The sequence below is a fragment of the Thermomicrobiales bacterium genome, from assembly GCA_023954495.1.
GTDB lineage: Bacteria > Chloroflexota > Chloroflexia > Thermomicrobiales > CFX8 > JAMLIA01.
Genome location: JAMLIA010000020.1, coordinates 1 through 48124 on the forward strand (window position 1 = coordinate 1; position 48124 = coordinate 48124).

Sequence of the window (48124 nt, forward strand, 5' to 3'; positions counted from 1 at the left end):
ATCTGTGACATCATGCGGCTAGTATGCGCCACGAGCAGTCAGGATGGCTGGAATTGTGCGCAGCATGATCGTGATATCCAGCCACGGCGACCAGTTCTCCGCGTAATACAGGTCCAGCCGTACCATCTCGTCGAAAGTCAGATTGCTGCGACCCGACACCTGCCACAGACCGGTCAGTCCAGGTGTCACCAGTAAGCGCCCGTGGTGCCACTCGTCGTACCCGGCCACCTCGGCCGGCACCGGCGGACGCGGACCGACGACGCTCATTTCGCCCTTGAGCACATTGAAGAACTGCGGTAACTCATCGAGGCTGGTACGCCGCAGAATCTTGCCAACCCGCGTCCGACGCGGATCATCCTTCAGCTTGGTCAGGCGGCTGTCCGCGTTATGCGCCTTCTGCAATTCGGACTGCTGCTGTTCCGCGTCGCGCACCATTGTTCGGAACTTGTAGCAGACGAAGTGGCGACCATTGCGCCCGACGCGGACCTGCCGGAACAGAACAGGCCCTGGTGAGTCGACCCGAATCGCCAGCACCATCAGCGCCATCGGAATAGCGCCAATCACGAGCACCACCGATGAAACAAGCAGATCAATCGCCCGCTTCAACGCGTAATTGAATCCAGCAATCTCAGCCGGCTTCAGCGCAATCAGCGGCAGACCAGCGACATCGTGAATGTTCACCCGATCCATCGCCAGCTCAAAGAGGTCCGGCACAAGCTTGAACTCAACATCCGCCGCCCGACATTGATTCACGATGCCCATGATGCGAGCCTGCGACGTCGTCGGCAGGGCGATGATGACCTCATCAACGTCGTATTCGCGCACCAGCGCGCCAACGTCTCTTTCGACTCCCAGGTAGCGCGGTCGAATGACGCGGCGGTCAGTCGCAATCGCCCAGTCATCGGGCGGCGGCTCCTCGTCGACGAACCCGACCACCTGGTAGCCCAGCCGGGGCTGGCTCAGCAGCCACTGCATCAGGCGCTCGCCCGCGCGGCCTGCTCCAATGATCAGCACCTTGTCGACGCCGATACCGCGCATCCAAAGCCGTTCACGCGCGAAGCGCAAGAGCAGCCGTTTCCCGACTAGCAGGGCAATGATCAGCAGCCAGGCGTAGATAAAGAGCAAACGCGATGGGTAGAAGCGCTGCAGGAATGAATAGAGTACGACCAGCGCCATTGCCGTGGTAACGCCATTGGCTATAGAAATCGCTTCGTCCAGGAACGTCGTCCAGCGCGGTTGACGATAGATCTTCCGCACGTGGAAGATCGCCACAATCAGAACCACAAGCATGAACACTTTGGAGAGGAAGAAGGAAAACGGTTGATACGCCCACGGCAGCACTTCGCCGCCGACATGCATGGAGTAGCGCAACCAGTACGCTGCGTAAAAGCCCACGAAGACGAGTGCGGCGTCGGAAATGATCCGAGCCAGTACGACCAGCCAATACGGCGAGTCTCCGACCGTCCGCTGAGTGCGGGCCGGGTTCACTGCCAAGGAGATCAGTGTCCCTCTGTCAAGCCGTCCGCTCGCCACGTTTACCTTCGCGTAACCTTGTCAACCGGGCGGTCTCGGTGGCGTCCAGCCAGGCAGTATAGCATATGACCCTGATACGCCCTGGCTCAACGTGTGCGAACGTACGCTCACCTCATCCACAAACTGACAATCCGTGCTGCCTCGCCAGCGCCTGTTCTGCTAGGATCTGCGCGGCGATCCTGTATGAATCATAGCGGAGGAAAGCGCGTGGAGCGCCTCTGGAGTCCGTGGCGAATGACCTACGTTGGCGGCAACAAGCAGCCCGACTGCGTCTTCTGCAATGCGCTGACGGCGGCAGATGACCGCGAGTCGCTGGTCGTTCACCGAGGCACGAATGCGTTCATGATCCTGAACCTGTACCCGTACAACTCCGGCCACTCGATGGTGGTGCCAAATGAGCACATCTCGGAGCTTGAGGATCTACCCGCCGCCACCCGCGATGAGATGTTCGCGCTGGCAGCAATTGCTACCGAGGCATCCCGCCGAGCGCTCGGCTGCGACGGATTCAACGTCGGCATGAATCTCGGCGCAGTCGCAGGAGCCGGCATCGCCGATCACTTGCACGTCCACGTCGTCCCACGCTGGAACGGCGATGCGAACTTCATGCCCATTGTCGGCGATACGAAGGTCTTGCCGGAGCTGCTGCCTGCGACCTACGCACGCATCCGCGGCGAGGTCGAGATCATCGTCGGCGCACGCGACGACAAGCCCATCACCCACGCCGGAGCCATTGTCATCGTGCCCGGGTCCGGTATCTTGCTTGCCGACGCTGATCAAACGCCAGCACTCCCGACCGCCAAAATTTCCTCCACGGAGACCGCCGCTCTGACAGCGCTGCGATCTATACAGGAATCGCTGCACACCAACGCAACGGTCGCAGGTTGGGCCGGAGTCGTGGATCACGGCGATCGACGCACGATCTATCTGCTCGCCACTGCAACCACGAACAAACAACGAGCGCTCCCGCTCGATAGCGTCACCACAACCTGGTCGGACACCGCCGAGCGACAGCTCCTGTCCGACAACGCTCCGGTTTTCAGAGTGATTGCGCAATGAGCCGTCGCGCAATGCTCCTGGACAATCGCGCTGCTGCGTTGTCGTCACCGCGCCAGCCACTGACATAGCCTGGAGGCAGCATCGGCCGGCGCATACATCGCGCTTGGTGACTCGATCGCGTTCGGCACCGGCTCCAGCCTGCCCCGAACGCGCGGCTACGTGGCGCTGGTCCATGACCTGCTCACGCAGCACGACGGCACGGAGATCTCGCTCAACAACCTGAGCCGTCCCGGCGAGACAGCCGATTCCTTCCAGAACAATGGTCAGCTGGCCCAGTTGCAGAACCTGATCACTCAGCTAGCCGACGCTGGCACACCGATCGCCGCTGCCACCCTCTCGCTCGGTGGCAACGAGATGCTTGACGCGCAGGGCGAAGACGCGACCGCGCGCCAGTCGCAGCTCGACGCATTCAGCACCTCCTACCCCGCCGCCCTCGCTGAAATTCGTAACCTGGTCGGCGAGCGGGTGACAATCGTCGTCACCACCTATTACGACCTGACGAGTGGCAATCCGAACGAACCGCAGTCCGATGCCTGGTGGGTGCAGCAGTTCAACGACATCATCAAGCAATCTGCGGCTGCATCAAACGCACAAGTAGCTGATGTCGCCACCGTATTCGAGGACCACATCGCCGACTTCACCCTCTGGCCAATCGACGTACATCCGAACAACGCCGGGCACATAGCCATCGCGAACGAAGTCTGGCGCGCGTTTGGCATCGACACCGTCACGCCAACGATCGACCTGGCGCCTACCATCGACGCATCTCGGTCAACGCCATCAATCCACTTCACTGGCACGGATGACACCGGCATCGTAGACATCACCATCAGCGCCGAATTCGCAACCACCTACGGCCCGTTTTCCACCGACGAGAGTGCGTACGTCGTACTGATCATCGTTTCCGATGGCTCGCAGCAAGCGCAGGTCACTGTCGAAGCACGCGACGCAGCCGGAAATGTGTCGACCGCATCAACCACCGTCCGGATCCCCTGACGCGGTCTCACTCGCGAATCAGCGAGATATCCCCGATCGGTGCCTCAAATTGCGCGGCAAGGTGCGCGATCGGACACTCAAAGCAACGCAACTCCCGACAGCCGTTCCGTCCGATCTGGTGCAGTCCCTGCACCTCAATCGCCCGCTTGACGACAAACGGCATGTCCCCGCAGATCTGCTGCAACGTTTGCCGGGCGATCACATCGTCGGGTCGCCCCGGCATTGTCTCCCAGACCTCGCCGATGCGCTCTGACAGCCCCTGCTCGCCCATCACGTCGGCATACGCCGCCAGGAACGGAGCGATGACATTGACCGCGATCTGGTCGGCGCGCGACTGACCCAGACGCGGTGACGCCAAGCGCAACCATCGCCGCCAGGCATCCGGGCGCTCCAGAGGGACACTAAGCACGGTCGCCAGCAACCCATCGCCCGCAGAAGAGCGCATGCAATCAGCAAACGACGCGAGACGACGCACCGGATGGTTCGTCGGACGAACCCGGTTCAGCTCCCAGACAGCATCGTCCACGCTCGCCAAGTGCCATTCGGCCATCAAGCGCATGCCCGCAGACTCAACAGTTTGCACCTCATCTGCGCTGAGATCAGCCGTTGCCGCATGTTGCGGCGTGAGCGGCAGGAATCCACCGACACCAAGCAATACGCCGCGAACTGCGTCGCCTCCCGCCGCCGCTGCGCGCTCCAGCATCGGTAACGGCAGCCGATCGGCAACGGCGGCCATACCGGCCCGATTCTGCGACAGCCCCAGTGCATCCAGCATCCCGCGCTTGAGCACCTCACCGGCTGTCTCGTCCTCCAGAGCCTGCCGAAACGCCAGCCGCTTCGCCGTCATCCTGCGCCAGCCCTCGCGGGCCAGCAGCTCATGCACGACCTGCTCCCGCCCGCCGGCCAGCGTCGGCAGGCACGGACGCGAGCCAGTTGGGCCTAGCACGACCGACCGAATATCGACGCGCATCTGCTCAATTGGCGCGGTCAGGAAGTCGCCCAGGCGAACCGTTGGAATTGCCACGCCGCGTGGGCCACACGCGCCGACCGCGTCATACTCAAGCACGACATGCAGGACAACATCGTCGTATGCCGGATCGCTCTCGTGGCCGTGTCGCCACCAGTCCGACGACCGCAAATGCAGCTCGACCGATCCGCGAACGAGTCTGTCGTCGATCTCCAGCATGGCATCCCGAAAATCCGGACCGTTCGAAAACGTCCAGACGCCGCGATAGACGACCCGCAGACGACCGCCTTCGACCGTCCGCATCTCGTCCGCGAACATCCCTTCCTGCCACGCCCGTGCCAGGATCGCCTCGGTCAGGCCACGCTCTTCGCCCACCTGTATGACCTTCGTTCATTTGGATTCGTCTGCGGCGCAGTCTATCATCGGTTGCTGGCAGACTTGCCAACAGACGCGAGCAAAGGACACAGCGGATTGAACCAGCCATCCAGGACAGCCCTCATCACCGGCGTTACCGGCCAGGACGGGTCATATCTCGCCGAGCTTCTTCTGGATCAGGGATACCGTGTCGTCGGCATGATGCGGCGCACGAGCACCGAAACCGTCGGGCGCATCGCGCATCTGATGGACCGCATTCAGCTCGTTCACGGCGACCTTCTCGATCAGCTCTCGCTCATCAGTCTTATTCAGGAGTTTCAGCCGGACGAGATCTACAACCTCGCTGCCCAGTCGTTCGTGCCCACGTCCTGGCAGCAACCGGTCCTGACCGGCGAGTTCACCGCCCTCGGTGTCACTCGCATGCTTGAGGCAATCCGGCTAGCCAAACCGGATGCCCGCTTCTATCAGGCATCGTCCTCGGAGATGTTCGGCAAGGTCCAGGAAGTCCCGCAGACAGAGACCACGCCGTTCTACCCACGCTCGCCATATGGCGTATCCAAGGTCTACGGCCACTGGATCACCGTGAACTATCGTGAGTCCTACGACCTCTTCGCGACCTCCGGCATCCTCTTCAATCACGAAAGCCCACGTCGTGGGCTGGAGTTCGTCACCCGCAAGATCAGCCACGGTGTCGCTCTGATCCGCGAAGGCCGAACAGACAAGCTTGCCCTCGGCAACCTGGACGCGCAGCGCGACTGGGGTTTCGCCGGCGACTACGTTCGCGCGATGTGGCTCATGCTGCAGCAGGACGAGCCGACAGACTTCGTCGTCGCCACCGGCCGCACCCACACCGTCCGCCGCCTTTGCGAGATCGCTTTCGACGCAGCAGACCTCAATTGGGAAGATCACGTTGTCATCGACGAGCGCTTCATGCGCCCGGCCGAGGTGGACCTGCTCGTCGGCAATCCTGAGAAGGCCAGGCAGCTGTTGGGCTGGGAGCCGGAAGTATCGTTCGAGGACATGATCGCCGACATGGTCGCGTCCGACATCGACATGATCCGCAGCCAACCGCGCGGCATGTGGCCCACTCGCGCATACTAATCCGCAACCCCGCCACCTACGACATGATTGCAGAAGACCGCGTCGGCCAATTGACGCGGTCTTCCGGTTTTTGCGCTCGCGTTCGCGCGCACCTCAATGGAATATCAACGCCAAGGGCAACGTAACGCCGGAGGGTTCCGCATCCGCGCCCGCTGCCAGGATGAGTAGTCGGCCGCACCGTTTCTGTCATGACGGTAGCTTGCTCTCCTCTGGCACCTTGAGTAGTCGACCGCAGTGAAAGTGTCGGGAGCGGCAGGCCGCGCCGAATCCTGTCATTTCACGCCCGGAGGGCACCCGGCAGCGAGAATCTCCCCGGCCCGAAACAGACGAGTGCGGCCGCGCCCCAATCCCTTCCTCTGTCATCCTGAACGGAGTGAAGGATCCATTCCTCCTCGTATGGCTGCCTCAAACGGGTGGGAGATTTCTCACTGCGGTTCGAAATGACAGGGTTCGGGGATGGCTGTCGAATCGGACGGCTCGACAAGCGGGAACTGCCGGCCGCTCACTCCCCCTGTCCAGCATAAAGTTCCTGGCGCGGCAGACTGCCCCTTGTCCTGTCATCTCGAGCCGCAGTGACAGATCTCCCACCCGCCCGCCTCAGTCCAGATCGGAAGAGCACCCCCCTCAGCCGCAACGGGTCAATCGCTCGATCCACATTTCATTGACTGCTTGACAAAGGCGAACAGCCGTTCTACTATGTACGTACATTTGTTCGGCTCGTTTGTTCTAAGGTCAAGGAGTCACCGAAATGTCGCAGCAGATGACCCGCCAGATCGCTCTCATGACCATCTTCGCCACCTGCATTCTGATCGTAGCCCTGCTGGTCGGCTTCGGCCTCGGCGCGAACGCCGACGCCGCGCTCTCGCAGGCCGCACCGCTCGCCATCATTTGCGGCATCGCCGCCGCTGTCCTTCTGATCGAGCCGACCCGCTCGCGATAGTTATCGGTCGAGCAACGGCTAAGGCGGTACTTGAAAGGTGCGTGTGCAACATCGAACGCCACTGCATTTCCTACCGTGCGAACCGTCATAAACGCACCGCGCCGTCCTACGGCCAGCCAGCACACCGAGCAGCAGCCACACCACGAATGGCTGGTCAATCCGCCGAGTCGCCAATCGCCGTATATCAAGTCGAATGCGTGCGAAACACACAAGCGTTCCCTCAGACAATCGCCGCAGTCAAACACCGCTGCCTGAAGCTATGAGGGACCCAATGCCTCACATTCGCGCACACAATGACGTACGATGGACGCTCTTGCTAGTGGCGCTCGCGACCCTTTTGACTGCCGCCTGTGGAAGCAACACGCCCGGCAACCAATCAGCTCCAGCACCATCAATCCCGACCGGATCGAGCGCGGGCTCCACGCAAACCAGCGCCGCTGCCACCACGGAGCCAACATTCACCCAGAACGAGCCTCTGACGATCGACATCTCGTCGCAAGAGGATCCGCCGACCGATCCCGCAATGCTGGTCAGTTTCTCCGAGCTTGTCATCTCTGGCATAGTCACGGATTTCTTGCCGCCAATGTGGACAACCCCTGATGGCGTACGCCCTGAAAACGTGCTGGACAGAGCTGCGAATCCTGGAACCATCCTGACTCCAGTGGTGATTGAGCTCGATGCCGATCCGTACTTGGACGTTACTAACCAATTTGACGGCTCACATTCAGTCGTTATCTTTGTCGAAGGCGGAACGCTGGATGGTGTGACCATTCAACACAATGGCCGATACTTCCACTACGAGTCAGGTGATCACGTTGTCGTAGGGCTGATTCCCATAGATAGCCCATTTCCTGTCGCAGCCTACGGGCGAGCATTCACCTCTATGATCCCTGACGGCTTCAGCACAGCCTGGTTGCCGACCGCACGCTACGTCCTTGGGGGTGGCCTCGCGAAGAACGGTCCGATCGTCCTCAATCGAGACGAGTTCTTCGCTCAGCTGGATTCCGCTATCACGGACCGCACCTTGAACCCATAGGCAATCCACGCGACGACAAATGAATGCCCTTGTCGCACTTCAAATTCCTCGCAACTCACCCCGTCAACACACGACAAACCGCGTCGGCTGTGGCTCAATTGACGATGGTTCGCTGCGCGTGGTAGCGTCAGCGGGGCGTTTTACGGCTCGAATCGGAGCGTGGATCGTGAATCAACGCAAACTCAGACGCAACGATCGCCGCAGGATCAGGAGGCGCATAGCCTCGCCGTCCCGTGTGGAAGGCATGCCCGTCATTGCTCACTGAGGTATGGAGTTGAAGGAGTCCCGTTTCGATGTCAGACAAGCCCCAGGTCACGAAGACCGTCCTTGCCTATTCCGGCGGTCTGGATACCTCGATCATCATTCCCTGGCTGAAGGAGAACTACGGCGGCGAAGTCGTCGCGTTCGCAGCCGACGTCGGCCAGGAGGCTGAGCTCGACGGCCTCGAAGAGAAGGCCATCCAGAGCGGCGCGTCAAAACTGTACATCGCCGATCTCAAAGAAGAGTTCATCCGGGACTATGCCTTCCCGACTCTGCGTGCCGGTGCGCTTTATGAGCGCAAGTACCTGCTCGGCACCAGCTTCGCCCGCCCGGTCATCGCCGCCCACCAGGTCGCCGTCGCCAAGAAGGAAGGCGCGGATGCGCTGGCTCACGGCTGCACCGGCAAGGGCAACGATCAGGTGCGCTTTGAGCTAACCTATCAGGCGCTGGCACCCGAGATGGCCGTCATCGCACCGTGGCGCGAATGGGACATCCACTCCCGCGAGGACGCGATCGAGTACGCTCGCATGCACGAGATCCCCATCCGCCAGTCGAAAGAAAACATCTACTCCCGAGACCGCAACCTCTGGCACTTCTCCCACGAGGGCGGACAGCTCGAAGATCCCTGGCTGGAGCCACCGTCCGAGATCTTCGGAATCACGGTCGCTCCGGAGGATGCGCCCGACGCAGCGCAGGAGATCACGATCGGTTTCGAGCAGGGCACACCGATTTCAGTCGATGGTCAGGTTCTCGGTCCGGTCGAGATTGTCGATTTGCTGAACGAGCTGGGCGGCAAGCACGGCGTCGGTCGGATCGACCTCGTCGAGAACCGCCTCGTCGGCATGAAGAGCCGCGGCATCTACGAGCAGCCGGGTGCGACGATCCTCTCAGTCGCCCACAAGGAGCTTGAGTCGGTCACGCTCGATCGCCAGACACTGCATTACAAGGATCTGGTCGGCGAGCGCTATGCTGAGCTCGTCTACGACGGCCTCTGGTTCACGCCGCTGCGCGAGGCGATCGATGCCTTCGTCAACGTCACCCAGAAGCGCGTCACCGGGGATGTGCGTGTGAAGCTGTACAAGGGCAACACGATCGTCACCGGTCGCCGCTCGCCATACTCGCTCTACTCCGAGGACTTCGCGACCTTCGGAGCCAGCGCCGATTACGACCATGCCGACGCCGAGGGCTTCATCACCCTGTTCGGCCTGCCGCTCAAGATCACGGCGCTCAGCCCGTCGCCTGAGAACAGCAAGAGCTAGCACGCGTCTCAAACGCCGAGAGCATCAAAGGAGCCGGACCAATTGGTCCGGCTCCTTTGATGTTGCCATCGTGGTTGCCGAGTCGATTACTCGCGCTGGCGCGGATCGAGCGCGTCGCGCAGACCATCGCCGATCAGGTTGAACGCCAACACTGTCAGGAAGATCATGATGCCTGGCGAGATCGCGATGTGCGGATAGTTGCGCAGGAAGTCGCGACCATCAGACAACATGCTGCCCCAGGCCGGCGTCGGGCGCTGAATGCCGAAGCCGAGGAAGGACAGCGACGCTTCCAGCAGGATGACAATACCGACCGACAGGCTGGCCAGCACGATGACCGGACCCAAAACAGACGGGACGATGTGGCGGAAGATCACACGCCGGTCGGTCGCTCCCGCCGTCCGGGCAGCCAGCACGAATTCACGTTCACGCAAACTGAGAACGTCAGCGCGCACAACGCGGGCATATGACGCCCACGATGTCATGCCGATCACAATCACAACCGTCCACAGGCTCGGGCCGAGCACAGCAGCCAGAGTAATCAGCAAGATCAGCAGCGGGAACGCCAGAATAGCGTCGACAACACGCGATAGCAACGAATCAACCGTACCGCCGAAGTAGCCAGCGACTGCGCCGACGGTAATGCCAATGAGGAGCGAAATCGACGTCGCTGCCAGCGCGACGACGAAGGCCACGCGCGTCCCGCGGATAAGGCGGCTGAGAATATCCCGGCCGAGGTCATCCTGGCCGAGTGGATGTGCCCAGCTCGGGCCGGCACCGCGCTGCGCAGGTGCAATGGCTGTGTAGCTATACGGCTCGAAAACACCGGGAATAATCGCAATCACGCCGAGGATCGCGATAAACACGAGTGCAACAACACCCGGTTTGAACCGCTTGAATCGTCGCCAAGATCGCGATAGCTCACTGCGACGGTTCTTCTCTGCGTCGCGGATCCCGGCTTCTTCCAGGGTTTCGTTGGTAGAAGTGGTCGTCTCCATGGTCGTTTACTCCTGCTCGCTTCCTACTTGTTCAGCCGGATGCGCGGATCAATGACCGCGTAGAGAAGATCCGTCAGGATGTTTGCGAGGAGGACGAACACGGTTAGCAGGACGACGATCGCTTGCACAACCTGGAAGTCAAAGCGGTTGACTGAGTCGAGGAACAACGAGCCAAGTCCCGGCCAGGCAAAGATCGACTCAACAACGACCGAGCCGCTGATGAGGAATCCAGCCCGCACACCGAGGATCGTGATGATCGGCAGAAGCGCATTGCGAACTGCGTGCCCGACGATCACGGCGTACTCGGAGAGTCCCTTCGATCGCGCGGTCTTTACGTAGTCCTGCTCAAGGACTTCGAGCATCGTTCCGCGCATCATGCGCGTCAGGAGCGCCAGCTCGTTGAGTGACAACGCGAGGACCGGCAGGATATACGCTTTCCAGCCGCTCGAACCGAACGGCGGTAACCAGCCTAATTTGAGCGAGAAGAAGATGATTGACATCAGCGCGACCCAGAAGACAGGCAACGCCACGCCCGCGCTTGCGATCACCATGACAGCCGAGTCGTAGGCGGAATAGCGCTTAATTGCCGCCAACATTCCGGCTGGAATGGATATGATGATCGCTATGACGTACGCAATGAGGTTCAACTTCAGCGTGGGAATCGCGGCGCTGAAAATCATGCCGCTAACCGGCGAGCCACGTCGGACGATGGACTCACCCAGGTCGCCAGAAACGAAGTTCTTTAACCACGTGAAGTACTGCTCATACCACGGGCGATCCATGCCCCACTTGTGCAGGATAGCCGCGCGTTGCTCGGCCGACATCTGCACGTTGCCCTCGCCGAGCATCAGGTCAATCGGGTCGCCGGGTGCTGCCTGAAGGATCGCAAACGCGAAGAACGTGATGATAAATACCACCACGACCCCCTGCAGCAGTCGACGAATGATGTAGCTAACCATCGCGGCTCGTTCCAGTTCCCGTTAACTCGGCAAGCTGCCGGAATCGCGTGCAGCGACTCCGACAGCTAACCGGTGAGATCAGATCAGGCCTCTTCGATCCACATCTTGTAGGCCATGTTGTAGACTTGGCTACCCGAGAGCAGCGGCTCTTCTGGCAGACCCTTCACCCGAGTGGTGAAGAACACGAACCAGTCCCAATACTGCACGAACAGAATCGGCACATCTTCGCAGAAGATCTCCTGGACGCGCTTGTAGATCACCTTGCGCTTCTCAGGATCTGGCTCGGCCAGTCCATCTTCAAGCAGCTGATCCATCTCCGGGTTGGAGTAGTGCGTGCCAAGAGACACGCCAGACCAATCGGAGTGCATCACCGCGGTGGCATCCGGGTCGCCACCAGAACCGCCCCACGTCCAGTTGTGCATACCCATCTGGAGCTTGTTGGAACGGACATCTTCAGTCATGGCAGTCGATTCGACAATGTCAAACTTCCCACCGACCTGGGTGACCCACTGCTGGAACGCCTCGACGATCGGACGCCGTGCCTGATCGCCCGAGATCATGCCGCACTTCCACTCCAGCCGAACGCCATCCTTTTCACGGACGCCGTCGCTGCCCATGGTCCAGCCGGCCTCGTCCAGCATCTGGTTGGCCGTATCCGGGTCGTAGTCGTACTTCATGACATCGGTGTCGTCGTGATAATACGCGACTGCCGGCGACAGGTTGGTCGTGGCTTTCACTGCCAGCCCGCGCCAGATGTCGTTCACGATCGTGTCCCGATCCAGGGCAAACATCATCGCTTGGCGAACGACCTTGTCCTTGAACTGATCGCTCGTCGTGTTGATCTGGAAGTTGTTGCAGGCAGTGCTTGACGTGATCGAGACATAGAAATTGCCGCTGTCGCGCAGGCGGATGTTGTCATCCGTGTTGAGCGACCAGACCGACGAATCGGCCTCACCAGTTTCCAGCGCAATCGCGCGCACCGATGGCTCCGGAACGGTGTTCAGGCGATAGCCATCAAGGAGCGGGCGACCACGAAAGTGATCCTCGAACGCCTCGAGTTCAACGAACGATGCAGGATCGTAGTCCTTCATCTTGAACGGACCGGTACCAACCGGGTTCGTGCTGTACTCGGCATCGCCGATCGGCTCGTGAACGTGCTTCGGAACGATGAACGACGAACCGGCCTTGGTGAGGAACGCAGCATTCGGCGCGTCAAGGCTGACGACAACGGTCATGTCATCCGGTGCCTCAACGCTGGTTATGCCAACAAAGCGGCTACCGGTCGTCATCGCGTTGTCCGGATTGCCGTAGTATTCGAAGGTGTACACAACATCCTCAGCCGAGAACGTCTCACCATCATGGAACGGGACATCGGATCGCAGCTTGAATGTGTAGACGGTGCCGTCATCGCTGATCTCATACGACTCGGCGAGCGTCGGCTGATACTCGAACCACGGGTCCATTTCGGTAAGTGCGTTATGGATCTGCGTGATGCAGGCCCAGTTGACCGTCGGACCGATGTAGTCCGGGCTCAGGCCATCGACGCCCTCGTGGCCCATCACAATCAGCATGCCGCCTTGCTTGCCTTCGCCACCGGTGGATTCGGTCGCCTCGGCTGCAGGCTCCTCGGTCGCCTCGGCTGCAGGCTCCTCGGTCGCTTCGGCTGCCGGCTCTTCGGTTGCCTCGCCGCTGGTATCGGCAGTCGGCTCGGCGGCATCAGCGGTCGTCGCTGTTGCTGCCGGCGTATCGTCATCGTCGTCACCACCGCAAGCGGAGAGCACCGAGCCGGCCAACGGCAAGGCAGCACCCATGACGACGGCGCGTTTCAAAAACCCGCGGCGCGAGGTCGGTCCCACGCGCTCAAGCAAATCGGACATGCGTGTTAGTCGATCCACGCTCAATCACCCCTCCTGAGAATGTCCAACGGTTCGTGTCGTTCGGTTGGTTCGTCACCTGTTGCAACCGAGAAGAGATTGACTGCCGGGCACCTCCCCTCTGCCGTCCCCTTAGAAGTGGAAGATCTCCCTACGGTCTCTCCCTGTGTGCGTCGAATACTTGTCGTCACATTCGTATGACGCCAAGCTCCCCCTCGACCACGACCTGTGTACCAAATTGCTCAGAGAGCTTCTGGAACCGATTGAGGATACCAGTTGCAACCGCCCCAGTTGCAAGGCGCGGTCGCCCTCGCTGGTGGGTTGCCTCACCAAGCCCGAGCCAAACTGGATAGATCGTTATCTCTCTGAGGGTCGATCCGTCCCAGTGACAGACCGGGACGATCGTCTCCCAGTAGCGCTGATCGGCCGGGAATCCCTTAGTGTCGCCCTCGGATCGCTGCGCGTAGACCTGTCCAGGTGTCGTCGTCGGCTCAATCCGAAATGTCTCATACGAATCCGACGGCAGCTTGTACGTCAGCTCGTTCTGGCCAACGAAGTTGCCGAGGCTGTAGAACACCGGCTTGCCGTCGATGATCTCGACGCCGCGCAGCAGATGCGGACCGTGGCCAACCACGACGTCTGCGCCGGCCGCGATGACGCTGCGGGCAAATGCTCGGATGAAGTCGGCCGGCTCCTCCTTCGTCTTGCCTTGTTCGTGCGCATGAATGCTGGCAACCACAAGGTCAGATCGACCGGCAGCTTCGGCAACCCAGGCGCAGATCTCATCCAGATCGCGCTGGTTCGGTGCCGTCTCAATCCGCGTCGAGTCACCGGCGCGGAAGTTGGCATCGAGGAACGGCAGGATGTCTTCGGATGCTGGTGGGAAGCCGAACCCCAGCCGGATGCGATCCAGACGGCGTTCCTCGAGCCCGAGGTTGGTGACGACACGGCGCAACGCCGCCAGATCGTCCTCTGGAACGATATACGTCGTGGAGTAGCGCAGCGGGTTGATTCCGGGACGCCCGGCCATGTCGGGCCGCTGGACGCTCGCTTGCTGCCCCTTGCCAAACGTCGAGGCACAGGCCACCAATCCGACCGACCCGGCGCTCGTGTCCAGATAGGCAGGCATGCGCGCTTCGCCCAGATTGCGGCCTATGCCTGCCCAGACAATGTCATGTGCGTTGAGGATGTCGATCGTCGTCAGCAGGCCCGACACACCATAGTTCAGGCTGTGATTGTTCGGCATGGCAAAGAGATTGATTCCGGCGGCCACCAACTCATCAATCACCCACTCATGCGCCCCGAGGTGCGAGCCCCCGCTGTCTTCGACGGGATAGCCCTCAAAGTTGTTGGGCAACGACTCCAGATTGGTAAAGGAGACGTCGCTCTCCCGGAGAACCTGCAGCAACGCTTGCGTTGGCTCATCCTGATACACGCTGATGCTGCGGGCGATCAGGCTATCACCCGTCAGCGCCATGCGCAGCGCCTGTTGTTCGGTCATCCAGCGTTTTCCCCTCAGTCTGGCCGATGAACTGGCGCGGAATCAGCAACCAGGAACCGTGCCCTTGCCGCCGATTTCCCGTCCAACAGCACAAAAATGCCTGGGGTCGCGTTACCGCGTCCCCAGGCTGGTGACGATAAACCGGAATTTAGTCCTCGTCAATCCACAGCTTGTTGGCCATGTTGTAGATCTGGCTGCCGGCTAGCAGCGGCTCCTCCGGCAGGCCCTTCACACGCGTCGTGAAGAAGACGAACCAGTCCCAGAACTGAATGTAGAGGATCGGCACGTCTTCGCAGAAGATCTCCTGCACACGCTTGTAGATGACCTTGCGCTTCTCCGGATCCGGCTCCGCGAGGCCATCCTCCAGCAGCTGGTCCATCTCCGGGTTTGAGTAATAGGTACCAACCGACGGGCCCGACCAGTCCGAGTGCAATACGGCGGTCGCGTCCGGGTCGCCACCGTCGCCGCCGTACGTCCAGTTGTAGAGCGCCATCTGATTCTTGTGCTCACGCACCGAACCGATGATGTCAGTCGTTTCGATGATGTCCATCTTGCAGCCAATCTGGCTGACCCACTGCTGGACGGCCTCAGCGATTGGGCGGCGTGCCTGATCGCCCGAGATGATGCCGCAATTCCACTGCAGCTTGATGCCATCCTTCTCGCGGATGCCATCACCGCCAACAGTCCAGCCGGCCGCATCCAGCGCGGCAGCTGCCTTGTCGAGATCATAGTCGTACTTGGCCACATCCGTGTCGTCGTGGTAGTACGCCAGCGCCGGGGACAAGTTCGTTGTCGCTTTCACTGCCAGTCCGCGCCAGATGTCATTGACGATCGAATCACGGTCAACGGCATACATCAGCGCCTGGCGGACAGCTTTGTCCTTGAACTGATCCGAAGAGCAGTCCATCGGCATGTGGTTCACCGCCGTGCTGGACGTGATCGACGTCCAGTACTCACCACTGTCGCGCAGCCGAATATTGTCGTCCGTGCTGAGGGACCAGACCGACGAATCCGCCTCGCCCGTCTCCAGCGCGATCGCGCGCACCGACGGCTCCGGCACGGTATTCAGGCGGTAGGCATCGAGGTATGGGCGGCCACGGAAGTGGTCGTCGAACGCCACCATCTCGACAAACGACGCCGGGTCGTATTCCGAGAGCTTGAACGCGCCAGTTCCGATCGGCTGGCGGCTGTACTCCTCGTCGCCAATCGGCTCGTGGATGTGCTTCGGCACGATGAAGCCGGAGGCTCCCTGCGTCAGGAACGCCGCGTTCGGCGTCTTCAGATTGATGACGACAGTGTTGTCATCCGGCGCGTCGACAGTGTCGATCGAGATGAAGTTGCTGCCGGTCGTCATGGCGTTGTCGGGGTTCGCGTAGTACTCCAGCGTGTACTTCACATCGGCCGACGAGAAGATCTCGCCGTCGTGGAACGGCACGTCCGGATGCAGCTTGAAGGTGTAGATCAGGCCATCGTCGCTGATCTCGTAGGAGTCTGCGAGGATCGGCTGATACTCGAACCACGCATCCATCTCCACCATGGCGTTGTGGATCTGGGTAATGCAGGCCCAGTTCACCGTCGGGCCGATGTAGTCCGGGCTGAGGCCATCGACGCCCTCGTGACCCATGACGATCAGCTTGCCGCCCTGCTTCGGTTCACCCGCTGCGCCGCCGGTTGATTCGGTTGCTTCCGCTTCGGGCTCCTCAGTCGCCTCGGACGAGCTGCCCTCAGTCGCCTCCGCTTCTGGCTCTTCGGTTGCTTCGCCGCCGCTGGTATCAGCAGTTGCGTCGCTCGATGCAGCCGTCGTCGCCGTTGCTGCCGGCGTGTCGTCGTCATCATCCCCGCCGCATGCGCTCAGCACCGAGCCGGCAAGTGGCAGCGCTGCGCCCATAATCGCAGCGCGCTTCAGGAATCCGCGGCGCGATGTGGCACCGACGCGATCCAGAAGTTCAGTCATGTTCTGCAATCGATCCAAGCTATTCCACCTGTTCTGCGTATCGCTCACATTTCGACGTTCATGGTTTGAACGGAAAAACACCAGACCAGATCAGCCGCTAAGCCCCTCCCCACGACCACATCGGAACGTCGACATTATTCTCGATCTCCGGTGTTGGGTCTTCAGCGCCACATCCCACCCCCCGCACATGATCAGCCTTACACGGCTGCTGGCTCGAGATCGTGTCGCCTCGTCGTTCGCACATTCGTTGGAACTATCATCACACAAACAGAACCCGGGGTGCGTTGCCGCATCCCCGGGCTTCGAACATCCGGTGGCTACCTCAGCCTTCGTCGATCCACATCTTCCAGGCAGTGTTGTAGATCTGGCTGCCGGACAGCAGCGGTTCGTCAGGCAGACCCTTCACGCGGGTGGTGAAGAAGACGAACCAGTCCCAGAACTGGATGAAGAGAATCGGCACATCTTCGCAGAAGATCTCCTGCACCTGTTTGTAGATGACTTTGCGCTTGTCCGGGTCCGGCTCGGCAAGACCCTGCTCAAGCAGCGTGTCCATGTCAGGATTCGAGTAGTAGGTGCCGACCGTTGGCCCGGACCAGTCCGAGTGCAGCGTCGACGTCGGATCGGGATCGCCGCCTGAGCCACCATAGGTCCAGTTGTAGAGGCTCATCTGGTTAATGTGATCACGCATCGACTGGATGTTGCTCGTCGATTCCACGATCTCCATTTTGCAGCCAATCTGGCTGAACCACTGCTGGGCCGCTTCAGCGATCGGACGCCGTGCCTGATCGCCGGAGATGATCGCGCACGACCATTCGAGCCGGACGCCATCCTTCTCACGAATGCCGTCGGCCCCCGCAGTCCAACCCGCCTCGTCAAGAACTTGCGCAGCCTTCTCGAGGTCGTATTCGTATTTGGCCACATCCGTGTCATCGTGATAGAAGGCCAGCGCCGGCGAGAAGTTGGTGGTCGCCTTTACGGCCAGCCCGCGCCAGATGTCGTTCACCACCGAATCGCGATCCAGTGCGTACATCAGCGCCTGCCGGACGGCCTTGTCCTTGAACTGATCAGACGTGCAGTCCATCGGCATGTGGTTCACCGCCGTGCTGGAGGTGATCGACGTCCAGTATTCGCCGCTGTCGCGTAGCCGAATGTTGTCGTCCGTGCTGAGGGACCAGACCGACGAATCCGCCTCGCCCGTCTCCAGCGCAATTGCACGCACCGACGGCTCCGGCACCGTGTTCAGGCGGTAGGCATCCAGGTATGGACGACCACGGAAGTGATCTTCGAACGCCACCATCTCGACATGTGAAGCAGGATCGTAATCTGACAGCTTGAACGCGCCTGTGCCAATCGGCTGGCGGCTGTATTCCTCATCACCAATCGGCTCGTGGATGTGCTTCGGCACGATGAACGCCGACGCGCCCTGCGTCAGGAACGCCGCGTTCGGCGACTTTAGGTTGATCACGACCGTTGCATCGTCCGGTGTCTCCACCGAGTCGATCGAGACGAAGTCGCTACCAGTCGTCATCGCGTTGTCAGGATTGCCGTAGTAGTCCATTGTGTACTTGACGTCCGCCGACGAGAACGGTTCGCCGTCCTGGAACGGCACGTCCGGATGCAGCTTGAAGGTGTAGACCATGCCGTCATCGCTAATCTCGTAGGAGTCAGCAAGCGTCGGCTGGTATTCGAACCACGGGTCCATCTCAACCAGGGCGTTGTGAATCTGGCAGATGCAGGCCCAGTTGACTGTCGGGCCAGTGTAATCCGGGCTGAGGCCATCAACACCCTCATGGCCCATGACGATCAGCTTGCCACCCTGCTTCGGCTCACCGGAAGCCCCACTTGTGGCCTCGGTCGCCTCTGGCGCGGCAGCTGTCGGCGACGCCTCTTCCTCAGGCGCTTCAGTGGCTTCAGCTGCAGGTGTCGAGCCACCACCGGAAGGCCTCGGCGTCGGAATCGTCGTACGCGCCGGCATGGTTGATGTCGGACGCGCAGCGTTGCTCGACGAGTCTGACGAACTGTCGTCATCGCTATCGCCGCCGCAGGCACTCAGCACTGACCCCACGACCGGCAACGCTGCGCCCATTACGACGGCCCTCTTGAGGAAGGATCGTCGCGATGACGGCTTGATGCCGTTCAACACATCCTCTAATCTCGACAATCGATCCATCGAGTTTCTCTCCCTGCTCCAACTCTTGTCGAGGCCAACAAAACCGTCCTCGCCTGCGGGTCCGCAATGAACGACTTACGTGTATCTACGTTCTCATTCCATGTTCGGGCTCTTGATGGAACAAACCATCAGCAGCATCGCCGCAGGAGCGAACGCAGAATCCCGGGCTCACGCCCATATAGCCGTTCAGGCATTACCGTCGAACAAGCGCAGGATAGCACTATTTGAGTACGCCGCACAGAGCAAGGCGGGGTGCGCTAATCAACTTCAGGATCTGGCGAACGACCGTCAAGACGCATCCAGCCACGCATGCGCTGGCTGATGCGCTCGGCTGGCTCATCGACGATCTGCGTTTTCACGAGCGACCACGTGTTGTGATCGGTCCGATAGATCGAGCGCGTGCCTCGCCGATCCAGGAACGCGAACAGCTCCCCATACTGCAACTGGAACCAGTTGTGGCTCAGCCGCGGCAGGTTCTGGCCCCGCTCGCCATCCGGTGTGAGCTCGACTGCATGCAGGTAGAGTGGATGATAAGCACCGTCGATCTCCTCGTTGTCGATGTAGATCTCACGCGCCACAACCAGGCCGGGGTGATCGAGAATCATGTTAACGACGACAGCATAGTATTCAGGGTATCGAGCGGGCTTCTCGCGTGGCGTCAGCTTGCCGTCAGCGCTCTTCGTGAATCCGGGGTTGGGGACATTGCTCAGCACTGCCTGGATCGCAGCCTCCGGATCGTCTCGCAGCATCTGGCCCAGCTTCAGTCGCACCTTGCCGCCCGGAGTCGTGAGGTGCGGCCCGTCGTCCTCAGTGACCATCAACATGCCGAACTCGTTCGCCGGCTGAAACCCGAACGCCTTGCCGGAAAACCGCCGGGTGATGACAAACCGATCCCAGCCGTTCTCAGGATGAAACACCGGGATTACATCAATGCCGGACGAGAGGAACCGGTGCGCGACAATTTCGTTCGCGACAACCCAGGCTAGCGCGTACGACAAGCGATCCGGAGTGGCAGTGACGAACGTTTCCGGCGTGATGTCCGGCCCCATCTTCGTCTGTGGCAGGTCGGCATGATTCCTGATCGCCGTATCAACGCGGTCCCGAATTGAAGTGGTTATCGTCACGCTGTCGCCCTCACGTAGCTACGAGAAATCCCAGTCACATCGCACTCACAACTCCGGCGGAGTCTACCAGAGCGCTTGAATCCTCAGTCCGGTAATCGGTACCGGCTGGATTCGGAAACGCGTTCCTGATCGTACGGTTCTGCGTCCTCGGCAACCGCAGATCCAGACATCACTAGCCCCTCAGACACCATCGCATCCAGCATGCTGGCGATTCGCGTCGCATGTGGCCGGTGTGCGCCGTCAGGCATCAAACGCTCGATCTCGGCTATTGACGCGCCCCGCCCATCAGTGTTGCGCAAGATGTCGAGGATCCGTCCTCGCACGTAGCGGTTCGTCGTCTCGAACCGTGGCTCCGACGCGGTCCTGCGGCGCGGCTGTTCGGTGAGAATGCCCGCTATCGTGGGGCGTGCCTGACAATCCGCTGCCAGCGGGCAGATGTCGCAGCGCACGGCTCTGGCGCGGCAGATCGTTGCGCCGAGCTCCATCAGCGCCTGATTCCACTCGTATCCGTCGCCTGCTGGCACGACGTGCTGAGCGATCGCTTCCAGCTCTCGCGCAGTCATCTGCGGATCCGGCACATCCGGTCCGGCGATGACGCGATGCAGTACGCGGCGGATGTTCGTATCAATGAAGCCAACGTCCTGCCGGTAGGCAAAGCAGGCGATCGCACCTGCCGTATACGGCCCGATCCCCGGCAGCTTCTTCAGCTCATCGACGCACGCCGGCAACGTCCCGCCGTACTCGTCCATGACCGCGCGCGCCGTTCGATGCAGTCCCAGCGCCCGACGGTTGTAGCCCAGCCCGGCCCACGCTCGAATCACCTCGCTGGGCGGGGCATCTGCCAGCGCGGCGATGTCCGGAAACAGAGCCAGGAACTCATGATACTTCGGCACCACGCGGTCAACCTGCGTTTGCTGAAGCATGACCTCGGACACGAGAATTCGATACGGATCGTGGGTGTCTCGCCAGGGCAGCTTGCGGTGCGCGGAGCGATACCAGGTGAGCAGGCGCTGGCGCACGGACTCGTCGTGAAAAGGCGTCAGATTCATCCTGTAAGTGTACGGTGGCCAACCAGCGCGATGCGATCGAGTATGATGCCGCACCAGCTCGCCACTGGACGAGAAGGGATCGATTCATGAGTGACATCAAGCGACTACGCGTCGGCCTTATCGGCGCCGGCACGATCGCGTTCAGCGCGCACCTCCCCGCGATCCGCCGACTGCACGATCAGGTTGAGCTGGTTGCGGTGGCCGACGTTCGCGCCGATAACGCCCAGCGCGCGGCAAACGAGTTCGGCGCGCAACAGCACTACACCGACTATCACGAGCTTCTCGCACGCGGTGATCTCGATATGGTCGACATCTGCACACCCGAATTCCTCCACGCTGAGCAGACCGAGGCCGCGGCAGCCGCAGGCTTGCACGTATTCTGCGAGAAGCCGATGGCGGCAACTGTCGCGGAGGCGGATCGGATGATCGACGCCTGCAAGCGTGCCGGAGTCCGTCTAATGATCGGCCACTCGCGCCGATTCACCGGTCGCTATCAGCAGATTCGCGCCGCCATTGATCGCGGCGATATCGGCGACGTGCGTTACGTCCGCGAAAACGAGCGCCGCCCACGCTCGATGTACGACAGCCTCAACCTCGGAACCGGCTACTGGAATCCGGAGGCCGATCGTCCGTGGCTCACGATGTCGAGGTACTCGCAGGGTGCTGCGCTGACCAACGCTGTCCACGAAACAGATCTCGCCCGCTGGTTCGTTGGCAGTCGGCCCGTCTCCGTCTTCGCCGAAGCGCGCATCACCGAAGACGGCGCTGAGGTGCCCGATATGCTGTCGTACACCATCACATTCGAGAACGGCGCGATCGCGGCTGCCGAAGTCGTCAACCAGCTACCGCGCGGCTATGCGTACTTCCATATGATGGAGGTCCTCGGAACCGGCGGACGCATTCGCGCAACTGACCCGCTCATGGCACCGCTCACCGCAGCTGACGACGTTGGCCTCTCGCAACCGCTGAATTTCGATACGCTCCTGCACGTCGACTCCGCCTACGCCACCGAGCTGGCCGGATTCATCAAAGCCATTCGCGAGGACAGCCCGGTACCGATGCCGGCCGAAGAAGCGCGCGGGGCAATCGAGCTATCTGTCGCAGCAGTCCGTTCGAGCCAGACCGGCCAACCAGTCGCGTTGCCGCTCAACGAAAAGAACGATGAGGTGTCGCATGAGTCAGTCGGGTGAGTGGATGATCCTTGGTGACACAAGCATCGCCAACTTGCTACGCCATGCCACCGGCTACGTCAACGCGGATCAGCCCATAACCATCACGACCGACGCCGGCGACGCTCCTGTCGGAGCAATCGGCGTTGGCCCGTCGGTTTACGCATCGACCGTGCAGCACGTTGTCCCCTACTTCAACGCCTTCGAAGCGATCGACGACGTCCAGCGCGCCATCGCCGGCGGCTCAGTTGGCAAGGTCTACGGTTGCTACGCCAGCATGCGCGTGCCACGTGGCACATCGCCGGATGCCCTCGTGGCTGGTGCAGTCGGACCGATCCTCGCCGTCTGCCGCGATCTCCTGCCGCAGCCGGTCGCACGTGTGTGGGCCAGACGCGCGGCGCTCTTCGCGCCGGACGACGCCTGGTTCATCACGCTCCGCCTCGCCGACGAGACGATCGTAACCATCGAGGCGCTGGCGTCCGGCACCGCCTCGTCGCGGGAGATCCTGATCGAGGTCACCGGCTCGGAGCGCGTGCTGCGGGCAGAACCAACCGCGCAGGGCATCCGTGTCGAGCCGCTCGCACGCGAGCCGATGATCTGGCCATGGTGGGAGGACCTCGCCGAACGCTTCCTCGCCCTCGTCAACCGCCGCGCCGCGACACAGCAGTGGCTGAACGGCGACGACCTGCGAGCGGTCTGGCAAGCAGCCCACCGCTCAGCCGTCTCCGGCGAGCCTGTGGAACTGAATCCCCGTTCGTGACGGCGAGGATGACTCAGATCGAGGGTGCGCGAGAGCGCTCCAACACGTTGCGCACCCTACGCCGCCAGAAACTCCCGAACCATTTCCATCGCCCGCGCCACATGCTCCGGGTCACCGCTATCAAGCCAGTTTATGCCCTCGAAGCGCCTGAACCACGTCTCTTGATGACGCACATACGAGTGCACCATGATCTGCGTCTGCCGGATCGCCTCGTCAAGCGACAACGATCCTTCGAGCATGGCCAGCGCCTCACGATACCCGTGCGCGCTCATTGACGGCGTCTCAGCTGTAACCCCGCGATCGGCCAGACGGCGCACCTCATCCAGCCAGCCCGCCTCGTGCATCTCGCGAACACGCTGGTCGATACGCGCGTACAGCTCATCTCGGTCACGACGCAGACCGATTAGAAAGAATTGCCACGGCGGCGGAACACTCGCGCTGACCTCGCTCATCGGGCGGCCCAGGACCTCATACACCTCCAGCGCGCGGATCATGCGGCGTCGATTGTCCGGTCCGATTCGTTCCGCCGAGCATGGGTCGACATCCCGGAGCCGTGCGAACAGCACATCGGTTGCTTCTTGCTCCAGACGTGCGCGCAATGCCTCGTTTGGCGCGACAGGCGGCGGTCGCCAGCCTTCAATCAAACCGCGAAGGTACTGCGGTGTCCCGCCGGTGACGATCGGCACGTGCCCTCGGCGCGCAACATCCTCAATCGCCGTATACGCCAGATCGAGAAACGAACCGAGTGAGAACTGCTCCGTCGGCTCGAGGATATCGATCAGGTGATGCGGAACGCGCTCACGCTCCGCGACCGACGGTTTGGCTGTGCCAATATCCATCCCGCGGTAGAAGTACCGCGAGTCAGCATTGACAACTTCTCCGCAAGACAATTCGGCCAGACGCAGCGCAAGATCGGTCTTGCCAGTCGCCGTTGCGCCAAGGACGACAATCACGCGTAGCCCTGGCGTAAGATTCCGTCCATTGTCCACGTCAGCGCTGGTTACTAGACTGTTGCCGCCTGACTCCATGAATTCGCGCCCGTTCCTGGTTTGATCTACCTGACAGCGCGATGAGCCCTGAATCTGGACGTGCCTGTGTCATCACGCATTCGGCAGATCGTTGTCATTGGGTCGGTCGCCGTCCTCGCGCTGGCTATCATCTTCGTCACGCAGCTCATCATCGTTCGAGCACTGGATAGCGCCGCCGACTCGGCTGGTGAGAGTGTCTACTTCGCCGTTGAACCTGACGAGTCGGTCGATTCTATCGCCGACCGGCTGCAGGACGCCGGGCTGATCCGCTCGCCAACCTATTTCCGCTTCCGCGTCCGCATCGCCGGTCTCGGTGGCGACATCATCGCCGGTCGCTATCGAATCGATCCGGCCATGTCGACGACGCAGATTATCCACCTGATTACGTCGCGTGATGCCGCGCTCGCGCAGGAGATTCAGGTGCGGTTCATCGAAGGTTGGCGCACCGAGCAGTATGCCGAAGCGCTTGTCGATGCTGGCGTGATCGCATCGGCAGACGACTTCATGGCCGCCACCCGCGAACAGCGCTGGAACGATGAGTTCTCGTTCCTGCACACACGCCCGAGCGGCGTTGCGCTGGAGGGGTACCTGTTTCCTGACACCTACAACTTCCGTGTCGATTCCGCGCCTGAAGATATTTTGACCACCTTGCTCACCACATTTCAGGAGCGTGTCAGCCCCGAGAGCATCACCGAAACGGAGCAGATGGGCATCACGCTCCACCAGGTCATCACGATTGCGTCGATTGTTGAACGGGAGGCTGTCCTGCCCGAGGAGCGCCCGATCATCGCCTCGGTCTACTACAACAGGCTCCGCGAGGGAATGCCGCTGCAGGCCGATCCGACGGTGCAGTACGAGCTCGGCACGTCCGGCAACTGGTGGCCGGAGCTGACGCCGGAAGACATCCAGCAGAACGGCCGCTACAACACCTATCTCAATCCAGACCTACCTCCCGGGCCGATCTGCAATCCCAGCCTGGCGTCGATCGAGGCGGCCCTGCGACCCGCGCAGACCGACTACCTGTTCTTTGTCGCTCGTGGCGATGGCTCACATGCCTTCGCGAACACCGCCGAAGAACATCAGCGCAATGTGGATGAGTATGTGAGAGGGCAGTGAATCGATGTCAAACCTGCAACGCGTCGGTCTGATCGGCGATCCGGTTGAGCATTCGCTCTCGCCGGCATTCCAGCAACCTGCATTCGATGCCCTCGGACTGAACGTCCGCTACGAGCTCTGGCCGACACCAGCCGCAGACCTCAGCGAGCGATTCGCCGACCTGCGCACTGGTGAAGCTCTTGGCGCAAACGTCACTGTGCCGCACAAAGAGGCGGCGTTCGCGGCGATGGACGAATTGAGCGATCGCGCGCGCCGTGCCGGTGCGGTCAACACGATTGTCCCCCGGGCCGGTTCGCTCTATGGCGACAACACCGACATCCACGGCTTCCTCGTCCCGCTCGTCGAGCGTGGCACCGAATTCCCCACGCTGGACGCCGTTATCCTCGGTGCTGGCGGCGCGGCGCGCGGCATTGTCGTCGCTCTGCTAGACGCCGGTGTGCGGTCAGTTCATGTCGTCAATCGGACGGTTGAACGTGCCGAACGACTCGCTGCCCAGCTCGACGACACGCGCATCATTCCGGCACCACTGTCCAACGCCATGGCCGCCGTCACGAACACTGGCTTGATCGTGAACGCGACAGCCATCGGCTGGGACGGCAATGCGCTGCCAATTGAGGAGTCGGTTCTGCGAGCGGCCCCGACAGCAGCGCTGGCCTACGACCTGACCTACCGCGAGACACCGTTCCTCCGCGCTGCCCGCGAAGCCGGGCTCGCAACGCTCGACGGTCTGCCGATGCTCGTCCACCAGGGTGCGAAGTCGTTTGAGCTCTGGACCGGGCAGCCCGCGCCCGTAGAAGTCATGTGGGAAGCAGCTGTCTCTGCCCGCGCGGAACGTGGCGGCTAGCGATCGGATGTCGTGCGACTGGCCCCGCCGACGATCCAGGCGACAAGCGCTCCGGCTAACGTGCACAATCCGTTCACGACATCGTTGTTGAGTCCGGGAACGCCACCGACGTGATCAGTCGCTGTTCCACATCGGTGAACCTTCGATTCGGTCGCCACGCCGCAGGCAGGACAGTACCGCTTCTCCTGCACCAGCTCGCCGAGCACGCTATCGACCAGTGACCCGGCGATGCCACCGGCGATAACCGCAGCGCTCGGCCGGACGGTATCGCGGCCCCGGCTGTCTCCCGCCAGATGCACCAGACCGATGAGTCCGGCACCCAGCAGCGATCCCAGCGTCCCGCGCCACGTCACAGCGCCCGACGTTCCGGCAGGTACGACAGCACGCGATAGCACCATGCGCGGCAGCGATTCGGATGTTCGGCCAATCTCAGTCGCCCAGGTGTCGGCGGTCGCCGCCGCCAGCGAACCCGCCGCCAACGTCAGTCCGCTACGCCGCGACAGCAGCGCTGCACATGCCGCGACCCCGCCGTTCGCCGCCACCTGAACAGCATCGCGACGACTCCCGCGCGCCGCCAGCTCCGTTCCGGCGCGGCGCTGCGAGAGTGCGCTCGACGACACGAAGAACGCGCCAAGCACAGCCGCACCGCGCCACCCGCAGCGAGCGAGTACGGCAGACCCAACGCCACTGGCCGCCAGCGCTCCGTCCGTCGATAGCGCACCCGCCCTGTGCCCCGCAACACTGATTGCAGCCGACAGCGCTACCGCGGCGGCAGGGCGCAGCCCCATCTGACCCTACCCCTTCGGCTGCCGCGGACGCTTCATCAGCAGATACTCGTCCTCGCGAACTTCGAATATCCAGCCTTCAACCTCGGCGAGCGCCGGAGAGCTTATCTCTGAATAGTGGATCAGCACGGTATGACCGTCGACCTCTTCCTCATCGGTAGAGTTCATCGCGAACGGATGACGAGGACTGCCAACGACCATCCGTGGTCCGCCGACGTTTTCAACCGCCTCAGTAATAAGCCGCAACGCCTCTGCTTCGTCCAGCATCTCGCCTCCTCCGGCTGCCAGCAGGTACCTCAACAGTGCAATGCTATACTCTCGAGGGCCCCGTAGCTCAGCGGTAGAGCAGTGGACTTTTAATCCATGGGTCCTGGGTTCGAATCCCAGCGGGGTCACGCCGGTCCTCCGGTTATCCTTCTTATTTCCCAATGGCACCTGATGTTCGTGAGCGACTGGCGGTTCGCCGGTCGCACATCGTCGTACCGACCATCCGAAGGAAGCCGAGGACGCCATGGAAATTCCGATCCAGATTGCCATTGCCGACTACCTGAGGGATCTGGCGCGCTGGCGCGAAGGACGCGCCGAGGAATACGACCGCGACCCGCGCAATCTGCGCTCGGCGGCGGGTCTCGTCGAGTTGGCCGACTACATCCAGTCACTACCGGATGATGACACCCGACTTTCCGAACTGACGCGCCTGGCAGTCCACGGCGCGCGCTTCGAGCCTGGGCAGCAGGCCCATTTCGCGATGGCTCGCTTTCGCTTCCACGAAGAACACGCGACGACCTCAGCGTTCCTCGATCGCATTGTCGAGCTGCAGCAGCTCGATACCAGCGAAGACGGAAACTTCGGCGGGCGCTTCGCCGAGGGGGACGAGCCATGGCGCAACTCAGAACGATCCTGAAGCCAAAATCAGTGTGCGATTCGGCCATGAGGATGTCTCGCGATGCCGGAAACGGCACATCGCGCTACAATGCCACGGTTCAGTCCGGATCGGCGAGACGATTTCGGGCACCCAGAGCGACCGGATGCAATCCTGCAAATGTGAGGAGCTCAAACGATGGCTCGCCCGGTGGATCCCCTCGATCGCGCAATCATCAAGCGGTTGCAGATCGACGGGCGCATGTCGAGCGCCGAGATTGCCCGACAGCTCGGCGTCGCCGAGCGAACTGTTCGTGCGCGAATTGATCGGCTAGTCAGCGACAACGTCATTCGCCTTGTCGCTTCAATCGTTCCATCGACCGTCGGTTATGCCGTTACGGCCGACGTCTTCCTTGAGGTCGAATCCGGCCTGATCCAGAGCGTCGCTGACCTCATCGCGCTGAAACCCGAGGTCGGCTACATCGGCCTGACGACCGGTGACCGGGACATCAGCCTGCAAATCCACGCCGAGTCTGTCGAGCAGCTCTACGACTTCGTCACGAACGAGCTCGGCACGATGCCCGGAGTGGTCAGGACCAACACGTTCATCATCCCCAAAATCCTGAAGACGCACTTCGATTTCGTTGGTCCTGGCATGAGAATCGACGAAGAGCTGGAGCACGTAAACTAGCGACTGCGAGCGGCGCAGGAATGACCGCAACGCGGAGAGGATGAGCCCATGTCATTGTCGGACAACATTACCGTATCTGAGGAACTTGATGCCTGGCTGCGCGAGACGCGCCGCATGATCCATGTCAATCCCGAACTCCTCTGCGAAGAGGTCGCCACCTCCGAACTGGTGCAGAAGCACCTGACCGAAGTCGGCGTGTCGTATCGCAAGGGTGTCGGCGGCGATGGTCGGCCTCTGTACATGAAGCCTGAGCTGATCAAGCGCGCGGGCATAAAGACGTTCCCAATCACTGGTGGCACCGGCGTCCTGGCCGAGATCCGCGGCACGCGCGGCGCGGGTCCGGGCAAGTGCGTCCTGCTGCGCGCCGACATGGACGCGTTGCCGATGGACGAGCTGAATGACGTTGAGTACAAGTCCCAGAATCCGGGCAAGATGCACGCCTGCGGACACGACTGCCACACAACGATCCTGATGGGCGTCGCCGAAGTGCTGCAGTCGATGAGCGACAAGTTCGACGGCACCGTCAAGCTGATGTTCCAGCCGGGCGAGGAAGGCGCTGGTGGCGCGGTCGCCATGATCCACGACGGCATTCTCGAAGACCCGCCCGTTGATGCAGCTTTCGCTCTGCACGTCTCAACCGAGCACCCGGCCGGCGAGGTGTCGATGGGCCCCGGACCGCACGCTGCCGCCGCCGATTCCATCGAGATCAATGTGACCGGCAAGGGCGGCCACGCCGCCTTTCCGCACACAACCATCGACGCCACGCTCGTCGCCGCGCAGATCCTGATCGCCCTCCAGACGCTCGTGAGCCGCGAGGTCGATCCGATCCAGACCGCCGTCGTCAGCATCAGCACGCTGCACGCAGGTACAGCCGGCAACGTCATCCCGCAAACCGCGCAGATGACCGGAACCGTCCGTACCTACGATCCGGCAATCCGCGACATGCTCGAGCAGCGCATGGGCGAGATGGTCCCGGCGATCGCCTCCGGATTCCGCGCCGAGGCCGAGCTGATCTACATGCGCGGTTATCCGGCTATGGTCAACGACCCGGAGATGACGCAGTTCGCGATGGAGACCTGCGAAGAACTGCTCGGCGACGATAATGTCCACGTCAGCGCACCGATGATGGCCGGCGAGGATTTCGCCTATGTTACGGAACGCGTCCCCGGCTGCATGATCTCGCTCGGCGTTCGCAACGATGAACGCGGCATGATCTACCCGCCGCACCATCCGCGCTTCGATGCCGACGAGGATGCCCTCGCCGTAGGCGTCCGCGTCCTGTCGGCAATTGCGCTGCGCTACCTCGGCGCTGATCTCTAGCATCCTGTCGCAGGGCACCAGGTATCTGGTGCCCTGCACTCTGGTTCCGGCGGCTTCCGCCAAAATCCGCTACACTGACAATGCGTCGTAGCGTTCGCTTTCACGTCCAGGGCCGGTTGCATCTGCTTCCGACCCTTTCGCCGTAGCCATCGGCGAGTTGTCTCGGGCAGAACGGACACCCGGAATGTTGCTGTATTTCGCCATCGCGCTGGTTGGCTCACTATTCCTCATCCTGTCAGTGGTGCTTGGCGAAGTGTTCGACTTTGGCGGCGACCACGCGGACGGTTTCGACGGCGACGCTCACCCACTATCCGGTAAGACGATCGCGGTTGCGCTGACCGCATTCGGCGCGACCGGGATGATCACCACGCAATACGGCTGGAGCGCGATGATGAGCGCGATCACCAGCGCAGTTGCAGCGCTCCTGCTTGGCGCTGCCGCCTGGTGGATCATCACGTCGCTGTATCGCTCGACCGCATCGACCGATGTACGCATGTCATCACTTGTCGGCCATCGCGGCCAGATCACAATTCATATTCCGGCTGGTGACGTTGGAGAAGTGCTTGTCTCCGGCGCGGATAGCACCCGCCACCTGATCGCTCGCTCGCGCGATGGGTCGGCGATCCCAACCGGCACAGCAGTCCGCATCGTCGAGACGATCGGCAGCGCCGTGCTGGTCGAGCCGCTGAGCGCACCGACCGCCACGCCAATTGAGGACAGGAGCAATTGATGGATTTTGTTGTCGTTACTCTGGGTGTACTGTTCGTCCTTGCCGCCCTCGTTGGGCTGGTCCTGCTGGTCAACTCCAACATCATCAAAGTTCCGCCCAGCACGGTCGCGATCTTCTCCGGTCGCAAGCGAACGGTCACCAACCCGGAAACTGGCGAACACCAGACCGTCGGGTACCGTATCGTCAAGGGTGGTTCCAGCGTTCGCATTCCCATCCTGGAGCGCGTCGACTACCTCTCACTCAACGTCATCACCATCCCGCTCAAGATCCAGTCTGCCTATACAAAAGAGGGCGTGCCGGTCGCGGTTGACGCCGTCGCGAACGTCAAGATCGGCGGCGACGATTACTCAATCGGCAACGCGATCGAGCGCTTCCTCGGCATGCCGCACGATCAGATTCGCAACGTCATCTTCCAGACCATGGAAGGTCATCTGCGATCCATCCTCGGCACACTCACCGTCGAGGAGATCAACACCGACCGGCAAGCATTCGCTCAGCGAATGACCGCCGAGTCGGCCCAGGACCTTCGCCGCATGGGCATCGACATCGACGTCCTGACGATCCAGCAGATCACCGACCCGAACGGTTATCTCGATGCACTCGGCCAGCGCCGAACTGCCGAGGTCAAGCGTGACGCCGAGATCGGTCGCGCCGAAGCCGAGCGCGATGCGCGAACGCGCTCCGCACTGGCCATGCAGCTCGCCGCCACCGCCGAAGCGCAGGCCGATGCCGAAACCGCCGCCGCCCAGCGCGATACCAACGTCGCCAAGGCCGGCTTCGATGCGTCGGTCCAGGCCGAGCGCTCGCGTGCATCACAAGCTGGCCCGCAAGCTGAAGCAGAAGCTCAGCGCCAGGTTGTCATTGCCCAGCAGCAGGTCGAGCTTGCCCGCACCGAAGCCGCCATCGCCGTTCAGGAGATGGAAGTCAAGCGCAAGGAGCGCGAGCTCGAAGCGACCGTGCTCAAGCAGGCAGACGCCGAACGACAAGCAACCATCGTCACCGCCGAGGGTGCCAAGCAGGCCGCCATTCTGCAGGCCGAAGGTGAGCGCCAGGCGATCGTCACCCGCGCCGAAGCACACTCGCGCGAACGAGAACTCCTCGGCACCGGTGAGGCAGCCCGCGTCCGGCAGGAAGGCTTCGCCGACGCGGAGGCCAAGAAGGCGCTCGCGGAAGCCACCCAGGCTGAGCTTACGGCTGAAGCGGAGGGCGCTCGCGCCAAACTGCTGGCCGAGGCCGAAGGTCGCCGCGCCGCATTGCTCGCCGAGGCCGAAGGTAAGCGGCAAATGGCCGATGCCCTCAACGCTTACCAGGCGACTGCCATGCAGCTGCTGATGTACCAGGCATTCATCGACCAGCTTCCGAAGATCGTCGAAGCAGCCGCGATGCCGCTCTCGACCATCGACCGCGTCGTCGTCATCGACGGCGGCAACGGCGCGAACGGCGATGGCTCCGGCGCGCTTGGACGTTACGCGGGTGAACTTCCGCTGATCGTTGAGCGCATGACCGAAAGCTTTGCCGCAGTCACCGGCGTCGATCTCAAGCAGGTGTTCGCCGATCGCGTCGGAGCCGAGGCTGAAGGTGACACGCGCACCGTCATCGATCCGAACGCCAGCGACCGCGACGCGACTTCCTGATCGCTAGAAGAGCGAGTTGCGCCGCGCCATCCGTGGCGCAACTCGCGATTCATCACTCGACTTCGACGATCATCTCAATCTCAACCGGAATATTGTTTGGCAGTCCGGCCATGCCAACTGCCGAGCGCGCATGTCGCCCGGCGTCGCCGAAAATCTCGACCATCAGGTCAGAGAACCCGTTGATCACCTTGGGCTGATCGCCGAATCCCGGTGCAGAATTCACCATGCCCAGGACTTTGACAACGCGCTTGATGCGATCCAGATCACCCAGCGCCTCCTTCGCCGACCCGAGCAGATTCAGCGCCGCAATCCGCGCGGCGTCATAGGCATCCTCAACCGACACTTCAGTTGGAACCTGCCCAACGTAGGCTGGTTTGCCATCTCTGGTTGGGCCAGTGCCGGAGAGGTACAGCAGGTTGCCAACCTGCACATAGCGCACGTAGTTCGCGATGGGTGATGGAGATTCTGGAAGCTCAAGGCCCAGTTCAGCAATACGCGCTTCGATATTCACGAACACTCCTGTCCCAATGGCAATCAACGACGCTGCAATCTTCGCCGACGCTCCGTATCCTTGGCAATCGTCTTGCGCGTGACCCGAAAGGCAGTCTTCGACGGACGTCACTTCACGCCGGATATGGGAATGAGAACAATGCCCAATCATCTACGCCACTACCGTCGCATACCGAACCGCCGTATGACCCCAGGCATCAACCCTGCCCGACCGCTGGTCGTCATGCCAACCTACAACGAAGTCGACAATATTCGCGAGATGCTCCCGCAGATCATGACCCACCGTCAGTTCGAGGTCCTCGTTGTTGACGACAACTCGCAGGATGACACGCGCAACGCTGTTCGAGAGGCGATGCAAGCGTATCCAGGCCGCATTCATATGCTCGAACGCGACGACAAACTCGGCCTCGGCACCGCCTATATCGCGGGTTTCCGCTGGGCACTCCAGCGCGATTACACGCACATCTTCGAGATGGACGCCGACTTCTCGCACCACCCCGCAACGTTGCCGCGTATGCTGCAGGCCAGTCGCCACGCCGATCTCGTCCTGGGCTCGCGCTATGTGCCGGGCGGTCGCACAGTGAACTGGTCGCCGGTTCGCAAAGCCATCTCGCGTGGTGGCTCGCTGTACGCCCGCAGCGTGCTCAGCCTGCCGATTCGCGACCTTACGGGCGGCTTCAAGTGCTTCCGCCGCCACGTGCTGGAATCGATCGACTTTGACAGCGTCAACTCGACCGGTTATGCCTTCCAGATCGAGCTCACCTATCGCGCGGCGCTGTCGGGTTTCCGACTCGTCGAGATCCCGATCACCTTCGCCGAACGCCTGCACGGATCATCAAAGATGAGCCCAACGATTTTCTTCGAAGCCATGTACCGGGTGTTGCAGTTGAGCCTGAGTTCACACCACCTCGGCACATCACGTGACACGACGATCAGCGTTCCTGCAGACTGAGGGCCGCACACAAGGTCTCTCTCCTGCGTTGCACTGCATCCAATGCAGCCGCGCCCCCCGCACTCGTGGCACGATTCAGATAGCAAGAGGGCCGCACACGCGGCATCCCCGAGCACGATCGAGAACGGAGCCACCAACTGAAAATCACGTTCTTCGTCAATAGCATTATCGGTTATGTCGATAATCCGGCGGCGCTCTATACGCGCGCGCTCGCCAACAGTCTCGCGATACTCGGCAACGACATTCGCGTCGTCGAGCCGCGCCAGAGTGAGCCGCTGGCGCGCACGCTTCGCACCGTCGGATCTGGCGCGTCCCGCCATGTCTACGAGCGCTTCCCCCTCGTGCAGTACAGCACCTACGAGCCACGCTCGGGCGCGCAATTGCTGGAGTGGATGACGCGTGAGATCTCGCTGATCGATCTCGCAGTCGTCGTGCAGGGTGCCGACGCCGAGCTTACGCGCTGGGCCGCCAACATCACCCGCGAGGGTCTGTCGCGTGCCTACCTGGCCTGGCAGCCGGACGAGCTTACCGAAGCTCTCGCCAGCGAGCTTGAGATCGACAAGTTCGATTTCGTTTGCGGCCCTGCCCCGGTGACTGATCTACCGTGGGTTGAGGTGCAACGCGCGCTGGCCGAGCAGGATATCGACGGTGCAATCGAACTGGCACATGCAGGAGTCGCCGCAACCGACCGTGGCAACACCATAGACGCGGCTGCCGCGTTCGTCCGATCACTGGAAGACGCTATCGTCTGAGGCGCGCTTAGTCGGGCTTCGTTGCGAGCCAGGTTTCGAATTGCTCGCTGACCTGCTCTTGGTGCTTGAACCACCAGTCGAAGTTCACGATGAATTGCAGTGCGCGATTCTCTGGATAGGATGGCGCCTGGCGCGCGACATCGGCGTCCATAAGATCGAATGCATGCACGTTGACCGGACCAAACGGTGCCAGCGACGCGAACGCGGCGCAGACTTCTGGTCGTGTTGCGAAGTTGATGAAGTCCATTGCGACATCGCGGTTCTGGCTGCCCTTCGGGATGACCCAGGCGTCTCCGGACAGCGCGCCGCCGTTCCACTGAATCTGCACCGGCACGCCATCCTGCCGCACCCGCTCGATGCGCGAGTGCCAGGCCGCAACCATGTCGATGTCGCCCGAGTTCAGCAGTTGCGCTGGTTGCGCGCCCTGCTCCCACCACAAGGTGATGGAGTCGCGAATCCGATCCAGCGAAGCGAATGCGCGATCGACATCAATCGGATACAGATCACTGAGCGAAACCCCATCGGCGATCAGCGCAAATTCCAGCGTCGTCTGTGCCTGACGATGCAGACCACGCGTTCCCTGCCAGCGCTCCAGGTTCCAGAAATCTTCCCAGCCACTCGGGGGCGCTGCGTCGGGCCAACGATCGCTCGAATAGGCGAGGATCGTTGAGTAGTATGCCGAGCCGATGGCATGGTCGAATCTGATGCCCTGATCAATCCCCATCGTCTGGATGACGTTGTAGTCGAGCTCTTCGAGCATGCCGAGATTGGCGAGCGGCAGCACGTCCTCTAGCAGCACGTCGCAGACATCCCACGACACGTCGCCAGAGCCTACCTGATTCTTCAGTGCGTCGATGTCCGATTCGGCCACCGTCACCCGCGCGCCGGTCAGACGCTGAAATGGCTCGACGATCGCACGCTGCTGAGCGTCCTGATACTCGCCGCCCCAGCTCGTCACCGTTATCTCGCGCCCGGCCCAGATGGTCGGATTGTCGTAGCCCTCGACCGACGTGATCAGGCCCTCAACTGATACTTCGGTGGGTGTCGCCGTCGGTGTCTCGCCAACCGCCGTAGGTGATGCCTCTCCGCGGCAAGCGGCAAGCAGGCCGGCCCCCGTCAGGAGGCCGGCCGCACGCAGGATGGCTCGTCGGGAGTGTCGCCGACGGAGTGACGATTGCCATCCACCCCGGGGCGTCACCCGCCCTCTTCCTCGTGGTCTGGAGGCTGCTGGGCGTCGTCGCCGCCACCCAGACGGCCGCGAATCGAGCCGACAGTTCGCGCGACAATGTTGCCGAGCTCGACCGCCTCGCGATTCACGAATTCACGCCAGTACGAGTTCATCTGCCCCATCTGGCGGAACTTGCGATAGCGCTCGGACGCGAGCTTCCGCCCACTCGTGCCCTGTATTTCGGCCAGCGCCGCTACGAGCGCATCTCGCACCAGCGCCGCCGCGAGATCGGGATCGGTGTGCGCCCCGCCGGTTGGCTCGCGAATAAGGTCGTCTGCGACGCCAAGGCGCTTGCAGTCGGCGGCGGTGATCTTCAGTCGCTCGGCCACCTCGGGTGCTCGGCTGACGTCGCGATACAGGATGGCCGCAGCCCCCTCCGGAGCAATGACCGAGTAGATCGCGCGTTCCTGCATCAGGACACGGTCCGCAACACCGAGCGCCAACGCGCCGCCGCTGCCGCCCTCGCCGATGATGACCGACACGATCGGCACCGGCAGCGCGCTCATCTCGGCCAGGCATTCGCTGAGCGCGGCTGCCAACCCGCGTTCCTCCGCCTCAATGCCCAGGAACGCGCCCGGAGTATCGACGAAGGTCACCAGCGGGCAACGCAGCCGCTCCGCCAACCGCATCATCCGCAGCGCCTTGCGGTAGCCCTCCGGCAGCGCCTGCCCACCGCGTCGCTCCGGCTCACCGTGTCCACGCTCCAGTCCGACGAGCACGACACCACGACCGGCGATCTCGCCAAGCCCGGCGACCACCGCGCCATCGTCACCATAGACACGATCGCCGTGCAGTTCCACGAACTGTGGACTGATGCGCTGGATGTAATCCAGCGTCGTCGGCCGATCCGCATGTCGAGCGACCTGCACAGCATCCCAGGCCGGCTGCTCATCCGAATCCGGCGGCTGCATTCGCGGAGTCGTGGATGACACGCGCGCGTCGGCGGCCAGCAACCGGAGCGTCATCGCCAGCGTGTTGCGCAGCCGTGGTCGCGCGACGATATCATCGACAAAGCCGCGATCGAACAGGAACTCGGCGCTATGCGAACGCCGCACGTCTTCGTCGGTGCCATCCTTCGATACACCCTTGATGACACGAGGTCCGGCAAATCCGATCAATGCCTCTGGTTCGGCGAAGATGATGTCTCCCTGCGAGGCGAACGACGCATAGCCGCCACCCGTCGTCGGGTTCGTCAGCACCGAGATGTACGGGATGTGAGCGTCGTGCGCGCGCCGCGCTGCCGCAGCGGTCTTTGCCATCTGCACCAGGCTCAGCATGCCTTCCTGCATGCGTGCGCCACCACTCGCAGTCACCGTCACGATCGGAACCTTGCGCTCGATCGCAAGCTCAAACGCCTGCGCGACCTTCTCGCCAACGACGGAGCCCATGCTGCCGCCGAGGAATCCGAAATCGAGAATGGCGATGACAACTTCGCGGCCCTGAATCGTCCCGCGTCCCGTCACGACCGCTTCAGACAATCCGGTCTTTTCCCGAGCACGCTGGACCCGGTCGCTGTAGGGCTCCAAATCAGCGAATCCCAGAGGATCAACCGACAGGAGTCGGGTGTTGGTTTCCTCGAATGTGCCGCTGTCGAGCAGGGTCTCAATGCGAAGCATCGCGGAAATCGGCGCGTGAAACCGGCAGGTCGGGCAAACGCGATAGCGCTGCCACTGGTCTGCGTTGCCGACGGTCGCACCGCAGCGCGGACATTGCTCAACCACAGTCTCTTCAACTCTGGCTACTGGATCGGATGCCACACTCATTCACTCACCTCATGTAACTGGCTCGCCGCTTGCGCCGATCTTATCAAAGAAGCAGGCGCTCTAATCGCAGGATGGGCATGCCCCAATCCACCGAATGCAACTCGGATACCAGCAGAGGCAGCGAGGTGCTACAGCAACCCTCGAAGCTTGCGAACACGCGCAATATCAACCGGATTTGCGACGACGCCGTCCGTCTTCAACCACGACCCGACGATGACGCCCTCGGCCGGCGGCACGTAGTCTGAAACGTTGCCGGCTGTAATGCCCGACCCCACGTAAACGGGCACGCCGGATGCGTCGGCCGCCTCCCGGACATCGTCTGGACTAGCCACAGCACCGGTAGCACTGCCGGTCACGATAATGGCGTCCGCCAACCCGCGCTCAACGGCGTCGGAAACCGCATCGTGCATGCGCTGCGGTCCGAGCGCGACAGCATGCTTCACCAGCACGTCGGCATAGATCTTCACCGACTCAGCGCCGAGCGCGCGTCGCAGCCGCAAGGTCTCGGCCGCCTGTCCCTCAATCAACCCCTGATCGGTCAGCATCGCGCCGGTATGCACGTTGACTCGCACGAACGTCGCGCCAGAAGCAACCGCGATCGACAATGCTGCTGCAGCGTCGTTGCGCAGGACGTTCACACCCATCTCTACCGGGATGTCACGCCGCAGCTCACGACAGATCACAGCCATTGTGGCGACCGTTATCGGTGGAACGCTGCGCGCAAAGAACGGCGCGTCGTTAAAGTTCTCGACGATCACGCCGTCCGCACCGCCTTCAACCAGTGCAAGCGCATCGCGGCGGGCGAAGTCGATGCAGGTGTCGAGGTTGAGGCGGGATCGCGGACTGCCCGGCAGGGCCGGCAAGTGCACGACGCCGATCAGTTTTGGCATGCGTTATGTCGTACTCAAATAGCCGAGGACAAATGCCCATGCTGATACACAGAGCATGATCCCGGCAAAAAACAAGTAACCGCCGCGGTCTCGCCGAGCGCGCTTCGACTTGACGATCAGCTTCGTCCATATGAGCGTGAGTGCGGTGACCAGCGAGGCACCGGACAAACGGTGCGACCATCCGTGGCCCTTCTTCCGTCGATGTCGCCACCGGGTACAGGGCGTCTGGCCCGCAGGACGGGCGGGGAGTGTGCCGTGGATTCCGCAGAACCGCGCTTCAGCCTGGCAGAGCTTGAAGAATCAAGCGGACTAAATGAACGCACAATTCGATACTACATCGCACAGGGACTGATGCCTGCGGCGATGGGCCGCGGTCGGTCGCGCTATTACACGCCGGAGCATCTCCAGATCCTGATGCAGATCGCGACACTGCGTGAGCAACGCCTGAGCATCGACGAGATCCGCGAACGGCTTGAGCAACCTGCCGCCCCGCCGGAGCTGGATAGCGACCGCTGGCAACGGGTGCGACTGCGCCACGACCTGGAACTGCACATTCGCGAGGACGCACCGACCGGAGTCCGCGAGCTCGCCGCGCGCATCGCCGCGCTGAGCGCAAGCTGGTTCGGCGAGGACGACGAGCACGAGTAAGCCCGACGCACCCCGCGTACAATTCCCGCTGGTGCACAATCGCCTTTCGGTCTGGCAGGAATACGGTCGTGAGCGAATCCGAACACTATCTGGCACTTGCCCCCGTTGTCGATGTCTTCAACGCCGCCGGCTTCTACGCCTATCGGACGCTCGACGATCAGAATCGTTGGTCCGTCGCCATCGACATTGAGGAAGGGCATATCGACGTTCGCATCGGGCTCGACGGATTCGACCTGGATGTCTGGGCAACCTCTCCCGGCCTCTTCGTCGACGAAGAAGACCCTCGCCGGCAGCGCGCGCTGGAGCGTCTGGCTCGTATCTCCATCCCCGGCATCCGTCGCGGCTTCCTCGAAGAGAATCAGACGCTCGAATGGAGCGAACTGGAGCACGGACTCTCACTGCGTTCATCCTTCGGCGTCGCGTTTGCCGGAGCCGAACAGCTGCCCCGCCTTGCCATTGACCAACTCGGCGAGCTCAATCAGCACCTGCGCTTCATTGAGCGACGCATTGGCTAGTCGAACAAACGACGAGACGAGGATTGCGAACGTGACACCATCACTGGAGCAGTGGCAACGAGCGATTCGGATTGCCCAGCAGCTTGAGCATGCCGACGTTTGCCTGCGTGGCGGACAGGTGCTCAACGTCTTCACCGGCGAGCTGGAACGCGCCGACGTGGCGATTGCCGATGGACGGATCGTCGGTGTTGGCGATTACCCGGATGCCAACTCCAGCATTGACGTCCACGGCGCGGTCGTCGCCCCATCGTTCATCGATGGCCACATCCACACCGAGAGCTCGCTGCTCTGGATCACGCAATTCGCGCGAGCCGTCGTCCCGCACGGTACCGGCGCAATCGTCACCGACCCGCACGAGATCGTGAACGTCGCCGGGCTCGCCGGGTTCAACGCGCTCGTTGATGCATCGCGCAACTTGCCGATCGACATCCACTTCACCGTGCCGTCCTGCGTCCCGGCCAGTCCGCACGAGACATCCGGCGCGATCATGACCGCCGACCTGATCGCGAGCGCGCTAGAAAACGACGCCACCGTCGGACTCGGTGAGCTGATGAGCTTCCCCGGTGTGCTTGCGGGTGACGTCGAGATCCACGAGCGCTTACGGGTCTCGGACGGACGACTTCGCGACGGCCACGCGCCTGGCCTGCGCGGCCGTGATCTCGACGCCTACGCGCTCTCCGGCATCACCAGCGACCACGAGTCTGCCGAGCTTGAGGAGGGCCGCGAGAAGCTACGGCGCGGCATCTTCCTGATGCTCCGCGAAGGCTCCAGCGCACGTAACGCGCTCGATCTGCTGCCACTGGTCAATGACACCACCTGGCCGCGCTGCTGCTTCGCCAGCGACGACCGCGACTGCGCCATGCTCCTCGGTGACGGACACATGAACGCCACGCTGCGCAAGGTCGTCGCCGCCGGCCTCGACCCGATCCGGCGCCATCCAGATGTGCACCATCACAACCGCCGAATACTGGCGACTCGATCGCACCGGTGCTATCGCGCCCGGCTTACTGGGCGAATCTGGTGATCCTGAACAATCTCACCGACTTCGGCGTCGAGCGCGTCTATTACCGCGGCAAGCTGGTGGCCGACGCGGGTAACGCAGCATTCGAAGTCGAAACCAGCATCCCAGACGAGCTGCGCAACACCGTCCATCTGCCGCAACTTACCGTCGCGGATCTTTGGCTGCCAGCCTCATCGGCAACACATGCCGTCGGTGCGATCGACGGCCAGATCGTTACCGAACTGCTCGCAGTTGAGCCAACCGTTGTTGACGGCGAGGCGGCACGACATCGACCGCGACCTTCCTTTGAAGCTCGTCTGCGTCGAGCGCCACGGCAAGACGGGCGGAGTTGGCGTCGGGTATGTGCGTGGCTTCGGCCTCCGCTCCGGCGCACTGGCCTCGTCCATCGCCCACGACGCGCACAACATCGTCGCCATCGGCACGAACGACGCTGACATTCTCGCCGCGATTGCCGCCGTCGGCGAGGCACAAGGCGGGCTGGCTGTCGTGCACGACGGCGAGCTGATCGACCGACTGGCGTTGCCGGTCGCGGGAATCCTCAGCGATCAGCCTCTGGAGATCGCCGCTGAAATCTACGAGCGCCTGGAGCAGCGAGCATCGGGCGGACCTCGGCCTGACGCTGCACTCGCCCTTCGGTCTGCTGGCCTTCATGGCCCTGTCCGTCATCCCAGCCGCGCGTGTCACCGATCAGGGGTTCCTCGTCGTATGAGTGCTGAACCAGTAGCGGACGTGCCCGAAACCGAGCGGACTGCCGAAGTCGACCGCCTGCTCATTCAATCTATCGGGCGCTGGGGTCTCATCACCGCCGTGGCTGTTGCTCGTCTTCGACGCGATGGTGCTGCTCGGCTACCCGTTCCCGGATGCGCTGGAATCGGTGCGCGGCGTTGTTTACACCACCATCGCCGTTATCCTGTTGATCGCGGTCGCCTGGGTGACATTCCTCGGCTATCGGCTGGTCACGCTGCGCGTCGCAACGGCTCGGCGGCAGGTCTATCCCATCTTCCTCCCCATCACCGTCCTGCTAGCCAGCATCATCGGATTCCTGTTGATGACCGTACCTAAGTAATCTGCAGGGGCTGAATCGAAAGTGGGGGAGATGAGCGAGGATCCATCATCATTGAATATCGCGTTGTCATTCGACGTCGGCGGCACATTCACCGACTTCGTCGCGATTGATACCGCCACCGGCGCAATCGTCGCGCGGCACAAGGTGCTGACAAACGCGCGCTATCTGGAGGCAGGCGTTTGTCCGCGGCTGGCAGGAAATGGCCGCCGCCGGACTCGACGCCACCGCACCGGATTCGCAGTCCACTCAACAACGCTGGTGACGAACCGCTGATCGAGCGCAAGGGCGCCCGAACGGCCCTGCTCACAACGCGCGGCTTTCGCGACATCCTCGAGCTCGCCCGCGAGCAGCTCTACGACATCTACGACCTCTTCGCCCCGCCGCCCGAACCACTGATCGATCGCCCACTCCGCCTGGAGATCAACGAACGCGTGGATGCAAACGGCACCGTTCTCATCACTCCAGACCAGCAATCAATCGACGCCGCCGTTAGCACTCTGCGCGCCGCGAACGTCGAGTCGGTCGCTGTCGTCTTTCTCCATGCCTACCAGAACCGGACAATGAGCGCGCAGTCGCCGCGATCCGCTCCGCTCTGCCGAACATCACGATCTCGCTCATCCGACATCGCCCCAATCGCCGGTGAATACGAGCGCACATCAACCACCGCCGCCGACGCCTTCACCAAACCACTCGTCCAGCGCTGGCTGTCGGCGAGCTGGAGCAGTCGCTCACCGAATCCGGTATCCCGGCCGCGCTCTACCTGATGCTCTCGTCCGGTGAACGCTCTCGGCCCCGACAGCGACCGCTCGCCCGATCCGCCTGCTCGAATCTGGCCCGGCTGCCGGCGCAATCGCCGCCGCCTACTTCGGCCGCCTCGCCGGCTACGAAGACGTGCTATCACTCGACATGGGCGGTACGACCGCCAAAGCCTGCGTCGTCGAAGGCGGTCGCCCCGAGCTGGCGCAGCTTCTGGAAGTCGCCCGTGCGGCGCTTCATGAAGGGCTCCGGTCTGCCGGTCGTCACGCCCGTCGTTGACCTGATTGAGATCGGTGCCGGTGGCGGATCGATCGCCCGCAAGGACGATCTCGGCCTGCTGAAAGTCGGTCCCGACTCCGCCGGCGCAGATCCCGGTCCTGCCTGCTACGGGCTCGGCGGCACGCCTCGACCGTCTCCGATGCCAACCTCGTCCTCGGCTATCTCAACCCCGACTACTTCCTCGGCGGCTCAATCCCGTTGCGCCCGACCATGCGCGCGCTGCCGTCGCGTCGCTCGCGGCCGAACTGGACCTGTCAGTCGAGGCAACCGCCTGGGGCATCCACCGCGTCGTCAACGAGAACATGGCCGCGGCAGCACGCGTCCACATCATCGAGCGCAATCGCGACCCACGCTCAAGAAGACCATCGCCTTTGGCAGCGACCGGCGCATGCCGCCGCGGTCGCCTGCATCCTCGGCAGCCCTCGACTGTCATCTTCCCGCCCGGCGCTGGCGTCGCATCGGCCTCGGCGCACTCGTCGCCCCGACGCCTTCCACGGCCGCACCTTCCATGACTGCGCTCGACAGCGCCGACTGGGACGCCATCGCCGACGTATACGCCGAGCTTGAGACAACCGCATCAGAAGAGCTGGCCTGTGCTGGTGTCTCCCATCCGATGACATCCGCCACCGCTGGGCCGAAATGCGCCTCGAAGGCCAGTACCACGAGATCGCCGTCGACCTCCCATCCGGCAGTCTGGATGCTGCCAGCGTTCCGCCATCCGCGCCGCATCTGACGCCGCCTACCAGCAGCAGTACGGGGCCGCATCCTCGAAGGCTGCCGATCGAGGTGCTGCACTGGCGTTTGTCCGCCATCGGCCCCGAGCAGCAGGTTGGCGCGGCCACGCTGCCAATGGGCGACATGACCGCAGACATCGCACTGAAGGGCAGTCGCCCTGTCTGGTTCGACAATCGCTACCGCGACACGCCGATCTACGACCGCGATCTGCTCCAGCCCGGCATGCGCATCGTCGGCCCGGCTGTCCTGGAGGAACGCGAAGCGACAATCAGGATCGGACCCGGCGACGACGCTCGTGTCGACGAACATCTCGCCATCATCACGAGGATCGCACCGTAGGAGGAGCCCGATGACCGTCCGACCGACAACACCCGACATAGACTTCGACCCCGTTTCGCTGGAGATCATGTGGAGCCGCCTCATCGGCATCGCCGACGAGATGTGGACCACCGTCCTGCGCACCGCCGTCTCGACGATCATCGGCGCGGCCCAGGACTTCGGCTGCGAGATCCTCGATGAGCGCGGCTTCTCGCTGGCCCACTCCTACCGCTCAATGCCCGTCTTCAACCTGATCATGCCCGAGCTGACCCGCGAGCTCATCCGCGCCTTCCCGATCGAGCGGATGCGCCCCGGCGACGTCTTCACAACCAACGACCCCTGGCTCTGCGCCGGGCACCTCGACGACATCGCCATCATCACGCCGATCTTCCGCAATGGCACAGTCGTCGCTTTCGCCAACACCGTCGCCCACACCTCCTCCATCGGCGGCGCGCTCGACGGCATGGCCGTCCGCGACCTCCACGAAGAAGGGCTCTTCATCCCGCTGCTGCGCCTCTACGATGCTGGCACACCGAACGAGACGCTGTTCGCCTTCATCCGCAGCAACGTGCGTCAACCCGAAATGGTCCTGACCGGACATCGAGGCGCAGGTGACAGCCAATGTCGTCGCCGAAGAACGCATCCTCGCGCTGATGGACGAATACTGACTCGACTCACTCCGCGGCCTCGCCGACGCCGTGCAATCGCGCGCCGAAACCGCCATGCGCAACGCCATCGCCACCGTTCCCAACGGCACCTACAGCGCCGAGGAGATGGTCGAAGCCAACGGCGAGCCGCTGCCGCTTCGCGTCACCATCGAGGTCGCCGACGATCAGATCACGGTCGACTACTCCGGCAGCGCCGCCCAGACGCTGGCCGGGGGCATCAACTGCACCTTCACCTACACCCGCGCCCACACTGTCTACCCACTGAAGTGCCTGCTGACGCCGAACGTCCCGAATAACGAAGGCTGCTTCCGCCCGATCATCGTCCGCGCTCCCGAGCGCTCGATCCTGCACGCCCTCCCACCCGCCTCGGTCAACTCACGCACCAAAACCGGCTGGCACATCCACACGCTCGTCTTCCGCGCGCTGGCCGATGCGCTCCCCGAGCGCGTCCAGGCTGGCAACGGCCTGATGTTCACGATGCGCGGCTACTCCCGCGACGCCGACGGCACCCCACGCAACGCCCACTTCATCTGCGGCGGCGGTCGCGGCGCTGGATTCGGCCACGACAGCAACACCCGCAACTGCTTCCCGTCCAGCGCTGGCAACGTGCCGATCGAGATCTTCGAGTCGCGCCTGCCGCTGCTGGTCGAGGAGGACGCACTCGAGTCGTCCTCCGGCGGACAGGGCCAGTGGCGCGGCGCGCCGGGCCAGCGCGTGACACTCCGCCTGCATCCCGAGCACAAACGACCAGTCGCGCTCTATCTCCACCCGGACCGCCTGCGCTACCCCGCCCCCGGTATGTTCGGCGGCGAGCCCAGCCTGCGTAACCAGATCATCCTCAATGGCACCGACCTGGCTGCCAACGGCCGCCTCGACCACGGCGAAATCATCCTGGCCACCCCTGCCGACCGCCTCACCACCATCGTCGCCGGCGGCGCAGGCTACGGTCCACACACCGACCGCGACCCCGCCCTTGCCGCGCGTGACGAGGAGTTTGGGTATGTCGAGAGGGCTGCTGAAAAGCAGGAAGGCTAAGGGCTCAAGGCTCGATGCAATCAGCCAAAACACTTTTGCGTTGAGTTGTGAGATGCAGTGAGTATGTCATGACGACAGCCACCCCGTGTCCTGTCATCTAACGCCCAGATAACACTCGGCAGCAAGAGCTTTCTCCTGCGTTCATCTGCAGCCAATCGGGGGAGATTTCTCACTGCGGTTCGAAATGACAGGATTCGGAGCTGGCTGCCGGCCTGAGCGACTGACAATCTGGCGTTGACAGCCCATGAAGTAGTGGACCGCAGTGAAACTGTCGGTTCGACAGCCACCTCCGTGGCCTGTCATCTTGAGCCGCAGCGAAAGATCTCTCCCGGCGAGCACCAATCGCGCGCCGTGCGCGATCATTCCTCGAACCACCCAGCACTCAAGTCCTCCCAGTCAGGATTCTCTGACTCAATCAGCTCGATCTTCCTGGATCGCAGCCAGTGTTTGAGTTGCTTCTCACGACTGATCGCATCATTGACGTACGGGAACTCCTCGTAATAGACGAGGCGCGAGATGCCGTAGCGGCCTGTGAACGTATCCGCTCGTAGCTGCGCATGCTCCCTGATTCGCCGCTGGAGATCGTTGGTCACGCCAATGTAGAGCGTTCCTGATCGACCGCGCACGTTCGTCACGATGTAAACCCAGTAGGATCGTGGCTGTCGTGGTGACATGTGTTTGTGATCCAGATGCTGCTGGCGGCTTCCCTGGACAAGCCAAGAATATGACGATCCATAAGACGGGCAACGTAACTCGTATTCGGCTGTCTGTCGATATGCAAACACCCGGCAACGCCTGGTCTCTCCTGCGTTTGACTTGCTCCAACGGGGGGAGATCTTTCGCTGCGGCTCAAGATGACAGGATTCAGAAGCGGCTGCTGTACCGCACTGCCTGTCAGTCTGACACCCACGATCCACTCAAGATGCCACCTGCCTGCACAAGCAGGCATGACGGCACCATCGACATAGGAGCGTCAGAGCACGAGCGGTAGTTACCACGCGAAAGTGTCTGGCTTGCTCGTTCGGCAGCCACCCCCGCCTCCTGTCATCTCGAACCGCAGTGAGAGATCTCCCACCCGCTCGATGCAGTCCCACTCGGAAGAGATTCCACGCTGCCGAGAGCCCTCCGGACGATAGATATCGCGGTTCGGGAACTGCTGCCGCACGCTGCCACGGCACCGCACGACCTACTCAACATGAACTCCCTGACGAACAATCTCGTTCCGATCGCCATTGCGCGTTTGCGTTGCTGTGTCCACTATTGCTTTCACAATCGAGACTCATGGCACAAACTTTGCGCACAGGACTTATATCGTGTCACGGCTCTATTTCGAAAGGAGGCTGAGTCATGGTGGCAACTGACCACCGACGAAGACTTTTGCGAGCTGGCGTTGTCTGCGCACTGGGCTTACTCATCGCAAGCTGTGGGGGCGACAGCGAGGCGAACACGCCGACTGCATCTGCAGAGTCAGCATCACCGGCAACAACCACAGCGACTGCCGCCACGGCGGCCGTCATTGCATCACCGATAGCCAACGCCCCGACACCAGACGCAGACGGACTGTATCGTGACCTGAGCGCTGAGCAGGCTCAAGCCATCGTCCCGTTCGCCCTTGTGTGGCCAACAGACGTGCCTGAACCCCCGGCGCTGAATGGCATTCAGGTGGCGGAATCCCCGCCCACGCCCGCAGGCGACCGCGGATATCGAGTGATCAGCTTCTACAGTGGAGCCTCGCCAACTAGAACGTATCAGTATCTTCAATCGAACCGATCCCCTGCCAGCGTCCCTCGGCCCGACGCGACGCCGACCGAGATCGGCGACACCTCTGTCTCGATGACGACGCAGAATCGCCCCGATGGAAGCGCCGTTGTGTCATGGGAATGGACGGCAGACGACATCTTCCGCCAGGTCGTCGTCTCAGCCCATGATGACAACGACATTGACGCGGGCACCGCGCTTGTACGGGGAATCATCGAAGCAGATGCACAGCCATCGTAGTACCGTGCGACAACCGATCCAGGTCGCGCGACCTTTGCCTAAGTCATAATCGCTGGCTTGGGCCGGTAGTTGTAGGACAGCTGCGGCAGTGGCTTCTCAAGCGCCTTCTTGACCATCGGGTTGTCCGGATTCAGCCGATACGTGTCGACAAGCGACTGCGTACCGTATTGCGGATGCGTCGCTCTAACGGCCTCATGAATCATAATTCCATGCTGCACGAACTCGGTCTTGATCAGATAGTTCGCTTCGTTGTTCCCCAGCTCGCTAATTCCTCGCACCCGAATCTGGCCACGCAGCAAGTACACGAGCGAGCCGATCTGGACCGCCTCCTGCATCGTTTCCCCGTACACCTGCTCTTCGGCGGCAGCGATCAGGCGAATCGCCATCTCGATCTCCGTGTCGCGTAGTCGATTGAACACTGACCGCCACGCGGCGAACGCTTCATCTTCGGGCTCAGGTTCATCTGGAAGCACAACCACAACCGTGCCGTCAGGTGCTGTCCACTGGCGAATTACGTCAGCTCGCACTGCATCCTTGAAGAACAACGCTGGACGTTCATATCCGAGCGTACGCAGCTTCCGCCCTAACCGTTGTTCAAAGGCTTGCTGCACATCTGCTTCGCACGCGAAGTCAAAGCGCGAACGCACTTCGCGAACTGCCGGGGGCAGTTCCGCAAAAACCTTGGATAAATCCTGCTGCCGCTCGTCCAGGATATCTGCCACCAGTGGATGATCTGCATCGAGGACGAGCCGCGTGAACTCATACTCGTCGCCCGTCTCGCGCGCCGTCCCAATCGCAGTCTGCCGATCGAGGATGCCCTCATCGGCGAGGCTGTTGACGAGTCGCCATACCTGACCGCTCGTGAGACCCGGCAGGACACTGTTACGCGTCAACACATCCGC

General features: G+C 62.2%; 44 protein-coding genes, 1 tRNA gene and 2 pseudogenes. 28 read left to right on the forward strand and 19 right to left on the reverse strand.

Going from position 1 to position 48124, the window contains the following annotated elements; genetic code table 11:
- Window positions 1-18: 18 nt before the first annotated feature.
- Window positions 19-1488: an undecaprenyl-phosphate glucose phosphotransferase gene (locus M9890_05815; protein MCO5176473.1), complete on the reverse strand. Its 1470-nt coding sequence runs from the start codon at window positions 1486-1488 to the stop codon at window positions 19-21.
- Window positions 1489-1740: 252 nt separating this feature from the next.
- On the opposite strand from M9890_05815, the gene M9890_05820 reads away from it, so the two are divergent.
- On the forward strand, window positions 1741-2589 hold the full coding sequence (locus M9890_05820) for an HIT domain-containing protein (GenBank protein ID MCO5176474.1): 849 nt from the start codon (window positions 1741-1743) through the stop codon (window positions 2587-2589).
- Between the two features lie 138 nt (window positions 2590-2727).
- Complete coding sequence (locus M9890_05825) at window positions 2728-3585, forward strand: SGNH/GDSL hydrolase family protein (GenBank protein ID MCO5176475.1); 858 nt, start codon at window positions 2728-2730, stop codon at window positions 3583-3585.
- Between the two features lie 7 nt (window positions 3586-3592).
- Here the strand turns inward: M9890_05825 and M9890_05830 are convergent, their stop codons facing one another.
- A complete protein-coding gene (locus M9890_05830) occupies window positions 3593-4927 on the reverse strand; it encodes a DUF2851 family protein (GenBank protein ID MCO5176476.1) in 1335 nt (444 codons plus the stop codon).
- A gap of 96 nt (window positions 4928-5023) precedes the next feature.
- Between M9890_05830 and gmd the strand changes: the two genes are divergently transcribed.
- The 4 genes from gmd to M9890_05850 all read left to right on the forward strand — a co-directional run bounded on the left by gmd (window position 5024) and on the right by M9890_05850 (window position 9524).
- A complete protein-coding gene (gene gmd / locus M9890_05835) occupies window positions 5024-6028 on the forward strand; it encodes a GDP-mannose 4,6-dehydratase (protein MCO5176477.1) in 1005 nt (334 codons plus the stop codon).
- A 748-nt stretch (window positions 6029-6776) separates the two neighbouring features.
- On the forward strand, window positions 6777-6968 hold the full coding sequence (locus tag M9890_05840) for a hypothetical protein (GenBank protein MCO5176478.1): 192 nt from the start codon (window positions 6777-6779) through the stop codon (window positions 6966-6968).
- A gap of 319 nt (window positions 6969-7287) precedes the next feature.
- The gene (locus M9890_05845) at window positions 7288-8004 is read left to right on the forward strand and encodes a hypothetical protein (protein MCO5176479.1); all 717 of its coding nucleotides are present in this window, start codon (window positions 7288-7290) and stop codon (window positions 8002-8004) included.
- A 293-nt stretch (window positions 8005-8297) separates the two neighbouring features.
- Window positions 8298-9524: an argininosuccinate synthase gene (locus M9890_05850; GenBank protein ID MCO5176480.1), complete on the forward strand. Its 1227-nt coding sequence runs from the start codon at window positions 8298-8300 to the stop codon at window positions 9522-9524.
- An 86-nt stretch (window positions 9525-9610) separates the two neighbouring features.
- Here the strand turns inward: M9890_05850 and M9890_05855 are convergent, their stop codons facing one another.
- The 8 genes from M9890_05855 to M9890_05890 all read right to left on the reverse strand — a co-directional run bounded on the left by M9890_05855 (window position 9611) and on the right by M9890_05890 (window position 21120).
- Entirely contained in the window at window positions 9611-10519 is a 909-nt protein-coding gene (locus tag M9890_05855) for an ABC transporter permease (protein ID MCO5176481.1), read from the reverse strand.
- A gap of 23 nt (window positions 10520-10542) precedes the next feature.
- On the reverse strand, window positions 10543-11478 hold the full coding sequence (locus M9890_05860) for an ABC transporter permease (protein MCO5176482.1): 936 nt from the start codon (window positions 11476-11478) through the stop codon (window positions 10543-10545).
- Window positions 11479-11561: 83 nt separating this feature from the next.
- Window positions 11562-13373 (reverse strand): ABC transporter substrate-binding protein, encoded by a 1812-nt coding sequence (locus tag M9890_05865; protein ID MCO5176483.1) that lies wholly within the window; start codon window positions 13371-13373, stop codon window positions 11562-11564.
- A gap of 166 nt (window positions 13374-13539) precedes the next feature.
- Window positions 13540-14853 carry a CapA family protein gene (locus tag M9890_05870; GenBank protein ID MCO5176484.1) on the reverse strand — a complete coding sequence of 438 codons (1314 nt, stop codon included), beginning with the start codon at window positions 14851-14853 and terminating at the stop codon, window positions 13540-13542.
- Window positions 14854-15001: 148 nt separating this feature from the next.
- Window positions 15002-16807, reverse strand: a complete 1806-nt coding sequence (locus M9890_05875; GenBank protein ID MCO5176485.1) for an ABC transporter substrate-binding protein — start codon at window positions 16805-16807, stop codon at window positions 15002-15004.
- A 322-nt stretch (window positions 16808-17129) separates the two neighbouring features.
- Window positions 17130-18977, reverse strand: a complete 1848-nt coding sequence (locus tag M9890_05880; GenBank protein MCO5176486.1) for an ABC transporter substrate-binding protein — start codon at window positions 18975-18977, stop codon at window positions 17130-17132.
- Between the two features lie 257 nt (window positions 18978-19234).
- On the reverse strand, window positions 19235-20101 hold the full coding sequence (locus M9890_05885; GenBank protein ID MCO5176487.1) for a hypothetical protein: 867 nt from the start codon (window positions 20099-20101) through the stop codon (window positions 19235-19237).
- 83 nt (window positions 20102-20184) lie between these two features.
- Window positions 20185-21120 (reverse strand): A/G-specific adenine glycosylase, encoded by a 936-nt coding sequence (locus tag M9890_05890; GenBank protein MCO5176488.1) that lies wholly within the window; start codon window positions 21118-21120, stop codon window positions 20185-20187.
- A gap of 116 nt (window positions 21121-21236) precedes the next feature.
- On the opposite strand from M9890_05890, the gene M9890_05895 reads away from it, so the two are divergent.
- Window positions 21237-22340 (forward strand): Gfo/Idh/MocA family oxidoreductase, encoded by a 1104-nt coding sequence (locus M9890_05895; GenBank protein ID MCO5176489.1) that lies wholly within the window; start codon window positions 21237-21239, stop codon window positions 22338-22340.
- Window positions 22324-23079: a hypothetical protein gene (locus tag M9890_05900; protein ID MCO5176490.1), complete on the forward strand. Its 756-nt coding sequence runs from the start codon at window positions 22324-22326 to the stop codon at window positions 23077-23079. Before M9890_05895 ends, M9890_05900 begins: the two co-directional genes overlap by 17 nt.
- 56 nt (window positions 23080-23135) lie before the next feature.
- Here the strand turns inward: M9890_05900 and miaA are convergent, their stop codons facing one another.
- Window positions 23136-24068, reverse strand: coding sequence for a tRNA (adenosine(37)-N6)-dimethylallyltransferase MiaA (miaA, locus tag M9890_05905; GenBank protein MCO5176491.1), 933 nt, complete (start codon window positions 24066-24068; stop codon window positions 23136-23138).
- A gap of 105 nt (window positions 24069-24173) precedes the next feature.
- On the opposite strand from miaA, the gene mltG reads away from it, so the two are divergent.
- Window positions 24174-25223: an endolytic transglycosylase MltG gene (gene mltG / locus M9890_05910; GenBank protein MCO5176492.1), complete on the forward strand. Its 1050-nt coding sequence runs from the start codon at window positions 24174-24176 to the stop codon at window positions 25221-25223.
- Between the two features lie 4 nt (window positions 25224-25227).
- On the forward strand, window positions 25228-26067 hold the full coding sequence (gene aroE, locus M9890_05915) for a shikimate dehydrogenase (protein MCO5176493.1): 840 nt from the start codon (window positions 25228-25230) through the stop codon (window positions 26065-26067).
- Here the strand turns inward: aroE and M9890_05920 are convergent.
- Together M9890_05920 and M9890_05925 are read right to left on the reverse strand one after the other, a co-directional pair.
- Window positions 26064-26855, reverse strand: coding sequence for a DUF92 domain-containing protein (locus M9890_05920; protein ID MCO5176494.1), 792 nt, complete (start codon window positions 26853-26855; stop codon window positions 26064-26066). The two genes, aroE and M9890_05920, sit on opposite strands and share 4 nt — an antisense overlap.
- A 6-nt stretch (window positions 26856-26861) precedes the next feature.
- Window positions 26862-27119 carry a protein-L-isoaspartate o-methyltransferase 1 gene (locus M9890_05925; protein ID MCO5176495.1) on the reverse strand — a complete coding sequence of 86 codons (258 nt, stop codon included), beginning with the start codon at window positions 27117-27119 and terminating at the stop codon, window positions 26862-26864.
- Window positions 27120-27175: 56 nt separating this feature from the next.
- Between M9890_05925 and M9890_05930 the strand changes: the two genes are divergently transcribed.
- The 6 genes from M9890_05930 to M9890_05955 all read left to right on the forward strand — a co-directional run bounded on the left by M9890_05930 (window position 27176) and on the right by M9890_05955 (window position 32088).
- A tRNA-Lys gene (locus tag M9890_05930) sits at window positions 27176-27247 on the forward strand.
- A 116-nt stretch (window positions 27248-27363) separates the two neighbouring features.
- Window positions 27364-27756, forward strand: a complete 393-nt coding sequence (locus tag M9890_05935; GenBank protein MCO5176496.1) for a hypothetical protein — start codon at window positions 27364-27366, stop codon at window positions 27754-27756.
- Window positions 27757-27912: 156 nt separating this feature from the next.
- Entirely contained in the window at window positions 27913-28404 is a 492-nt protein-coding gene (locus M9890_05940; GenBank protein ID MCO5176497.1) for an Lrp/AsnC family transcriptional regulator, read from the forward strand.
- A 48-nt stretch (window positions 28405-28452) separates the two neighbouring features.
- Window positions 28453-29724, forward strand: coding sequence for a M20 family metallopeptidase (locus M9890_05945; GenBank protein MCO5176498.1), 1272 nt, complete (start codon window positions 28453-28455; stop codon window positions 29722-29724).
- 184 nt (window positions 29725-29908) lie between these two features.
- Window positions 29909-30454 carry a hypothetical protein gene (locus M9890_05950; GenBank protein ID MCO5176499.1) on the forward strand — a complete coding sequence of 182 codons (546 nt, stop codon included), beginning with the start codon at window positions 29909-29911 and terminating at the stop codon, window positions 30452-30454.
- A complete protein-coding gene (locus M9890_05955; protein MCO5176500.1) occupies window positions 30454-32088 on the forward strand; it encodes an SPFH domain-containing protein in 1635 nt (544 codons plus the stop codon). Before M9890_05950 ends, M9890_05955 begins: the two co-directional genes overlap by 1 nt.
- Before the next feature lie 52 nt (window positions 32089-32140).
- On the opposite strand, the gene M9890_05960 is transcribed toward M9890_05955, so the two are convergent.
- Window positions 32141-32599 carry a RidA family protein gene (locus tag M9890_05960; protein MCO5176501.1) on the reverse strand — a complete coding sequence of 153 codons (459 nt, stop codon included), beginning with the start codon at window positions 32597-32599 and terminating at the stop codon, window positions 32141-32143.
- A 138-nt stretch (window positions 32600-32737) separates the two neighbouring features.
- Between M9890_05960 and M9890_05965 the strand changes: the two genes are divergently transcribed.
- Together M9890_05965 and M9890_05970 are read left to right on the forward strand one after the other, a co-directional pair.
- Window positions 32738-33550, forward strand: a complete 813-nt coding sequence (locus M9890_05965) for a polyprenol monophosphomannose synthase (GenBank protein ID MCO5176502.1) — start codon at window positions 32738-32740, stop codon at window positions 33548-33550.
- A gap of 341 nt (window positions 33551-33891) precedes the next feature.
- A complete protein-coding gene (locus M9890_05970; protein ID MCO5176503.1) occupies window positions 33892-34302 on the forward strand; it encodes a hypothetical protein in 411 nt (136 codons plus the stop codon).
- 7 nt (window positions 34303-34309) lie between these two features.
- Here the strand turns inward: M9890_05970 and M9890_05975 are convergent, their stop codons facing one another.
- From M9890_05975 to M9890_05985, 3 genes are all read right to left on the reverse strand, one after another.
- The gene (locus tag M9890_05975) at window positions 34310-35500 is read right to left on the reverse strand and encodes an ABC transporter substrate-binding protein (protein MCO5176504.1); all 1191 of its coding nucleotides are present in this window, start codon (window positions 35498-35500) and stop codon (window positions 34310-34312) included.
- Window positions 35497-37293, reverse strand: coding sequence for a hypothetical protein (locus M9890_05980; GenBank protein ID MCO5176505.1), 1797 nt, complete (start codon window positions 37291-37293; stop codon window positions 35497-35499). Before M9890_05980 ends, M9890_05975 begins: the two co-directional genes overlap by 4 nt.
- Window positions 37294-37421: 128 nt before the next feature.
- Window positions 37422-38183 carry a BtpA/SgcQ family protein gene (locus M9890_05985; GenBank protein MCO5176506.1) on the reverse strand — a complete coding sequence of 254 codons (762 nt, stop codon included), beginning with the start codon at window positions 38181-38183 and terminating at the stop codon, window positions 37422-37424.
- Between the two features lie 255 nt (window positions 38184-38438).
- On the opposite strand from M9890_05985, the gene M9890_05990 reads away from it, so the two are divergent.
- From M9890_05990 to M9890_06030, 9 genes and pseudogenes are all read left to right on the forward strand, one after another.
- A complete protein-coding gene (locus tag M9890_05990) occupies window positions 38439-38831 on the forward strand; it encodes a MerR family transcriptional regulator (GenBank protein ID MCO5176507.1) in 393 nt (130 codons plus the stop codon).
- A 68-nt stretch (window positions 38832-38899) separates the two neighbouring features.
- Window positions 38900-39346: a hypothetical protein gene (locus M9890_05995; protein ID MCO5176508.1), complete on the forward strand. Its 447-nt coding sequence runs from the start codon at window positions 38900-38902 to the stop codon at window positions 39344-39346.
- A 31-nt stretch (window positions 39347-39377) separates the two neighbouring features.
- A complete protein-coding gene (locus tag M9890_06000) occupies window positions 39378-40370 on the forward strand; it encodes an amidohydrolase family protein (GenBank protein ID MCO5176509.1) in 993 nt (330 codons plus the stop codon).
- Window positions 40371-40550: 180 nt separating this feature from the next.
- Window positions 40551-41076 (forward strand): annotated as a pseudogene (locus M9890_06005) (hypothetical protein).
- Window positions 41077-41181: 105 nt separating this feature from the next.
- Window positions 41182-41433, forward strand: coding sequence for a hypothetical protein (locus M9890_06010; GenBank protein MCO5176510.1), 252 nt, complete (start codon window positions 41182-41184; stop codon window positions 41431-41433).
- Between the two features lie 30 nt (window positions 41434-41463).
- Complete coding sequence (locus M9890_06015) at window positions 41464-41706, forward strand: hypothetical protein (protein ID MCO5176511.1); 243 nt, start codon at window positions 41464-41466, stop codon at window positions 41704-41706.
- On the forward strand, window positions 41613-42197 hold the full coding sequence (locus M9890_06020) for a hypothetical protein (protein ID MCO5176512.1): 585 nt from the start codon (window positions 41613-41615) through the stop codon (window positions 42195-42197). The genes M9890_06015 and M9890_06020 overlap by 94 nt, the downstream gene beginning before the upstream one ends.
- 910 nt (window positions 42198-43107) lie before the next feature.
- Window positions 43108-43542: a hypothetical protein gene (locus M9890_06025; protein ID MCO5176513.1), complete on the forward strand. Its 435-nt coding sequence runs from the start codon at window positions 43108-43110 to the stop codon at window positions 43540-43542.
- A gap of 100 nt (window positions 43543-43642) precedes the next feature.
- Window positions 43643-45224, forward strand: a pseudogene (locus tag M9890_06030) (hydantoinase B/oxoprolinase family protein).
- 359 nt (window positions 45225-45583) lie between these two features.
- Here the strand turns inward: M9890_06030 and M9890_06035 are convergent.
- Window positions 45584-45898 carry a GIY-YIG nuclease family protein gene (locus tag M9890_06035; GenBank protein MCO5176514.1) on the reverse strand — a complete coding sequence of 105 codons (315 nt, stop codon included), beginning with the start codon at window positions 45896-45898 and terminating at the stop codon, window positions 45584-45586.
- 673 nt (window positions 45899-46571) lie between these two features.
- Between M9890_06035 and M9890_06040 the strand changes: the two genes are divergently transcribed.
- Window positions 46572-47222 (forward strand): hypothetical protein, encoded by a 651-nt coding sequence (locus M9890_06040; protein ID MCO5176515.1) that lies wholly within the window; start codon window positions 46572-46574, stop codon window positions 47220-47222.
- A gap of 38 nt (window positions 47223-47260) precedes the next feature.
- Here the strand turns inward: M9890_06040 and M9890_06045 are convergent.
- The coding region (locus tag M9890_06045; GenBank protein ID MCO5176516.1) for a hypothetical protein at window positions 47261-48124 on the reverse strand (864 nt) is incomplete at its 5' end.

Bases quoted from the DNA above. Each gene is read 5' to 3' on its own strand.
- M9890_06015 (MCO5176511.1), top strand. From the start codon at position 41,464: ATGAGCGAGGATCCATCATCATTGAATATCGCGTTGTCATTCGACGTC.
- M9890_05980 (MCO5176505.1), bottom strand. From the start codon at position 37,293: ATGAGTGTGGCATCCGATCCAGTAGCCAGAGTTGAAGAGACTGTGGTT.
- M9890_05955 (MCO5176500.1), top strand. From the start codon at position 30,454: ATGGATTTTGTTGTCGTTACTCTGGGTGTACTGTTCGTCCTTGCCGCC.
- M9890_05940 (MCO5176497.1), top strand. From the start codon at position 27,913: ATGGCTCGCCCGGTGGATCCCCTCGATCGCGCAATCATCAAGCGGTTG.
- M9890_05900 (MCO5176490.1), top strand. From the start codon at position 22,324: ATGAGTCAGTCGGGTGAGTGGATGATCCTTGGTGACACAAGCATCGCC.
- M9890_05895 (MCO5176489.1), top strand. From the start codon at position 21,237: ATGAGTGACATCAAGCGACTACGCGTCGGCCTTATCGGCGCCGGCACG.
- M9890_05935 (MCO5176496.1), top strand. From the start codon at position 27,364: ATGGAAATTCCGATCCAGATTGCCATTGCCGACTACCTGAGGGATCTG.
- M9890_05840 (MCO5176478.1), top strand. From the start codon at position 6,777: ATGTCGCAGCAGATGACCCGCCAGATCGCTCTCATGACCATCTTCGCC.
- M9890_06035 (MCO5176514.1), bottom strand. From the start codon at position 45,898: ATGTCACCACGACAGCCACGATCCTACTGGGTTTACATCGTGACGAAC.
- M9890_06025 (MCO5176513.1), top strand. From the start codon at position 43,108: ATGCGCCTCGAAGGCCAGTACCACGAGATCGCCGTCGACCTCCCATCC.
- aroE (MCO5176493.1), top strand. From the start codon at position 25,228: ATGTCAAACCTGCAACGCGTCGGTCTGATCGGCGATCCGGTTGAGCAT.
- M9890_05920 (MCO5176494.1), bottom strand. From the start codon at position 26,855: ATGGGGCTGCGCCCTGCCGCCGCGGTAGCGCTGTCGGCTGCAATCAGT.
- M9890_05870 (MCO5176484.1), bottom strand. From the start codon at position 14,853: ATGACCGAACAACAGGCGCTGCGCATGGCGCTGACGGGTGATAGCCTG.
- M9890_06040 (MCO5176515.1), top strand. From the start codon at position 46,572: ATGGTGGCAACTGACCACCGACGAAGACTTTTGCGAGCTGGCGTTGTC.
- M9890_05950 (MCO5176499.1), top strand. From the start codon at position 29,909: ATGTTGCTGTATTTCGCCATCGCGCTGGTTGGCTCACTATTCCTCATC.
- M9890_05875 (MCO5176485.1), bottom strand. From the start codon at position 16,807: ATGACTGAACTTCTGGATCGCGTCGGTGCCACATCGCGCCGCGGATTC.
- M9890_05925 (MCO5176495.1), bottom strand. From the start codon at position 27,119: ATGCTGGACGAAGCAGAGGCGTTGCGGCTTATTACTGAGGCGGTTGAA.
- M9890_05860 (MCO5176482.1), bottom strand. From the start codon at position 11,478: ATGGTTAGCTACATCATTCGTCGACTGCTGCAGGGGGTCGTGGTGGTA.
- M9890_05850 (MCO5176480.1), top strand. From the start codon at position 8,298: ATGTCAGACAAGCCCCAGGTCACGAAGACCGTCCTTGCCTATTCCGGC.
- M9890_05855 (MCO5176481.1), bottom strand. From the start codon at position 10,519: ATGGAGACGACCACTTCTACCAACGAAACCCTGGAAGAAGCCGGGATC.
- M9890_05985 (MCO5176506.1), bottom strand. From the start codon at position 38,183: ATGCCAAAACTGATCGGCGTCGTGCACTTGCCGGCCCTGCCGGGCAGT.
- M9890_05965 (MCO5176502.1), top strand. From the start codon at position 32,738: ATGCCCAATCATCTACGCCACTACCGTCGCATACCGAACCGCCGTATG.
- M9890_05880 (MCO5176486.1), bottom strand. From the start codon at position 18,977: ATGGATCGATTGTCGAGATTAGAGGATGTGTTGAACGGCATCAAGCCG.
- M9890_05945 (MCO5176498.1), top strand. From the start codon at position 28,453: ATGTCATTGTCGGACAACATTACCGTATCTGAGGAACTTGATGCCTGG.